Here is a 57671-nt window from a genome sequence, read left to right on the forward strand (position 1 = left end):
TCTCCACGTTGCGGGGTCCGACGCCTCGCATAGCGGACGGAGCATTGCTCGAACGTTCTCAAAGCACTCATCTGGAACTCGTACCGTGTAGCACGCCCGAACACGGTCCACGCCGGCGTGGACGTCGTCGAGAACGAAACACGAGGGGCGAATGGACTTGGTCTCGAAAGTCGATCTTGCATTGAAGAGACGGTCATACGTGCAAACAAGTACGGATTCGCCCGCGAGAGCCTCGTATGGCAAACCCTTGGCTGGAAACGTAGAGACTGCTACACCGATTGCATTCGCCGAATGGACCACCTGCTCTACAAGCTGTGTGGTTGGGCAGAGATAGACGACGGGATCGCCCTTGTACCGGCGACGCATCATCTCGGCGTAGACCAAGCCAACAACAGTCTTCCCAGACCCGGTACTTAACTTGATGACGACATCCCGTTCCGCCAGTTGCTTGTCGAGGGCCGCTAGAGCTGATGCTTGGACAGGTCGTAGGCTTATATGGGTAGCCTTCCGGTCGAGCAGGCTGAAAAGGTCGCCGAAAGTGGCGGGAGCGTCCGTACTACCTGCGGTCGCGAGGCTCTTGAAATTGAACATGCTGATTCCCTGATTCGATTTCTTCTTCCGCCGACCGAGGTGAAGTGGCGGAGCGAGGCGACATGCTAACGATCCCTGTCCACGACGCAAACAAGCGGTCTCAACGGAGGTGCCACGTGCGAGTGCAGGCACGAGGGCAGAGAACCGGCAATCAAAGGCGCAGGAACGCGGTGAGCTCGTCCAGGTAGTCGTCGAAGTCCGCGAGCCCGTGATCGCTGCCCTCGAGCAGGTGGATCCGGCAGGCCGCGTAGCGGGCGTGCATCTCACGCCAGTCCAGTACCTCGTCGCCCTTGGCGATGACCGCCATCATCCGGTCCGGATGCGCGAGCGGTCCCGCGTTCAGATCCCTGAGTTCATCGACGAACTCCGGACGGAAGTAGAAATGCTCGTCGGGGTTCTGCCAGCAGGTCTGCTCGCCGATGTACTTCGCGAGATCCCGCGCCGGGTCGACCGCCGGGTTCAGCAAGACGGTCCGCGCGCCGGTGCGTTGCGTGACCCATGTCGCGTAGAAACCGCCCAGCGAGCTGCCCATCACCGCCATCGTCTCGCGCGGCCAGTCGCGGATCAGCGCCTCGACCTGGGCCATCGCCTCGCGCGGCGACGGCGGCAGCTGCGGGCTGGCGAAGACCAGGTCGGGGCGGTGCTCCGCGACCCAGCGCGCCATGCGCAGCGCCTTGGCCGAGCGCGGCGACGAGCGGAAGCCGTGCAGGTAGAGCAGGTGCGTGCGGCGTGCCGGCGCGGAAGCCGACGAAGTGGCGGGAGAGGGCGTCGTCATGTCGAGGCAGTGTAGGGGTCTGCCCGGCCCCGGCCCGCAGGGTCACTTCCGGCACGGGTCCGCGTGTGGGCGATCATCGCCAATCGCGCGCTTCCCCAGGGCGGCGCGCTCGTTAGTGCGCATTGACGCGAGGGCTCCGGCCCCGCACATTGCCCGCTTCGCAAGGGCGAAGGTGGAAGAGGACCACAGGCGCCCTTCTTTCTCAACAGGGCCGGCCGGAGGACCCCGGGCGGCCCGCAGATACGACAGATCCATGATCCACAAGGACACGATCCAGCTGACGGCCATCGCGGCCGCCGCCTTGCTGCTCACCGCGTGCGCGGGCCCCGGCCCGGTCTCCCCTTCCGGCGCCGCCGCGCCGACCGCCCAGGCCGCGCCCGCGCCTGCCAACGCCGCGTCCGGCGCGCCCGGTCAGCCCGGCGCCACGTCGCCGATGACGGCGCCGCGCCCCGCCGTGGATCCGACCGCGCCCAAGCCTTTCGCCGAGGTCAGCCGCGACACCAAGCGCGATGACGGCCTGTTCCCGCTGCTGCGCAAGGACGAGAAGGTCTGGATCGAGATCCCGCGCGCGATGCTGAACAAGCCGTTCCTGTTCACCATCAACATTTCCAGCTCCATCGGCGAGCGCGGCTTCTACGCCAGCCAGATGGGCCCGGAGATCATGGCCGAGTGGCGCCGCATCGGGAACACCATCCAGCTGGTCGCGCTGAACACCGAGTTCCGCGCCGAAGGCGGCGGCAAGCGTGCCGGCGAGGAAGCCTTCTCGCCCAGCCTGATCGCGGCCGGCCCGGTGGCCAGCGCCGATCACCCCGAGCGCAAGTCCTTCCTGGTCGATGCCGGCCTGTTGCTGAGCGACATCCCCGGCATGTCCACGCGCCTGGAGATGGCCTATCGACTGCCCTACAACGTCGATCGCGGCAACTCGTACTTCGAGCTCACGCGCGCCGACGCGCAGCTGACCACGCTGAACGCCAAGGTCCATTACTTCACCCCGCGCATCCCCGCGCCGCCGCTGGTGGCGCCGCCGGTGCCGGTGCCGTCGCCGCCGCAGGCCACGCCCGATCCGCGCTCGATGTTCATGGGCTTCGTCTACAACTTCCGCGCGCTGCCGGAAGAGAAGATGTCGCCGCGTCGCGCCGACGGCCGCCTGGGTCACTTCACCGAGACCTTCACCGATCTGAGCGACGACGTGAAGGCCAATCCGCGCGTGCACTACATCAACCGCTGGCGCCTGGAGAAGAAGGATCCGGCCGCGGCGCTGTCCGAGCCGGTGCAGCCGATCACGTACTGGATGGACAAGAACATCCCGCCGAAGTACCGCCCCGCGGTCGAGGCCGGCATCCTGGAATGGAACAAGGCCTTCGAGAAGATCGGCTTCAAGAACGCGGTCGTCGCCAAGCAGCAGCCGGACGACGCGGACTGGGACAACATGGACGCGTCGCACGCGTCGATCCGCTGGTTCGTCGGTTCCGACGTGGGCTTCGCCATTGGCCCCAGCCATGTCGATCCCCGCACCGGTGAGATCCTGGACGCCGACATCGGCATGAGCGACGTGTTCGCCCGCGGCGGCCGCGCGTTCATCGCGGAAGACGCGCCGCGCGGCATGGCCGGCGGTTCCGTGTCCACGCTGGCCGAGGAAGCGCAGACGCTGGCCGCGCTGAACAAGGGCTGGCGCGAGGGGCGCAACGCGACCTACTGCACCTATGCCCACGACGCCGGCACCGAGATGGACTTCGCGATGGACGTGCTCGAGGCGCGTGGCGACATCGCGCCGGACAGCCCTGAAGCCGATGCCTTCATCCAGGCGCGGATCAAGGACGTGATCATGCACGAGGTGGGTCACACGCTGGGCCTGAAGCACAACTTCAAGGCGTCCACGCAAGTGACGCAGGCGCAGCTGAAGGACAAGGCCTGGACCGATGAGCACGGGCTGTCGGCGTCCGTGATGGACTACAACGCCTACAACATCCCGCTGCAGGGCGAGGCGCCGACCACGTACAACAACACGACGCTGGGCGCCTACGACTACTGGGCGATCGAGTACGCCTACAAGCAGATCCCCAAGGAGCAGGAAGAGGCCGAACTCAAGCGCGTCGCCGCGCAGAACACGCTGCCGGGCCACGCCTACGCGGACGACACCGACGCGGGCGGCTTCGGTCCGTTCGACGGCATGGATCCGACGATCAACCGCTTCGACCTCGGCGACGACCCGATGGCGTACTTCCGCAAGCGCCTGAAGCTGACGCAGGAGCTGTGGACGCGCGTGCAGAACCGCGCGCCGGAGTCGACCGATGATCCGCTGCGCCAGCGTCGTCAGCTGGCCAACGGTTTCAGTCAGCTGGCGCGCGCGTCGGACCTGGTGGGCAAGTACGTCGGCGGCATGTACACGCACCGGGACGTGCCGGGCTCGTCGGTGGCGGCGATGAAGCCGGTGGATCCGGTCAAGCAGCGCGAGGCGCTGCGGTTCCTGGCCACGGGCATCTTCAGCGCGGACAGCTTCCGCTTCAAGCCGGAGTTCATGACGACGATCACGACGGACTACGTCGAGTTCAATCGTGCGGGCTTCGTGAACATCCCGGCGGCGGTGGCGCGGGTGCAGCTGGGCGCGCTGGATCGCCTGCTGCAGGCGCAGACGGCGATCCGCCTGATGGAGCTGCCGAACTACGTGCCGGCGTCGCAACGCAAGGGCCTGATCACGATTGGCGAGGTGTACGGCACGCTGCAGAACTCGATCTGGAGCGAGCTGAAGTCGGGTGCCGAGATCGACCCGCTGCGCCGCAACCTGCAGCGCGAGTACCTGCGCCGTCTGCAAGCGAACCTGACGCGCGGCGGTGCGGCGTCGGGCCAGTTCGCCGATGCCTACGCGGTGCTGCGCTTGCACGCGGTGCAGCTGCAGAGCGATCTGCGCGCGGCGCAAGGCAAGGGCTCGATGGAAACGCGCGCCCACCTGGCCGAGAGCCTGGACATGCTGAGCAGCGTGCTGAAGGCGACGATGACGCGCACGTGATCGATGGGCGCGGCCTGGCCGCGCTCACGATGACCAAGGCCGGCGAAAGCCGGCCTTTTTTATTGCGGCGCCGTCTGGCGCTGGATGGAGCCGGCGGCTCAGCGGCAGCTCGGTGATTCGATCTCGTAGCCGAGCGAGAGGTACAGGTGGGTGCGCAGTTGCCCCTTCACTGACTCTTTGAGATGCACGCCCTCGGCGCTGGTGCACAGGGTGGCTGTGCGTGTGATCCCGGCGCTGTCGCGGACTTCGAGCCCATCCCGGCGGGACTGCATCTGGAGCCTGGATCCGCTGGCGGCCAAGCCGATGAAGGGCATGTCGGCCCAGTCGGCGGGGACCTTCGCCTTGTACAGGCGCGGTGAGGCGCTGAGCAGCTCGTCGGAGGCGAGCAGGTCAGGGTCCTGGACAGCGACGAGGTCCGCACCGCGAAGTTGCTTGCAGCAGCGCGTCTGCTGTTTGGCATCCGGATACTGCAAGGCCACGGTGGCGTCAGGTGCGATCGGCGCCGCGCTGATCAGCAGCGCTGAGCCGGAGCCGTCGAGCTTGACGATGGCGAAGCCGGCGGCGCAGGCGGCATGGACCGCGTTGCTCAGGACGAGGGCAAGGAGTGTGGATCGCAGAAGGGTCGTCACGAAAAGGCTCGCGCTTGCACGAAAAGGCTCGCGAATGGCTGAAGCTGCACGAAAACGCTCGCGATCGGCTGAGGCTGCACGAAAACGCTCGCGATTGGTCGAAGCTGCGCGAAAACGCCCGCGCAGCGGCAGCGCAAGATGAAATCGTTTGAGATCCCGTCAATCGGGAAGGATCAGCTCGGCTTCAATCAAGCCGCCGAGCCGAGGGGCAGGTCAGTGATCCCCGACCGGATACCGCCGCTCGGCGGCCACGATGTCCCAGACCGCGATGAACATCGCCGCGACCAGCGGCCCGATCACGAAGCCGTTGATGCCGAACACCGCCATCCCGCCCAGCGTCGACAGCAGCACCACGTAGTCCGGCATCTTCGTGTCCTTGCCCACCAGCAGCGGACGCAGCAGGTTGTCCACCAGCCCGATCACCACCGTGCCGAACAGGATCAGCCCGATGCCCGAGCCGATGTGCCCCGTCGCCAGCAGGTAGATCGCCACCGGCGCCCACACCAGGGCCGCGCCCACCGCCGGCAGCAGCGACAGGAAGGCCATCAGCACCGCCCACAGCACCGGCGCGTGGATGCCCAGCACCCAGAACGCGAAACCGCCCAGCGCGCCCTGCAACGCTGCCACCGCGATGTTGCCCTTCACCGTCGCCCGGATCACCGTCCGGAACTTCTCGCCCAACTGGCGCTTGTACGAGTCCTGCAGCGGCAGCGCGTCGCGGATCCTCGCCGACAGCAGCTCGCCGTCGCGCAGCAGGAAGAACAGCAGGTAGAGCATCACGCAGAAGCTCACCAGGAAATCGAAGGTGTCCTGCCCGAAGCCCAAGGCCTTCGTCGCCATGAACTGGCTGCCCTGGTTCAGCGCGCTGCCCAGCTTCTCCTGCAGGTGGCTCAGGTCATGCAGCCCCAGCCGTCCCATCACGTCCAGCAGCCACGAAGGCAGGGCGCCGTAGATCTGCGCCACATAGGTGCCGAAGTTGAACTTGCCCGACTTCACCATCTCGAAGACGACCGCCGCCTCCTGCACCAGCGCGCCCATGACGTAGGTCAGCGGCAGCACCACCAGCAGCAGGATCACCACGATCGACAGCCCCGACGCCACCCCCGGCCGCTTCACCTTGCGCAGCAGCTTGCGATACAGCGGCTGGAACACGATCGCCAGCGCCACCGCCCACAGCACCGCGCTCAGCATCGGCCACAGGATCCAGCCGAACGCCACCGTCACCAGCGCCAGCAGGCACAGGAAGGACCGGTTCTGCAGCGCGGGCACCAATTTGCCGGGACCACTCATCGTGTCGTCGCTCCTCGCGTGTTTCAACGTTGCGCCCCGCAGGGCAGGGCGCGTGCCAGCCCGGCACGCGCGGCGCAGGATCGCCGGTTTACCGCAGCGCGTCCAGCAGCTTTTCGTGGATGCCCCCGAAGCCGCCGTTGCTCATGCACAGCACGTGGTCGCCCGGCCGCGCCACGCGCTTGACCATCGCCACCAGCTCATCGACATCCGCTCCCACCAGGCCCTGCTCGCCCAGCGGCGCCAGCGCCTCGCGCGCGTCCCAAGTCAGTCCGTCCTGGTTGCAGAAGCTCAGGTCCGCTTCCTCCAGCGCCCACGGCAGCTGCGCCTTCATCGTGCCCAGCTTCATCGTGTTGGAGCGCGGCTCGAAGACCGCCAGGATGCGCTCCTGCGGGGCGATGCGCCGGCGCAGGCCGTCCACCGTCGTGTGGATCGCCGTCGGATGGTGCGCGAAATCGTCGTAGACCTTGATGCCGCGCACCTCGCCGCGCAGCTCCAGCCGCCGGCGCACGTTCTTGAAAGTGCCGAGCGCCTCGGCCGCCCGCTCGGGATCGACGCCCACATGCTCCGCCGCGGCGATCGCCGCCAGCGCGTTGAGCTGGTTGTGCTCGCCCAGCAACTCCCAATTCACGTGGCCGACCTTCAGGCTGCCGCGCAGCACGTCGAAGGACTGCGGCTCGCCGCGCGCGCGCAACGCGCCGGGCTCCTCCTTGCGGGCGCCGAAGCGCTGCACGTCGCTCCAGCAGCCGCGCGCCAGCACGCGCTGCAGCGCCTCCTCGCGCGCATTCACCACCAGCCGTCCCGACGCCGGCACCGTGCGCACCAGGTGGTGGAACTGGGTCTCGATGGCGGCGAGGTCCGGGAAGATGTCGGCGTGGTCGTGCTCGAGGTTGTTGAGGATCGCCGTGCGCGGCCGGTAATGGACGAACTTGCTGCGCTTGTCGAAGAAGGCGGTGTCGTACTCGTCGGCCTCGATGACGAAGTACTGGCCGCCGCCCAGACGCGCCGAGACCCCGAAGTTCTGCGGGACGCCGCCGATCAGGAAGCCGGGCGCCAGTCCCGCCGATTCCAGGATCCACGTCAGCATCGAGGTGGTCGAGGTCTTGCCATGCGTGCCGGCCACCGCCAGCACGTGCTTGCCGCGCAGCACGTGTTCCGCGAGCCACTGCGGGCCGCTCGTGTACGGCAGCCCGGCGTCCAGGATCGCCTCCATCAGCGGGAAGCGGCCCTCCGACGAGCGCGTGACGACGTTGCCGATGACGAACAGATCGGGTTTCAGATCCAGCTGCTCGGCGCCGAATCCCTGAATCAGCTCGATGCCCAGGGCCTCGAGCTGCGTGGACATCGGCGGGTAGACGTTGGCGTCGCAGCCGGTCACCGTGTGGCCCGCCTCGCGCGCCAGGGCCGCCAGCCCCCCCATGAAGGTGCCGCAGATGCCCAGGATGTGGATATGCATGTCTGTCTCTCAGCTGCTGTACCAAACGGTAAGCAAGCGTAATGCCTGTCGCGGATTGAAAAGATCGCGACAACCCGGCCCGGCGTTTGCCGGCAGCGCGCCCCGCCGGGCGCCCCGGGCCTTTCGGACGCGTTCAGCGCAGCGCGCGTCGCGCGGCCTCCAGCGTGGCGTCGATGTCGGCGTCGGTGTGCGCGGCGGACACGAAGCCCGCCTCGTACAGCGCCGGCGCGAGGTACACGCCGCCGTCGAGCATCGCATGGAAGAAGCGGTTGAAGCGTTCCTTGTCGGTGGTCATCACCGTCGTGTAGTTCTGCGGCAGCTCCGGCATCAGGAAGAAGCCGAACATGCCGCCCTCGCTGTCCGCGCTGAAGGGCACCCCGTTCTCGGCGGCGACGGCCTTCAGCCCGTCCACCAGACGGCGGGTGCGGGTCGACAGCGCCTCGAAGAAACCGGGTTGCTTGATCTCGCGCAGCGTGGCCAGGCCGCAGGCGGTGGCGACCGGATTGCCCGACAGCGTGCCCGCCTGATACACGCCGCCCAGCGGCGCCAGGTGGCGCATGATCTCGCGGCTCGCGCCGAAGGCGGCCAGCGGCATGCCGCCGCCGATGACCTTGCCGAAGACGCTGATGTCGGGCACGAAGCCCGGGATCAGGTCGGCATACACGCCCTGCGCGCTGCGCAGGCCGACGCGGAAGCCGGTCATCACCTCATCGAGCACCAGCAGCGCGCCGTGCCGGGTGCACAGCTCGCGCAGCCGGGTCATGAAGGGCACGCTGGCGCGCACGAAGTTCATGTTGCCGGCGATCGGCTCGACGATCACGCAGGCCAGCTCCGGGCCGTGCAGCGCGAAGGCCTCGTCGAGCTGGGCGACGTTGTTGTACTCGAGCACGATCGTGTGCTGCGCCGTCGCTTCGGGCACGCCGGCCGAGGTCGGATGGCCGAAGGTCGCCAGGCCCGAGCCCGCCTTCACCAGCAGCGCGTCGGTGTGCCCGTGATAGCAGCCCTCGAACTTGATGAACTTGTTGCGCTGCGTCGCGCCGCGCGCGAGCCGGATCGCGCTCATCGTGGCCTCGGTGCCCGAGCTGACCAGGCGCACCTGCTCGCAGCTGGGCACCAGCGCCAGGATCTCCTCGGCCAGCTCGATCTCGCGCTCGGTCGGCGCGCCGAAGGAGAAGCCCTCGAGCACGGCCTTCTGCACCGCCTCGACCACCGCCGGATGGCCATGGCCCAGGATCATCGGGCCCCAGGAGCCGATGTAGTCGATGTAGCGCCGGCCGTCCGCGTCCACGATGTACGCGCCTTCGCCGCGCTGGATGAAACGCGGCGTGCCGCCGACCGCGCGGAAGGCGCGCACCGGCGAGTTCACGCCACCAGGAATCACGCGCTGCGCGCGGGTGAACAGGGTCTCGTTCTGGCTCATATCGGGAATCCGGTACTGCTGATGCAATCAATGCAGGAAAAGACGAAGGCGCCGCGCGGGCGCCTTCGGCGGTCTCAATGGATGCGGCGGGGGCCGCGGCTGGGCGGCTCGTCCATCGGCATCTCGTCGGCGGCGGCGACACCAGGGCCGCCCTCGACGCCTTCCTCGCCTTCCTCGCCGGGCGGCAGCGCCCAGAAGAAGCGGTCTGGCACGACATTGCCCATGCCGGGACGGAAGCCCGCCTCCAGCGACTGGTCCAGGAAGGCGAGCGCCTCGCCGACGGCGTCATGCGGCTCCGAGCCCACCGACAGCAGCGACGCCAGCGCGGCCGACAGCGTGTCGCCCGAGCCGACGAAGCTGGCCTCGAAGCGCTCGAACTTCTCGCCGGTGATGGCGCCCTGGGAGTTGGCCAGGACGTTGTCGATGAACTGGTTGGGCAACTGGATGCCGGTCACCAGCACATGCGCGGCGCCGTGCTGCTGCGCGGCCACGGCCAGCTCGCGGGGCGAGGCCGGGCGGTCGGCGTCCCAGTCGGGGAGCAGGCAGTCGGTCAGCGTCTTGTGGTTGCCCACCAGCACCAGCGTCTGCGGCAGCACCAGCTCCCGGAACGCGTCCAGGTAGCTCTGCTGCTGCTCCTCGTCGAGCCAGGAGATGCTGGGCAGGTAGGCCACCAGCGGCACGTCGGGGTAGTCGGACAGGACCTCGGCGACCGAGGAGATGCCCTCGGCGCTGCCCAGGAAGCCGACCTTCCAGGCGGCCACGGGGACGTCCTCCAGGATGGAGCGGGCCTGCTCGACGATGCAGTCGCCGTCCAGCGTGAGGTGGTCGAAGACCTCGGCGGTGTCGCGCATGACGATGGCGGTCACCACCGGCAGCGCGTGCGCGCCCATGGCGGCGATGGTGGCGACGTCGCCGGCGCTGCCGCCCGCGCCGCTGGGGTCCGAGGCATTGAAGCTCATGACGCACGCCGGCGGCGGCGAATCCTGCTCATCGGTCGCGGCGGCGTCCTGGGGGTCGGGGTGGTTCGGGTCTGGGCGGCTCATGGATGGGTGGCGCGAAGCCGTGAACTGATGCGCATAACGTGAAGAAGGACCGCATTCGACTGTTGTTTCATCGGTACTTCCGCCCCCCGGGTCAGCCCGGGGCCGTGGCTACAATCTTTCGATCATTGTAGTGATGCAAAGTCAACCCATCGTGAGCGAAGCAAGGACCTGGATGTGCCTGATCTGTGGCTGGATGTACGACGAGGCCGCAGGGGATCCTGAGCACGGCATCGCCGCCGGCACGCGTTGGGAAGATGTCGACATGAACTGGACCTGTCCCGAATGCGGCGCCCGCAAGGAGGACTTCGAAATGGTCCAGATCTGACCCGCACATCGACTTTTCATCGACGCGACCGTCTTCGATCATCCCGGCATCCTGCGGGATCCGCGGGACCCGCCTGTCGCGGGATTGAAATTTCCCTGACAACCATCGTCTGAACAATACGGAGAAGAGCTTGGATTCCAGCGCAAGCCCCCGCACGGCGACCAAGGTGCTCGTCATCGATGACAGCAACACGATCCGCCGCAGCGCCGAGATCTTCCTGAAGCAGGGCGGCCATGAGGTCGTGCTGGCCGAGGACGGCTTCGATGCGCTGGCCAAGCTCAGCGACTACCAGCCCGACCTGGTGTTCTGCGACATCCTGATGCCCCGTCTCGACGGCTATCAGACCTGCGCCATCATCAAGCGCAATCCGCAGTTCGCGTCGGTGCCGGTGATCATGCTGTCGTCCAAGGACGGCCTGTTCGACAAGGCCCGCGGCCGGATGGTCGGCTCCCAGGATTACCTGACCAAGCCGTTCACGAAGGACCAGCTGCTGCAGGCCGTCCAGCAGCACCGCCGGGAGGGCTGACCGGTTCGCCGGCCCGCCCGCTTTCATCGACCCATTCCACGACACCCAACGACGCTCACGCCAGGTCCGCCACCGACGTCACGACGACCGATGCGCCCCGCGTGAGCCGCGAGAGAGGGAGATTCCATGCCCATCCACAAGATCCTGCTGGTCGACGATTCCAAGACCGAACTGCACGCGCTGAGTGACCTGCTGACCAAGCGCGGCTTCACCGTGCGCACCGCCGAGAACGGCGAGGAGGCGATGAAGCGCCTGGCCGAGGAAAAGCCTGACCTGATCCTGATGGACGTGGTCATGCCCGGCCAGAACGGCTTCCAGCTGACCCGCGCCATCACCCGCGACGAGCGCTACGCCGACGTGCCCGTGATCATGTGCACCAGCAAGAACCAGGAAACCGACAAGGTCTGGGGCATGCGCCAGGGCGCGCGCGATTACGTCGTCAAGCCGGTGAAGGCTGACGAGCTGCTGGCCAAGATCAAGGCGCTGGGCTGACACCATGGCCAACAAGCAAGGTCTGCGGGAACTTCAACAGCGGCTGGCGCAGCGCATGCAGGCGGCGCGAGAGGCGCCGCAGGCCGCGAACTGGCTCGCGGTGGAGTGCGCGGGCCTGGGCCTGCTGCTTCCGCTCAAGCAAAGCGGCGAAATCTTCACGCCCGTGCCACTTCAGGCGGTCCCGTACACGCAACCTTGGATGCTGGGCGTGGCCAACTTGCGGGGCGGATTGCATACGGTGGTGGACCTGTCGGCGTTCCTGGGCCTGCGCGGCCCGGCGCCGCTGACCTCGGCCCACCGGCTGGTGTCGATCAACCCGGAGCTGGGCATCAACTGCGCGCTGCTGGTGGATCAGCTGCTGGGACTGCGCGGTGACGAGCAGCTCCAGGCCGAGCCCGACGACGCCGGCCATCCCGATTTCGCTCCTGCCCGCATGCGCGACGGGCAGGGCCGGCGCTGGCAAGTGCTGGACCTGGATGCGCTCACGCAGCATCCGCAATTCCTGCGCATTGTTTTGAACTGATAGCCAGACGACGGTCCCGTCACAGGCGCCGATTCGACGAACGAGATCAAACGAGGGTGAGATGAGCTTCCTGGACAAGATCAAGAACAAGGGCAAGAACGAGGGCAACGACGACGTCGAGGCCGCCGGTCCACGGACCGAGGCGGGCGAGTCGGCACCGGCGGACACGACGGACTTCCAGCCTTCGATCATCACCACGGCGCAGCCCACGCCCGAGTTCCAGGACACGTCCGCGGGCTACCAGCCCTCGGCGTCCGCCCCGGAGTCGCCCACGCCGATGCCCGAGGTGCTCAAGCAGCCCGAGCAGCGCCGCACCGGCCTGCTGACCGCGCTGACTGCCGCGGGCGTGATCTTCACCGCCGGCACCGTGTCGATGGCGCTGATCAACGGCAACCGCTCCGCCGCCCAGGTGCGCGGCGCCGGTCAGGCCGCGACGCAGTCGCAGCGTCTGGCCAAGGCGGTCTCGACCGCGCTGCTGGGCAACAAGAACGCCTTCCCTGAAATGAAGGAAGCGTCGGACGTGCTGACCAGCGTGACGACCTCGCTGCGCGACGGCAGCGGCGACCTGGCCAAGGCGCCGGGTTCCGTGGACGCGCTGCTCGAGAAGATCGCCCCGATGGTGGCGCGCGCCGACAAGAACACCAAGGTCATGCTGGCGCAGGAAAAGGTGCTGACGCAGGTCGGCGCCGCGCTGCGCGCGATCAACCGCCAGTCGTCGGACCTGCTGGAAAGCGCCGAGGCCGTGGCCTCGCTGTCGCTGCAGAGCTCGGCTCCGACCGGTGAGGTCGCCGCGGTCGGCCAGCTGGTGATGCTGACGCAGCGGATCGGCAAGTCCGCCAACGAATTCCTGACGCAGGAAGGCGTGAGCCCCGAGGCCGTGTTCCTGCTGGGCAAGGACCTGAATGCGTTCCGCGAGATCGCCCAGGCGCTGCTCAACGGCAACCCGGAACTGCGTCTGGCCGGCGCCAAGGACGCCCAGGTGCGCGAGCGCCTGAAGGTCCTGCTGACCCAGTACGACCAGACCCGCGGTCAGGCCACCGCCATCCTGTCCAACCTGCAGGGCCTGGTGTCCGCGCGGGAAGCGCAGACGGCCATCCTGAACGACTCGGAAGTGCTGCGCAAGGACCTGGACGACCTGGGCCAGGGCCTGGAATCCGCCGGCGGCATGAACCCGCTGCTGCTGCTGGCGATGGCCGCATCGCTGGCGATGCTGGTGATCGGCGCGGTCGGTTTCCTGCGCCTGTACGTGTCGGACCAGGCGCGTCGCGCGCAGATGGCTGAAGAGCAACGTCGCGAGGCCGAGGCGCAGGAGCAGGAAGCCAAGCGCGTCAACGACGCCAACCAGGCCGCCATTCTGCGTCTGATGAACGAACTGCAGACCGTGGCTGAGGGCGACCTGACCCACCAGGCGACGGTGACGGAAGACATCACGGGCGCGATCGCCGACTCGGTGAACTACACCGTGGAAGAACTGCGCTCGCTGGTGCATCAGGTGCAGACGACGGCGGTCCGGGTGACGGACACGACGGCGCAGGTCGACCAGACCTCGACCGAGCTGCTGGCCGCGTCGACCGAGCAGTTGCACGAGATCCGCGCCACCGGCGAGGCCGTGCTGCAGATGGCGCACCGAATCAACGACGTGTCCGCGCAGGCGCAACAGACCGCCGACGTGGCGCGCCAGTCGCGGGAAGCCGCCGAACAGGGTCTGCAGGCGATGCAGAACAACATCGGCGGTATGAACCAGATCCGGGACCACATCCAGGAAACGTCCAAGCGCATCAAGCGACTGGGCGAGTCCTCGCAGGAAATCGGCGAGATCACCGAGCTGATCTCCGACATTACCGAGCAGACCAACGTGCTGGCGCTGAACGCGGCCATCCAGGCGGCGTCCGCCGGTGAAGCCGGTCGCGGCTTCTCGGTGGTGGCGGAAGAAGTGCAGCGACTGGCGGAACGCTCCGCCGACGCGACGCGCCGGATCGCCGCGCTGGTCAAGACCATTCAGACCGACACCCACGACGCGGTGGCCGCCATGGAGCGCTCCACGCTGGGCGTGGTCGAGGGTACGAAGCTGTCCGACGCGGCCGGCCGCGCGCTGGAAGACATCGACTCGGTGTCGCGTCGCCTGGACGACCTGATCGGCCAGATCTCGTCGGTCGCGCAGAACGAAGCGCGCGCCGCCAACGAGGTCGGTGCCAACATCCAGCACATCTTCGCGGTGACCGAGCAGACCTCCGACGGTACGCGCTCCACCGCGCAGATGGTGCATGAGCTGTCGCGTTCGGCGGAAGCGCTGAAGCAGTCGGTGGCCCGGTTCAAGGTGACCTGATCGGCGTCACGCCGACAGCCCCGCCCGGTCGTACAGGGATAGAGCCCCGCACCGCGTCGACATAAAAGAGAGAACAAGAGCGAGCATGGACCTTACGCGCGAATCCGAGTTCCCCGCCGACCTGAGCCCCTTGGCCTGGGTCCAGGAGGAACTGCGCCGCACGCTGGAATCGGTGCACAAGGCCCTTCGCCGCGTGCTGCGCGATGCCGATGCGCGATCGACGACCCTGGGCGGCGACGGCCAGCCCAGTCCGGCGCTGCAAGGCGCGGCCCAGCAGATGCACCAGGCGGCCGGCGTGCTGTCGGTGGTCAGCCTGCCTGCCGCGGCGCACCTGCTGCGCGCGGCCGAGGCCACGCTGTTCCGCCTGGCGGAGAACCCCGCCGGCGTCTCGATCGCCGAGGTCGAGGCCGTCGAGCGCGCGGACTTCGCGGTGCTCGCGTTCATCGCCAAGACGCTGGCAGGTGGTCAGCCGAGCTCGCTCGCGCTGTTCCCCGCCTACCAGGCGCTGCAGGAACTCAACGGCGCGGGCCGCATCCACCCGGCCGACCTGTGGACCGAGGAATTCCGCTGGCGCGACCTGCCCGTGGACGGCAACGTCCGCGCGCTGACGTCGGACCAGATGCGCGCGCCCTTCGAGGCGCTGCTGCTCAAGCAGATGCGCGCCCCGGCCCCCGGCCAGGGCCAGCTGCTGAGCGACCTGTGCGCCGGCCTGGCGCTGACGCAGACCCAGCCGCACGCACGCACGCTCTGGATGCTGGCCGCGGGCCAGTTCGAGGCTCAGTCGCGCGGCCTGCTGCCGGTGGACACGCTGGTCAAGCGGCTCGGTTCGCGGCTGCTGGCGCAACTGCGCGCGGGCAGCGATGCCGCGCCGTCGGAACGCCTGGCCAAGGATCTGCTCTTCTTCTGCGCCGCCGCCAAGCACACCGACCCGGCCGCCGCGCCGCGTCTGACCGCGGTCCAGAAGGCCTACGGCCTGATCGAGGCCGACCAGGTCGACTACCGTGACGACACGCTCGGCCGCATCGATCCGAACTGGGTCGCCGCCGCCAAGAAGCGCGTGGCCGCCGCCAAGGAATCCTGGGCGTCCGCCGCCGAGGGCGAGACCCATCGCCTGGGCGGTCTGGACGAGCAGTTCGCCCATGTCGGCGAATCGCTGCAGAAGCTGTTCCCCAACGGCGAGGTGCTGGGCGACACGCTGCGCCGCGCCGTCGTGGCGACGCTGCGTTCGGGCCGCGCGCCCGAACCCGCGCTGGCGATGGAGATCGCCACGTCGATGCTCTACCTGGAAGCCGCGCTCGAGGACGAGGCCTTCGACCAGCCCGAGCAGGGCGAGCGCGTGAAGGGCCTGGCCCGCCGCATCGAGTCCGTGGGCCACGGCGAGACGCCGCTGGCGCTCGAGAGCTGGATGGAGGAGCTGTACCGCCGCGTCGCCGATCGGCAGACGCTGGGCTCCGTCGTCCACGAACTGCGCGCGAGCCTGTCCGAGGTCGAGCGCCAGTGCGACGAATATTTCCGTGACCCCGCCAAGCGCGACCTGCTGATCCCGGTGCCGGGCCAACTGCAGGCCATGCGCGGCGTGTTCAGCGTGCTGGGCCTGTCGCAGGCCGCGCAGGCGACGCTGAAGATGCGCGACCAAGTCGACGAACTGGCCAACACCGAGGTCGATCCCTCGCTGGCCGGACCGCGCGCGCAATTCGACCGGCTCGCCCACAACCTGGGCGCGCTGGGGTTCCTGATCGACATGCTCAGCGTGCAGCCGCAGCTGGCCAAGCGCATGTTCCGCTTCGAGGAAGACACCGGGCTGCTGCAGTCGCTGGTGGGCCGCGAGAGCGAGCTGCGCGATCACGCGCTGGAACTGGCGGCCGAGGAAGCCGCGGCGCAGCCGCAGCTGATCGACCAGCTGCAGGCGACGGCGCAGGCCGTCGCGCAGGGCGATCGTCCGGCCGAGGAGCTGGCGCGCGACCTGGAACGCATTTCCCATGAAGCCCGCGCCGCCGACGACCTCGGCCTGGCGCAGGCCGCGCAGCAGGCGCAGCAGCAGTTGCTGTCCGCCGGCGACGCCGCCGCGGGCACGCACGCCGCCGAGGCGCTGCAGCAGTTCATCGAGGCCGCCGCGCCCGTCGCGCCGCCGGCCCCCGCGCCGAGCGCCCCGATCCCCCAGGCCGAGGAAGCCATCGACGAGGAGATGCTGGGCATCTTCCTGGAAGAGGCCGCCGAGGTCGTGGGCACGGCCCGCGAGGCGATGGCCGCGCTGGCCCGCAACGGCAGCGACAAGGAACAGCTGACGACGGCGCGCCGCGCCTTCCACACGCTCAAGGGCAGCTCGCGCATGGTCGGGCTGAACGAGTTCGGCGAAGCCGGCTGGGCCTGCGAGCAGTTGTACAACCACCGCCTGTCGGAGCATCCGCAGGCCGATTCGGACCTGCTGCGCTTCAGCAACGAGGCGCTGGACGCCTTCCAGGCCTGGGCCGCCGCGATCGGTGAAGGCCGTCCGCACGGCTTCCACAGCGCGCCGTTCCGCGCGTCGGCCGATGCGCTGCGCCTGGAGAACCGCTACCTGCCGCTGGCCGTCTCGGCCGAGCCGCCGGCCGCCCCGGCCGTTGCCGCTGGCGCTGCCGCCGCTGCGATCCCCGAGCTGATCGAGGTCGCCGAGGTGCCCGAGGTCATCGAGCTTGCTGAGGTCGCCGAGGTGCCGGATCTGCCGGTGGCCGAGGTCGTCGAGCCCGCCGCGCCGATCGAGACGCTGGAGATCGTCGAGCTGGGTGAAGTGGTGGAGCCGCTGGCGCTGCCCGAGCTGTCGCTGGACGACGCCGTGGCCGAGTCCGCGCCCGCCGCCCCGGCTGAAGGCCCGACCGCCGAGGAACAAGCCGCCGAGCAGGCCGCGATGGACCTGCTGGCCACGCTGGACGCCTCGCCGATGGCCGATGCCGCCGCGATGCCCTCGCTGGACCTGCCCGCGCTGGACCTGCCGGGCCTGGACGTGCCCGCGCTGCCGATGGCGGACCTGGACATCGTCACCGCGGTCGAGCCGGTTGTGCCGGTCGCCACGTTGACCGCCGAGCTGCCTGAGCTCACGCAGGCCGTGCCCGAGCTGGACGCCTCGCTGGACCTGGACGCGCTGTCGGCCGAGGCGCTGCCCGCCGTCACCGCGCCGGACACCACGCTGACGCTGCCGACGGTGGCCGAGGAAGTCGAGCCGTCGTCGCTGCTGGCCGCGCCGGTCGCCTCGCCGGCCGACACGGTCATCGACGCGCCGGCCTTCCCCGACGAGCACACGTTGACGCTCAGCGACGAGCCGAGCGTCTCGATGGAGCTGCCCGAGGGCTGGCCCGAGGACGCGCCGCTGGTCGAGATCGAGGCGACGACCCCGATGCCGCTGGACGAATTGCCGTCCGAACCGGCGATCGAGGAGCCCGCGCTGGATCTGCTGGACCTGTCCGGCATGAACGACCTGTCCGAGCTGAACACCGCGCCGCTGGCCGCGATCGAGCCGGCCGACGCCGCGCCGACGCAGGACGTCTCGCTGACGCTGGACCTGGGCCAGGAGCTGGTCGAGGCGCACGCCGCCGAGCCGATCGATCAAGCGGTTGATCAGCCGATCGATCAGCCGGCCGATCAGGCCCATGACTTCGCCGACGAGGCGACGCTGGACCTGGGCGGTGTCGGCATCGACGACGCGACGCCGCCGGAAGGCCTGTCGCCGCGCAGCCTGTCCGACCTGGACCTGCCGGACCTGGACCTGGGCACGACCGCCGCGCCGGCTCCGCACGCCGCGCCGGCGCTCAGCCTGGTGGGCGGCACGTCCGTGACGCCGCCGGAAGCGGGCGCCGAGTCCGGCGACGCGCTGGACGGGATCGACGACAGCGAGGACAGCGACGAGGGCGTGAAAGTCATCGGACCGCTGCGCATCAGCATCGCGCTGTTCAACATCTTCCTGAACGAAGCCGACGAGCGCTCGCGCCGTCTGCAGGTCGAGCTCAGCGAATGGGCGCTGCTGCCCCAGTCGCCGCAGCCGCAGGACGCCGAGGCGCTCGCCCACGGCCTGGCCGGCAGCGCCGCCACGGTCGGTTTCGAGGACCTGTCCGGTCTGGCCCGTTGCCTGGAGCACGCGCTGGAGCGTGCCCGCGGCCACGAGGTCGCCGATCCGACGCTGTTCACGCGCGCCGCCGACGAGATCCGTCGCCTGCTGCATCAGTTCGCCGCCGGTTTCCTGAAGGAAGCCGATGCCGGCCTGATCGCCGAGCTGCAGGCCTTCGAGCCGGGCGCGCCGCTGCCTGACGGTCACGCCGACAGCGACGAGGGCCTGCTGGCCATGTCGCTGGAGGAGGTCTCGACCGCCTCGCTGCCCGCGCACCTGCTGGACATGATGGCTCCGGCCACGCCGCAGCTGCCGACCTCGCACGCCTCGTTCCACCGCGCGGCCGAGGCCTCCGCCGACGACTTCGACTTCAACCAGCCCGACCAGATCGAGCCGGAGCTGATGCCGATCTTCGAGGAAGAGGCTGAGGACCTGCTGGGCGAGCTGCACGGCGCGCTGCGCGAGTGGGCGGCCCAGCCGGCCGACACCGGCCGCGCCGCGGCCTGCATGCGCGTGCTGCACACGTTCAAGGGCGGTGCCCGCCTCGCCGGCGCGATGCGCCTGGGCGAGCAGGCCCACCAGCTGGAATCGCAGATCGAGCGCCTGGTGAGCGACGGTGAACCCGGCTTCGAGCAACTGCTCGCGCTGCAGGACGCCGGCGACAGCCTGGAGCACGGCTTCAAGACGCTGCAGCGCACCTGGCGCGACCCGGCGCCGGTGGTCCCCGCGCCGATGCCGCAGGTCGCGGCTCCGGTCGCCGCTCCGGTCGTTGATCTGCCCGCGCCCATCCCTGCCACCGCTGCGATCGAGACCGTTCAGGCGCCCGCCGAGGGCTCCGATGCGATCGTCGCGCCGGCCGAGACCGCTGATGTCGCCGAGACGGTCGAGGTCGCCGAGCTCGTGGAGCCGATCGCTGAACCGGTCGCCGAGCCGGCGGCCGATGCCGCGGCTGAACCCGAGGTCGAGGTGGTCGAAGAGACGGCCCAGGCCGTCGAGGCACCGGTGGACGAGCCGATCGCTGAACCGGTCGCCGAAGTCCCCGCCGCGCCGGCTGTCGCCGCGCCGCCGGCCGACATCGACATCGACTGGGCCCATTTCGGCGAGATCGCCGAGCTGGGTCAGCCGCTGGAAAGCGCGCCCGTCGCGCCCGCCGCGCAGGTCCGCGTCCGCGGCGCGCTGCTGGAACGCATGGCCGCGCTGTCGGGCGAGGTCGCGATCCGTCGCGCCCGCCTGGAATCCGAGCTGGGCCAGATGCGCGTGTCGCTGTCTGACCTGGACGACAACCTGGAGCGCCTGCGCACGCAGCTGCGCGAGCTGGAACTGCAGGCCGAGGCCCGCATCGCCGCTCGCCAGGAAGCCGTGCATGCCACCGGCAAGGACTTCGATCCGCTGGAGTTCGACCGCTACACCCGCTTCCAGGAACTGACCCGGATGCTGGCCGAGTCGGTCAACGACGTGGCCACGGTCCAACGTGGCCTGCAGCGCAACGTCGCGGCCGGTGAAGACGAACTGGCCGGCCAGTCCCGCCTGACGCGCGAGCTGCAGGACGACCTGCTGCGCACGCGGATGGTGGAGTTCGACTCCAGCCTGGCCGAGCGCCTGCATCGCGTCGTCCGCCAGGCCGGCCGCGAGAGCGGCAAGCAGGTGCAGCTGGAGATCCGCGGCGGCGGCGTCGAACTGGACCGCGCGGTGCTGGAGCGTCTGACCGGCGCCTTCGAGCATCTGCTGCGCAACAGCGTCGTGCACGGCATCGAGACGCCGGAGGTCCGCCAGCAGGCGGGCAAGGCGCCGGTGGGCCGCATCGTGCTGAACCTGCACCAGGAAGGCAACGAGATCCAGGTCCGCTTCAGCGATGACGGCGCCGGCCTGAACCTGTCGCGCATCCGCGCCCGCGGCGAGTCGCAGGGCCTGATCCAGCCGGGTCAGGACATCAGCGACGCGCAGCTGATGGACCTGATCTACGAACCCGGCTTCTCCACCGCCGAGGCGCTGACCGAGATGGCCGGCCGCGGTGTCGGCATGGACGTGGTCCGCTCGGAAGTGAACACGCTGGGCGGCTACGTGCTGACCCAGTCGACCTCGGGCCAGGGCGCCAGCTTCGAGCTGCGCGTGCCGCTGACCACCGCGCTGACGCAGGTCGTCGTGCTGCGTTACGGCGACCGCAAGGTCGCGGTGCCGGCCAGCCTGATGCTGTCGGTGCAGCGCCTGTCGGTCGAGCAGGTCGAGCAGGCGTACGTCGACGGCTCGCTGATGGCCGCCGGCGAACGCATGCCGTTCTACTGGCTGGGCGGCCTGATGCACCAGAGCGACCGCGGCGTGCCGCACGGCAAGACGGTGCCCGTCGCGCTGGTGCACAGCGCGCAGCAGCGCCTGGCGCTGCACGTGGACGAAGTGCTGGGCAACCAGGAAGTCGTGATCAAGAACCTGGGCCCGCAGCTGATGCAGGTCCCGGGCCTGGCGGGCATCAGCCTGCTGGCTTCCGGCGATGTCGCGCTGATCTACAACCCGGTGGCGCTGGCCAACCGCTACGGCCATGCCGCGCAGCAGCGCGTGCACGACGCCGAGGCGGCGGCGCGCGCGGTCGTGGTCCAGGAGGTCGAGCAGCTCGCCCCGCTGATCATGGTCGTGGACGATTCGCTGACCGTGCGCCGTGTCACGCAACGCCTGCTGGAGCGCGAGGGTTACCGCGTGCTGCTGGCCAAGGACGGCCTGGATGCGATGGAGCGCCTGGGCGGCGAGGAATTGCCCGCGCTGGTGCTGTCGGACATCGAGATGCCGCGCATGGACGGTTTCGACCTGGTGCGCAACCTGCGTGCCGACGCGCGCCTGGCGGGGCTGCCCGTGATCATGATCACGTCCCGCATCGCGCAGAAACACCGGGACTATGCACAACAGCTCGGAGTCGACGATTACCTGGGCAAGCCCTATGACGAAGAGCACCTGCTCGGGCTGATCGCCCGATACACTGCGCATCTGTCCGCCGGTCACCCGGCGAGGGCGTAAGGTCCGGCAACCACCCGGACATCGGTCATCACCGGCGCCTGGATCATCCTTCCACGCTGCTGAGCACACCATGTCCGGGGTTGTCGACCATCTTGCCGAGCTGACGGGCTTCCGTGACCGCGACGTCATGGACGTCACGCTGGTCACCGCGCTGCGCGATCTGCTCAGCGGCCCGACGGCCGCCGTGGCGATCTACCGCTGCGTCGGCGAGCCCGGCCATCAACGCTGGCTCACCCGCGCCCGGCTCAGCGCCGGCGACGCGGTCGCCACCGCCGACTCGCTCTGGGTCGATCCCGACCGGCTGCCCAAGCTGGATGAACATCCCCGCCGCCTCGAGTGCCTGTCGCAGCGCAGCGTGCTGCAGCAGCGCGAAGGCGAGGAGTGGGTCACCTTGTTCCCGCTGGCCACCGAGCGCGAGGTCGTCGGCGTGCTGGAGCTGCACACGGCGCGCCGGCTCAAGGCCGAGGCGCAGCGCATGGTCACCAGCGTGCTGCGGATTTATCACAACTTCCAGGGCCTGCTGGACTACAGCGAGCGCGACACGCTGACCGGCCTGCTCAATCGCAAGACCTTCGACGAGAGCTTCCTGAAGGCGGTCTCCGAGCTGCCCCGCCACAAGGCGGTGGAAGTGATCGAGTCGGACGAGCAGGGCCAGGACCGCCGCCATGCCGCGGTGCATCCGCGCTACTGGATCGGCGTCATCGACATCGACCACTTCAAGTCGATCAACGACCGCTTCGGTCACCTGATCGGCGACGAGGTGCTGCTGCTGCTGTCGCGGCTGATGCGCAGCAGCTTCCGCTTCAACGACCTGCTGTATCGCTTCGGCGGCGAGGAATTCGTCGTGCTGATGCGCTGCGAGGACGAGGAGGACGCGGCTCACGCGTTCGAGCGTTTCCGGCTCAACACCGCGCAGTACGCCTTCCCGCAGGTGGGCCGCATCACGGTGAGCATCGGCTTCACGCAGATCCGCGGCGGCGACTCGCCGGCCGCGGCGTTCGAGCGCGCCGACAAGGCGGTCTATCACGCCAAGGGCGCCGGCCGGAACCAGGTGCAGAGCCATGCGACGCTGGTCGCGCAGGGCCAGATGGCGGAAGCCGCGCACCTGAGCGACGTCGAGCTGTTCTGATGCGCTCGCCGGCCACGCGTCGATGGCGCGCGGCGGCCGCGGCGCTGACGCTGTCGGTGGTGGCCGCGCTCACGATCGGCTGCGCCAGCCCACCCCCCGTCACCGGTCCCGACGTGCCCGCCGCCAGCGGCGAGCAACGCGCCGCCGACGGCAGTCACCTCTGGCAGGACTTCGACTGGTCCGACCCCGCGCGCGACCGCGCCGTGCCGGTGCGCGTGTACTGGCCCAGCGGCGCGGCGCCCGCGGCCGGCTGGCCGGTGGTCGTGTTCTCGCATGGCATGGGCGGCTCGCGCCGCGGCTACAGCTACCTCGGCAGCTACTGGGCGGCGCATGGCGTCGTGGCGATGCATGTGCAGCACATCGGCAGCGATCGGCGGCTGTGGGCGGGCGGATTCGGCTGGTCCAACTCGCTGACGCTGGTGCGCCGGCTGCAGCAGGCGGCGCAGCCCGGCGAGGCCATCGAGCGCACGCAGGACGTGCGCTTCGCGCTGGATCAGCTGCTGGCCGGCCCGCTGGCAGCGCGCCTGGACACGACGCGCCTGGCGATCGCCGGACATTCCTACGGCGCCAACACCAGCCTGCTGCTGGCCGGCGCGCAGGTTCCCGCGGCGAGCGGGATGCTCGGTGCGGGCGCGCCGCTGCCGGCGATGGCCGACGCGCGCTTCCGCGCGGCGATCCTGATCTCCGCGCCGCCGTTCTACGGCGAAGGCGATCCGGCGCCCATCCTGTCGCGCATCGCGATCCCCACGCTGCACATCAGCGCCACCGACGACGAGATCACCATCCCCGGCTACTACAGCGGCCCGTCGGACCGCGTGGCGCTGTTCGACGCGATCGGCGGTCCGCGCAAGGCGCTGGCGATGTTCAGCGGCGGCTCGCACAGCATCTTCACCGACCGGATGAACACGGGCGGGCTGGAGCTCAACCCCAAGGTCAAGGCGGCGACCAGCGAGCTCAGCCTCGCTTATCTGCGCCTGGTGCTCGATGGCGACGAAGCCCCGCTGCGGGACTGGCGCACGCGCCATGGCGCCTTGCTGGCGCGCTGGCAGGCGCCGTGAAGGCGCTTTCAGCAACCCGTGCGGCGCAACGCCTGACCCCGCTCGCATACGCCATCCGGCACGCGAAGTGCCAGTCCGTGCCGACAACGTGGCTTTCCTGGGACGTGGCACGTGAGCAGGGACTTGCTTTTCCCACGCGACGCCTCTAGCGTTAGGCACTTGTGAACCGTCGCCACAGAGCGGCGGTCATGCGGCTCCTGATGGAGCGAGCGAGAGAGGCGCGACCGAGGGTCGCGGGATGCGAATGCAGTGGGGTGGACCGGCGCGGAGTTGTCATCGCTTGATCGCGCGGTCCATAGGGTTGTACGAACACGGGCAAGGGAGCCCGGACCTTCAATGCGCTTGCTGACCTTTCCGGTGGCTGCGGGCCTGTTGCTGGCCGGCTGCGTCGCCTTCGTGGCCACCGCCTATGGGGAATATCGCAGCCTGGGCGAACTCACGCGCCAGGAGGCTGGCCGCGCGCATGCCTTGCGCACCCAGCAGTTGATCTCCGACCTCAATGGCCTGCTGATCGATCTGGAGACCGGCACGCGCGGTTTCCTGATCACCGGCGATGCGGCATTCCTGCAGCCGTATGAACGCGCGCAGCGCGACCTCGACGCGAGCTACGCCGATCTCAAGGACGCGCTGGCACGCTCCGGTGATCGGCAGGACGCCGCGTTCCTGCGCCTGGACCGCGTCATCGCCGAACGCCGCCGGCAGGTTGAGGCGCAGGTCGAGAGCCGCTGGAAGATCGGCGAGTCAGCGCTGAAGGACCGCCAGGCCTACGTGGCGGGCAAGCAGCTGATGGATGAGATCCGCGGCGAGTTGGCCCGCCTGAAATCGCTGCAGCAGCAGCGCATCGACCGCATCGAATCCGACGTGGTGGTGCAGACGCGCGAGACGACGCTGCTCGCGCAGGTGCTGCCGCTGGCGGGCGGGCTGCTCGTGGCCGCGGCGATGGCCGCGTTGTGGATCGAACGCGAACGGCGCGACAGCGCGGAACGCGCCTTGCGCGACAGCCACGCTCAGTTGGAAAGCGCTGTCGCCGAGCGCACCCGCGAACTGCGCGAGGCGCTGAGCCGCATCCAGAGCTTCGCCGCGGAACTGGACCGCAGCGTCGAGGCCGAACGCCGCAGCCTGGCCCGCGAGGTGCACGACCAGCTCGGCCAATTGGGCACGGCGGCGAAGATGCTGACGCTGTCGATGGCGCGCAAGCTCGCGCCGGCCAAGGACCCGATGCACGACGAGATGCTGACCATCGCCGACGAGGTCATCAACGCCGCGCGGCGCATCGCCCACACGCTGCGTCCGCCGCTGCTGGACGACTTCGGGCTGTCCGCCGCGGTGCAGCATTACGCGCAGACCCTGCAGCGCCAGAGCGAGCTGATCATCGACCTGGACCTCGGACCCGACGACGAGTTGACGACGGAGCAGCACAACCAGCTGTTCCGGCTGCTGCAGGAAGCGGCGACCAATGTGCTGCGCCATGCGCAGGCGCATCAGCTGACGATCCAGTCCCGCGTCGAGGACGGGGCGTATCGGCTGCTGATCGAGGATGACGGCGTGGGTCCGGGCCAGGTGCGGGCTGACGCGTCGGGCCTGAGGAACATGCGGGAGCGCGCCGTGCTGGCTGGCGGCGAGATGACGTTCGGGCCGGCGCCCCAGCGCGGCACACGCATCGAGGTGCGCGTGCCGCTGGGCGCGGGTGAGGGCGGGGACGGATCGGGGACGACGGACGGTGCCGCGGGCGGCATCGGCGCGGCTCCGGAGAAAGAGGAGGGCTGGGATGAGGTTTCTGATCGTTGATGACCACCCGATCATGCGGCTCGGGGTCAAGCAGTTGATCCAGGGCCACTGGCCGTCCGCGGTGCTCGACGAGGCGTCGACCATCGCCGAGGGCCTGCAGCTGGGCCTGGCCAACAAACCCGACGCGCTGGTGCTGGACCTGTCCCTGCCCGACGCGAGCGGGACCGAGGGCGCCAGCCGCATGCTGCGCGCGCTCAAGGGCGTGCCGGTGCTGGTGCTGAGCCTGAACGCGGAGTCCGCCTACGCCGCGCGCCTGCTGCAGATGGGGGTGTCGGGCTACCTGCCCAAGGACAAGGCGACCGAGGAGCTCGTCGTGGCCTTGCAGCGGCTGCTGCAGGGCGGGCGCTACGTCACGGCGGCGATGGCGGACCACCTGCTGGGCCTGCTGAGCGGGGCCACGCCGGGACAGCTCGCGCACGAGCAGCTCTCGGCGCAGGAGCACCGCGTGATGCTGCTGATCGCCGCGGGCAAGACCCCGGCGGAGATCGCCGACACGATGCACCTGTCAGCCAAGACCGTGGGCACCTACCGGGCGCGCATCCTCGAGAAGACGGGCTGGCGCAACAACACCGAGCTGACGAAATACTGCGTCCAGCACGGGCTGACGGACATCCAGTGAGCGGCGGGAGCGTGTAGGTGATCGCCCGACAAACCCTGCGGACGGACCCCGACACCAGCTTGCGGGCGGGCCTGCTGCTGCGCGCGGGGGGGCGGGCGCAAGATGCCGGACAGGCGGTGACAACCAGTCGCCGCAGCGATCCGGAGCTTCTCCCCATGGATATCTTTCTCGTCGAGGATTCGTCGGCCATCCGCCGGCTCCTTGCCCGGCGTCTCGAGGACATGCCCGGCGTGCGCGTGGTGGGCGAGGCGGATTCCGCGCCGCAGGCGATCGCGCTGATCGACTGGCTGCAGCCCGACACGGTGCTGCTGGACATGACGCTGCTGGTGGGCACCGGCGTGGACGTGCTGCGGGCGCTGCGCCGCAAGGGCTTCCAGGGCCGCATCCTGATGCTCACGCATCACGCGATGGACGCCTACAAGGACATGTGCATGCAGGCCGGCGCCGACGGCTTCTACGACAAGGGCAGCGGCCTGGAGACGCTGTTCGGCGACCTGGACGAGCTGCTGCAGAGCGAGCGCGCCACGGGCCGGCAATCGCGGCCGTCGCCGCTGCTGCGCGACAGCGCCACGGGCCTGCTGGGGCAGGTCGCGCTGCTCGAGCGGCTGGACCAGGTGCTGCGCATGGTCAACGCCGAGGCCGGCAAGGTGGCCGTCACGGTGGTGGTGCTCAAGGGCCTGGAGTCGCTCCTGCGCAGCCAGGGCGTGCAGGCGGCTGCGCCGGTGCTGGTGGAGATCGGCCGGCGGCTGTCGGGTTGCGCCGGGCCGGCGGACCTGCTCGCCCGCCATGCCAACGAGCAGTTCGCGCTGGTGGTCTCGCGCGCCGGATCGGCGCAGGACGCCGAGGCCATGGGCGAGCGCATCCGCGAGGCGCTCTCGCGTCCCTTCGACCTGGGCGGCCACGAGGTACGGCTGGACAGCCATGTCGGCGTCGCTCTGTATCCCCGCGACGCGATCTCCGCGCGCGGACTCCTGATCCTGGCGGAAGCCCGGGCCCATGGCTCGCGGTTGCCCGAAAGGGGAAGCGCCGTGGTGCATTGACAGGACACGCATGCGGAGCCGCCAGGACACGCATCTCCTCCTTCTGACACTGCTCGCCGTGCCGGTCGCGTCCGCGTGGGCCGGCACGGCGACCAACTCGCTCACCTCGCAGACGACGGTCACCACGGCCTGCAACGTCTCGGGCAACACCCTGGCTTTCGGCAGCGCGATCAATCCGATCAGCGGCGCCGCGGTGACCGGCAGCTCGACGCTGACGATCGAGTGCACCGCCACCACGCCCTACACCGTGGCGCTGAGCGCAGGTGTCAACGCGGGCGGCATCACCAACTTCCTCAATCGCAAGATGGCCAACGGCGCGTACACGCTGGCGTACCAGCTGTACGTGGACAACGGCTACACGCAGGTCTGGGGCAACGGCACCGGCAGCTCGGTCTACAGCGGCACGGGGTCGGGCGGCCTGCAGAACGTGACCATCTACGGACGCATTCCCAGTCTGACCGGCACGGTGCCGGGGACCTACACCGACACGGTGACGGTGACGGTCACCTATTGAGCGGGAGACAAGCCGATGAACACGATCCGAGGCGAGTGGACGTCCAGGAGGTGGCGGGCGGTCCTGGCGTTCCTGGCGGCATTGGCGGCGACCTGCGTCGCGCCGGTGGCGCGGGCGGCCGATGTGAGCATCATGCCGGTCAACGTGCGGCTGGACCGCAGCAACGACCGCGCCACGGTGCAGGTCCAGAACAACGGCACCGAGCCGGTGACGATGCAGGCCGAGGGCATCCGCTGGACGCGCGAGAACGGCCAGGACGTCGACGGCCCGACCACCGACCTGCTGGTCAATCCGCCGATCTTCCAGCTGCAGCCCGGCCAGGTGCAGGTGCTGCGCGTGGGCCTGCGGCGTCCGCCCGATCTGCAGCAGGAAGCGACGTATCGCATGGTGCTGCGCGAGGTGCCGACACCGCGCACCGGCGCCGACGCGCAGGTGACCGGCGCGGTGCGCGTGCTGGTGGCGCTGCGCGTGCCGGTGTATGTCGCGCCCAACCAGGTGCGGCGCGATGCGAGCTGGAGCGTGCAGCGCGCGTCCAGCGGCGAGACGGTGGCCACGGTGACCAACGCGGGCAACGTGCATGTGAAGGTGAGCGAGCTGCGCATCACCGGCGCCAACGGCGAGGTGAAGTCCATGGTGGTGCCGGGCGCGCAGAGCGTGGTCTTCCCCGGCGAGCAGCGCAGCTATCGGATTCCCACGCCGGCGGGGCCGCCCTCGTCGGTGCAGATCATGACGGACCAGGGACTGCAGCAGGTCACCGGTGCGCCGGGCAAGTGATGCACGCCTGATGCCCGCGGCCGTCTGCGTGTGCATGACGGCCGTGGCCCAGGCCCAGGCGCCTCCAGCCGCGCCCGCGCCGGCCGCCTCCGACCCGGCCGCCGCGCTGGCGCAGGCGCCGCGCTTCGGCGAGACGCTGCTGCTCGGGCTCAAGATCAACGGCATCGCGCAGCCGCAGACGGTGCGCGCGGTGCGGGTGCCCGAGGGCCTGGCGATTCCGCAGGACCTGTGGGCCGAGCTCAAGTTCCGCCCGCCCTCGCTGCCGCCACGCATGATCGACGGCGAGCTGCACATGATCCTCGGCGACGGGCCCGCGGAGCTGATGCGCTGGCGGGTCGAGGAGCTCAGCCAGACGCTGGAGATCGACGCGCCGCCGCAGGCCTTCTCCGACCAGCAGATCGAGGTGGCGCGCGCCGCCACGCAGGTCACGCTGCCGGCGAGCTTCGGGGCCTACGTCAACTACGACCTGCAGTGGCAGTCGCGCGTGGGCGGCAGCGGCAACGTGGACGGCGTGTCGGAAGTCGGCGTGCTGACGCCCGCGGGCGACCTCAGCCATCAGCAGCTCTACCGCAGCGGACAGGCCGGCGGCTGGGTGCGCCTGGACACGCGCTGGACCATGGACCGCCCCGAGCACCTCACCAGCTGGCGGCTGGGCGACAGCGTGGCGCAGCCGGGCACCTGGGGCCAGGCGATGCGATTCGGCGGCGTGCAGTGGAGCACCGACTTCTCGCTGCGGCCGGGCTTCCTGAGCTTCCCGCTGCCGACGCTGCGCGGCGAGGCGGCCTTGCCCTCGACGGTGGACGTCTTCGTCAACAACAGCCAGCGGCTGCAGGGCCGCGTGCAGCCCGGTCCCTTCGACATCAGCGACCTGCCGGTGGTCACCGGCCAGGGGGAGATCCGCACCGTGGTGCGGGACCTGCTCGGGCGCGAGCAGGTCGTGGTGCAGCCGTACTACATCAGCCCGTCGCTGCTCAAGCCGGGGCTGTCGGCCTACAGCATCGAGACCGGTTTCCTGCGGCTGAACTACGGCACCGAGAGCAACCGATACGGCCGCGCGATGGTCGCGGGCACCTGGCGCAACGGCGTGACACCGACCTTCACGCAGGAATGGCGCGGCGAGGTCACGCGGCGCCAGCAGGCGATGGGCGCGACGGGGTTGTGGCTCTTCCCCGCGCTGGGCACGCTGAGCCTGGCGGGCGTGGCCAGCCGCAGTGACGATCCCGAGGCGCGTCGCGGCGGGCTGCTCACGCTGGGCGTGGAGCGACAGGGCATGGACTGGAGCGGCGGCGTGCAGGTCAAGCGCGCGTCGGCGGGCTTCACGCAGCTGGGCAATCCGGTGTCGCCGAAGTGGAGCGTGTCGGGGTCCATCGGCACGTCGTGGAAGCAATGGGGACTGGGCGTCGGGTTCGTGAACCAGGGCGCGCCGCAGCGGCCCGCGCCGACCGGTCAGCTGCAGGTCGCCAACAAGCTCTGGTCCTTCAATGCGAGCCGCGGCCTGGGCAACTGGGGCTTCTTCGGCCTGTCCGCGCTGAAGGCCGGCAATGGTGGCGGCACGGCGATCTCCGTGTTCTGGAGCCTGCTGCTGGACCACAACAAGAGCCTGTCCACCGCGTGGCAGGGCCAGCGCGGCGGCGGGCAGGAGTCGCGCGACGTGTGGCAGGTCCAGCTGCAGAGCAACCCGCCGATCGGCGAGGGCGTGGGGTATCAGCTGCTGGCCGAATCCAATGGCCGTCAGCAGGCGCAGGCGCAGTGGCAGAGCAACAAGATCGCGCTGGATGGCGGCGTGTCGCGGCTGGCGGGCAAGACCGATGTGCGGCTGGGGGCCAGCGGCGGCCTGGCCTACATGGACGGCAGTGCCTACGCGAGCCGGCGCATCGACGGCGGCTTCGCGGTGGTGCAGGTCGATGAGCAGCCCAATGTGCGCATCCTCCACGACAATCAGCCGGTGGCGCGCACCGACGCGCAGGGCCGGGCCTTCCTGCCGGCGCTGCGCGGGTATCAGGTCAATCGCGTGGGCGTGGTCGCGGACGATCTGCCGCTGGACGCGGAAATCGAGGCGCTGGAGCTGCGCGTGATGCCGGCGGCGCGGCGCGCGGCGCTGATCCGCTTTCCCATCGTGCACAGCCGCACGGCGACCTTCCGGGTCGTCGACGAGGCCGGCGAGCCGTTGCCGCCCGGCACCGAGCTGCGCGTGGCGGGCTCGCGGCGGTCCTTCCCGATGGGGCTGGACGGGCGCGCCTTCGTCACCGGGCTGGCCGATGGCGCGAACGCGGTGAGCGACGTGATGGCCCATCGCGAGGACGCCGCGCCGTGCCGGCTCGAGCTGCGTCTGCCGGAGAAGGCCACCGAGCTGCCCGATCTCGGCACGGTGGTGTGCCGCAAGATGAGCGCGTGGCGGGGCGCCGCGCCGACGACGAAACCAGAGAAGGAGCAACCATGAAACGAGTCATGCGGCGGATCTCCTGGCGGGCGGGAGGATGGAGGCTGTTGCCGTGGCTGGCGCTGATCGGGGCGGCACCGTCGGCGCATGCGTTGTGCGTGCCGGCGCTGTGCAGCTGCACGGTGACGACGACCTCGGTGCTGTTCGCCAACTACAACCCGCTGGCCTACGGCAACACCGACTCGACGGGCACGGTGACGGTGAAGTGTGGCGGCGTGGCCGGGCTGCTCGTGCCGTTCACGATCGCGCTGAACCAGGGCGGCGGGTCGAGCATCACCAACCGCTCGCTGGCCTTCGGCGCCAACAGGCTCAACTACAACCTGTACATCGACAACACGTACACGACGGTGTGGGGCGATGGCACGACCGGCACGCTGGTCGCGGGCGGTCTGCTGCTGGACGCGCTGGGGCTGTCGCCGGGCCTGGTCTACACGGTGTATGGCCGCATTCCTGGGCGGCAGGTGACGACGATCCCGGGCGGGCCGTACGTTGATTCGGTCAGCGTGACGCTCACGTACCAGTGAAGGGCACGCAGGCGTCGAGGGCGTCCTGCAGGCGTTCGCGCCAATAGGGATCGGCCGCGCCTGAAGTCCGGGCATCGGCAAGCGCGCGCAGCGGCCCGACCAGCCGCGGATCGGCGAGGGCCTCGGCCGCATCGAGCTCGTAGACGTGGCAGTCGGGCGTGAGCCGGGCGATGAGCCGCTCCACGAGCCCGTCCTCGCGGCGACGCGCGAGACCGACGAGCGCCTCGCCGCGCACGTCGAGGTCGGGGTCGTCGAGGTTGCGGCGCAGCGCGGCGCGGATCTCGGGCGAGTCGTCGTCACGCAGCGAGCCCAGGCCGAAGGTGGCCCAGTCGCGGACGTCGTCGGAGGAATCGGCGCTGAGCCGGATCAGCCCGGCGATGGCCTCGGGTTCCTCGTAGGAGCCCAGCGCGACCGCGACCTGCCAGCGCATCTGGCGATCGGTGCTTGAGGCCAGCCGCAACAGCGCGTCGACGCTCGCCCCATGCGGGCGATGGCCCAGGCCGAGCACGGCGGCGCGGACGACGTCGGGATGCGGATCGGCCAGGCCGCGCAGCAGCAACTGCTGCGTGGCGGATTCGGCGTGCATCTCGTAGCGGGGGGTGAGTGAGGCGGGATCGTGATGATCGCCCTGATTGCCGGGATCGCCGTGTTCATCGGCCTTCTCGGGCGCGCGATGCATCAGCTGACCGGCGATGGCGAGTGCGACGGCGCGGCGCCGGGCGCGCGGGCTGGTGCTCATCGCGGTGATCGTCTCGAGCAACGCGGGTGAGCCGCGCAGATGCAGCGCCTGGATCGCGCGCCAGCCGGCATCGGCATGCCAGTGGCGCAGCGCGTGGCGGATCAGGCGTTCATCGCTGAAGGACTTCAACCGGTGACGGGCCAAGCGTTTCATCGGAGGACTCGAAGACGCGATCGCCCGACTCTAATGGATTGACCCCCTCTCCCGCGGAGCGGGAGAGGGCGGGGGTGAGGGCTCTTTGAAGGCCTCCGTGCCCTGCCACGAGCCCTCACCCCAACCCCTCTCCCGCTACGCGGGCGAGGGGCTATCCCGCAAGCTCGTCGCCGGTCGGCAGCCTCAGCGCCCCGGTGTTGTAGTCGTACTCGAACACCTCGCCATGCCGCGCCCAGGTGACCGCCGTCTGCAGCACCGCGTCGGCCTCCGCATCGTCCAGATGCTCGCTGAGCAGCCGCAACACCGGCTTGTCGGGCATCTCCCCGCTGGGTTCCTGCTCCAGGCTGTGGCGGATGTGTGCGATCAACGGCACATGCGCCATCAGCTGCTGCCCGAAGAGATCCCGCCGCAACCCATGCGACCCCTCCACATACCGCCGCCCCAGCGGCGTCAACTGCAGATCACCGCTGTCGAGCTGCGCCAGCCCCAGCCGCGCCAGCGCATGCGCCACCGGCAGCAACTCCGAATCCGGCAGCCCCGCCTCCTCGCACAGCTGCGGCAGATCCGCGCGCCCGTCGAAGGGCGGATCCACGAGCAGCTCCAGCAGCCCGTCCATCCGCGCCACATCCGCCGCGGGCAAGCGCTCAGCCAGCGGCGCCGGCGGCGCGACCGCATCCACCGATCCCGCCGCGCGCCCCGGCCGCGTCGCGCCGGCCGTCATCAGCGCGTACACCTCGTCGATCAGCGCGCGCACATCGGCGCTCTCCGGATCGCGCGGCCGCGGCAGCTGCACCGACAGCTGGCAGCGGATGCGCCCCGGGTCGCTCGCGAAGATCAGCACGCGGTCGGCCATCATCACGGCCTCCTCGATGTTGTGCGACACCACCAGCATCGCCCGCGTCGGCATGTGCCCGCCGTCCCACAGCTCGAGGATGTCCTCGCGCAGCCGCTCGCCGGTCAGCACGTCCAGCGCCGAGAAGGCCTCATCCATCAGCAGCACGTCGGGCTCCGTCACCAGCGCGCGCGCGATGCCCACGCGCTGGCGCATGCCGCCGGACAGCTCGCGCGGCAGCGCGCCCTCGAAGCCGCTCAGCCCGATCAGCGCGATCGCCGCCTCGGCCTTGGCCGCGCGCTCGGCCCTGGGCACGCCGCGCGCCTCCAGCCCGATCTCGACGTTCTGCTGCACCGTCAGCCACGGGAACAGCGCGAAGGACTGGAACACCATGCTCACGCCGCGCGCGGGCCCCGACAGCGGCTGGCCGCGATACCGCAGCTGACCGGCATCGGCCGGCACCAGCCCCGCCATCAGGCGCAGCAGCGTGCTCTTGCCCGAGCCCGACTGGCCCAGCAGCGCGACGATCTCGCCCTCGCGCAGATTGAAATCGACGTCCGCCAGCACGGGCCGCGGATGGCCGTCGGCGGAGCGGAACTGCTTGCCCACGCCGTGGAGTTCGATGATGGATGCGCTCATGCCGTGCTCCTCACAGATGCATGCGGTCCTCGGCCAGCCGGTACAGGCGGCGCCAGACGAAGTGATTCAGGCCCATCACGAAGATGCACATCACGCCGATGCCCAGCGCGATCCGCGGGAAGTCGCCCCGCGCGGTCATCTCCGCGATGTAGCTGCCCAGGCCGTGCGCCTTGAGCGTCGTGTCGCCCCAGGAGACGTACTCGGCCACGATGCTCGCGTTCCACGAGCCGCCGCTGGCGGTGATGGCACCGGTCACGAAGCTCGGGAACACCGCCGGCAGCAGGTAGCGCCGCCATTTCAGCCAGCCGCTCAGGCCCAGGTTGCGCGCCGCGTGTCGCAGCTCGGCCGGGATGTTGGACGCCCCCGCGATGACGTTGAACAGCAGGTACCACTGCGTGCCGAAGATCATCAGCGGCGACAGCCACACGTCGGGGTTCAGCTTCCATTTCACGATCAGCACGACCACCACCGGGAACAGCAGGTTCGCCGGGAAGGCCGCCAGGAACTGCGCCACCGCCTGCAGCCGGCCGGACCAGCGCGGATTCATGCCGATCCAGATGCCCACCGGCACCCACACCAGCGCCGCCAGCGCGATCAGCACCAGCACCCGCACCAGCGTCAGCAGGCCCAGGCCGAAGACGTGACCCGCCTCGGCCCAGCCCACCTCCGAATGCACGAAGCGGATCAGGTGGTACAGCGCCACCATCACCGCCGCGGCGATCACCGCGTCCCAGGCGCGGGTCCAGGTCGCGCTGGCGATGCGCGGGCGCGCGCGGATCGAAGTCCCGTCGTGATGCCGGCGGAACCACACCAGGCTGCCCTCGAGCCGATCGACCGTCCAGGCCGCCGCGCGACGCGTGAACGCGGTGCGGCGCAGCCAGTTCAGCATCCACGAGTGGGGCGCGTTGTCGGTGCCGCTGTCCTCGAAGCGGAACTTGTCCGCCCACGCCACCAGCGGCCGGAACACCAGCTGGTCGTAGAGCACGATGCCCACGAGCATCGCGACGATCGCCCAGCCGATGGCGCCGAGGTCGCGGGCCTCGATCGCCAGGGCGATGTAGGAGCCGACGCCGGGCAGCTTGATGCTCTGGTCGGAGACCGAGATCGCCTCCGACGCGACGACGAAGAACCAGCCGCCGGACATCGACATCATCATGTTCCACAGCAGCCCGGGCATCGCGAAGGGCAGCTCCAGCCGCCAGAAGCGCTGCCAGCCCGAGAGCTGGAACACGCGCGCGGCCTCGTCCAGTTCCGAGGGCACCGTGCGCAGCGACTGGTACAGGCTGAAGGCCATGTTCCAGGCCTGCGAGGTGAAGATCGCGAAGATGGCCGCGCACTCCACGCCGAGCAGGTTGCCGGGGAACAGCGCGATGAAGCCGGTCACCGTAATCGACAGGAAGCCCAGGATGGGGATGGACTGCAGGATGTCGAGCATCGGCACCAGCACCTTCTCCGCGGCGCGGACCTTGGCGGCGAGCACCGCGAAGACCGCGCTGAAGAGCAGCGCCAGCACCATCGCCGCCAGCATGCGCAGGTTGGTGCGCAGCAGGTAGTAGGGCAGGTGGGACGGGTCGAGCGACAGCGGCAGCGGGTCGCCCAGCGCGAACGGGCGCGCCATCTGCGCCGCGCCGTAGGCGAGCAGCACCAGCAGGGCCAGCACCAGCGGCAGCAGCGCCCAGTCCCAGCGGTTCGTGCCCGCCTCGACTACGGGGCGGGGAAAGAATTGGCGGCGGTCCATGAGCGTGGCTTTCTCGTCCTGCATGGATTCCAGGGAACAGACGACCCCCTGGGGCCCCCCGCGCGAAGGCTCGCAGGATGCCTGGGGCGCCCTTCAGAAACCTGTCCGGTGTCTGGCCCGAGTCTGTCAGCGCCGCAGCGTCTGCGCCACCTCGAAGAAGGAGCTCAGCAGCAGGCTGTCGCGCCGCTCCTTCAGGCAGTACAGGTGGGTCTCGGTGAAGGCCGGGTCACCCTCGATGCGCACCGGCCGGAACCGCGCGTCGGGGATGAACTCCGCCTCGGACACCACGCCGATGCCGATGCCGCGCGCGGCCGCTTCCCGCAGCGCCTCGCGGCTGCCGATCTCCATGGCCACGCGCGGTGCGAGGCCCGCCTGACGCATCGCGGACTCCAGCGCCCGGCGCGTGCTGGAGCCGTCCTCGCGCTGCAGCAGCGGCTGCTCGGCGAGCTCCTGCAACGACACGCTGCCGCGCGAGGCGAAAGGGTGCTCGTTGTGCACGAACAGGATGATCGCGTGACGCGCGTAGGGCATGGTCTCGAAGCCGGGCGCGTCGTGGAAGCGCGCGAGCACGCCCACGTCGATCACGTAGTTCTCCAGGTCGCCGAAGACCTGCGCCGAGTTGCCCAGGCGGATCGAGACGTCGACCTTGGGGTACTGCTGGCGGTAGGCATCGACCATCTCGATGACGTGGAAGGGGCCGACCGCGCCGAGCTTGAGCTGACCGCGCGTGAGCTCGCCGCAGTCGTGCAGCAGGTTGTAGGCCTCGACCTCCAGCGCCGCGAGCTGTCGCGCGAGCGGCAGCAGCTGATGGCCGACGCTGGTGAGCTCGATGCGGTGGCCGCGGCGGTGGAAGAGCTCCACCTTGTGCTGCTGCTCCAGCCCCTGCACCTGCGTGGTCAGGGTGGGCTGGGAGAGCCCCAGCGCCCGCGCCGCGGCGCTGAAGCTGCCATGGCGGGCGACGGCGAGGAAGGCGCGGAGCTTGGCGGCCGACATGGATAGAGACGATCGATGGAGGGGGTGGATCGGGGCATCCTCGATCAATGGCGTGACGGTCCCGTGACAGCGCCGGGGCTGCGATCCATAGATCGCATGAATGGATGGCTGATGAATTCCAGATCGCCTCGATGGATGGGCTGTCACACAAGCTTCCCAGAATTCGCCGCATCCGCTCACCACCCCTGGATGCCGCCATGTCCCAGCTTCGGTCCACCACCTCGCTGTCCCCCTCGCGTCGCGTCGCGCTGCGCGCCGCCCTGGCCCTGACCATCGGCGCCGCGGGAGCGCCGGCGGCCTTCGCCCAGCAGCCGCAGGTGCTGACCATCGGCCTGATCCCCGCCGAGGACTCGCAGGCGATGATCGAATCCAGCCGCCAGGTGCTGGACGCGCTCCAGCAGCAGCTGGGCATCCCGGTGAAGCCCTTCGTGGCCACCGACTACAACGGCGTGATCGAGGCGCTGCGCGCGAAGAAGCTGGACGTGGCCTACCTCGGGCCGTTCTCCTACGTGCTGGCGAGCTCGGTGGCCAACGTCGAGGCCTTCTCCGTCGCGGTGACCAAGAAGACCGGACAGAGTGCCTACAAGAGCGTGATCCTCGCGCGCAAGGACAGCGGCCTGCGCAGCGTCGCCGAGCTCAAGGGCCGCAACTTCGCCTTCGTCGATCCGAGTTCCGCCTCGGGCCACCTGTTCCCCAAGGCCGGCCTGCAGCAGACGGGCCTGGACCCCGACAGCTACTTCGGCCGGGTGCTGTTCTCCGGCTCGCATGACGCCAGCATCCTGGCCGTGGCCAACAAGAAGGTCGACGCGGCCGCCGTCGCGGACCGCATCTTCGCCAGCGCCGTCGCCAAGGGCACCGTCAGGCAGGACGACTTCGTCGTGCTGTGGTCGTCCAAGCCCATCCCCGAATCGCCGATGGTCTGGCGCAAGGACCTCGATCCCGCGCTCAAGGACAAGCTCGCCAAGGCGCTGGCCAACCTCAAGGACGTGAAGTGGGGCGATCAGGGCGTGCTCAACGGCTTCCAGCCGACCAGCGACGCCGCCTATGACGTCGTGCGTGACACCGCCAAGGTGCTCAAGCTCGACCTGCGGAGCATGAAGTGATCGCGCTGCGCGGCGTCACCAAGCGCTTCGGCGACAACGCCGTGCTGCGCGGCGTGGACCTGGACGTGCGGCCCGGCGAGTTCCTCGTCGTGCTCGGCCCGTCCGGCGCGGGCAAGTCCACGCTGCTGCGATGCATGAACCGGCTGGTCGCCGCCGACGGCGGCACGATGACGGTCGCCGGCCTGGACGCGCACGCCGCCGATCGCGCGAGCGAGCTGCGCGAGCTGCGCCGGCGCGTGGCGATGGTGTTCCAGCATCACCAGCTCGTGCCCCGCCTGAGCGTGCTGAAGAACGTGCTCACCGGCCGGCTCGGCGCGGTGCCGGTCTGGCGCTCGGTGCTGCAGCTGTTCCGCGCGTCCGACATCGCGCTGGCCACCGCGTGCCTGGAGCGCGTCGGGCTCGCGCACAAGGCGGCCTCGCGCACCGATGCGCTGTCGGGCGGCCAGCGGCAGCGCGTGGGCATCGCGCGCGCGTTGGCGCAGCGCCCGCAGGTGATTCTCGCCGACGAGCCCGTCGCGAGCCTGGACCCGCACACCGCGCGTCAGGCGCTCGGCTATCTGAAGCAGGCCTGTCGCGAGCTCGGCATCACCGTGGTGTGCAACCTGCATCAGGTCGACTACGCGCGCGAATTCGGCGATCGCATCGTCGGCTTGTCGCAGGGGCGCGTGCTCTTCGACCGACTGTCCGAGGAGGTCACCGAGGCGGAGCTCGACGCGCTTTATGCCGGCCAAGGCGGACAGGGCAGCCAGGGCGGTCATGCCGGGCTGCATCTCATCGAGCCGGTGGCGGCTCACGAGCAAAGGAGTGCCGCATGAGCACGAGCATGAGCGCGCTGGAAGGCGCCGCGCGCGATCGCACGCGCTGGCTGGTCGCGCTGCCCACGACGCCGGGCGGATGGACGAAGCTGCTCGCGCTGATGGTCGCGGGCCTGTGGGCGCTGCAGTGGAGCGCGAAGGGCGCGCAGCTGAGCCCCACGGAGCTGGCCAACGGCCTGCCGCAGATCGCCGACTTCCTCGGCCGGACCTGGCCGCCCGACTGGCGCATCCTGGAGCGGCTGTGGGCGCCGGCGCTGGAGACCGTGCAGATCGCCGTGTGGGGCACGCTGCTGGGCGTCGTCGGCGCGATCCCGTTCGCCTTCCTCGCCGCGCGCAACCTGCAGGGGCCGCGCTGGCTGTATCACCTGACGCGCCAGGGCCTGAACGTGACGCGCAGCATCAACGAGCTGATCCTGGCGCTGGTGTTCGTGTCGGCCGTCGGACTCGGCCCGTTCCCGGGCGTGCTGGCGCTGGCCGTGCATGGCGCGGGCATGCTGGGCAAGTTCTTCGCCGAGGCGATCGAGGAGATCGACGACGGGCCGCTCGAGGCGCTGCGCGCCACGGGCGCGCGCCCGCTGCAGGTGATCGCCTTCGGCGTGCTGCCGCAGGTGGTCACCGCGTGGATCGCGGTCGTGCTCTATCGCTTCGAGGTCAACCTGCGCTCGGCCACGGTGCTGGGCATGGTCGGCGCGGGCGGTCTCGGCTTCGAACTCGTGGGCAGCCTGAAGCTCTTCAAGTACCCCGAGACGGCGACCTGCATCCTCGTCATCACGGCGATGGTGGTCAGCGCCGACCTGGTGTCGAGCCGGCTGCGCCGCGCGATCCAGGACGCCGGCCGGCATTGAACGCGAGGACCTCGTCATGACCCCGTGGACCTTCCATAACCCCGTCGACGTGCGGGCCGGCATCGGCGCGCTGTCGCAACTGCCCGCGCTGGTGGGCGAGCGCGACGCGCTGCTGATCGCCTTCCCCGAGGCGGAGCCGCTCGGGCTCGTCGGCCAGGTGCGCGGGCTGCTCGGCGCGCGGCTTGTCGCGGTCGAGACCGACATCCGCCCCAATCCCGACGTGCGCTGGCTCGCGCCGCTGTACGAGCGGCTGTGGCGCGATCACCGCGGCGCGCGCTGCGTGATCGCGCTGGGCGGCGGCAGCAGCATCGACGCGGCCAAGGCGATGCTGACCGCGACGCCCTCGGGCCGTTTCGATGAGCTGCTGGATCACCTCATCGATCCGAAGGCGGCGCCGCTGCCGGCCGGTCGGCCCGAGAAGCTCGATGAGCAGCGGCATCGCGCGTTGATCGCCATCCCGACCACTGCGGGCACCGGCAGCGAGGTCACGCCCTGGGCGACGCTCTGGGACGCGGACCGCGCGCGCAAGCATTCGCTGCACCTGCCCTGGACCTGGCCCGAGGCCGCGATCGTCGACGCGTCGTTGATGGTGAGCCTGCCGCCGATGGCGACGCTGGCCAGCGGGCTGGACGCGCTGTCGCATGCGCTGGAGTCGCTGTGGAACGTGCACCGCAACCCGGTGTCGGCGAGCCTGGCGGTGAGCGCGGCACGCGCAATCGTGGCGACGTTGCCGGCGCTGCTGCGCGAGCCGCGACGGCTCGACCTGCGCGAGACGCTGGCCACCGCGGCGCTGCAGGCGGGGCTGGCGTTCTCCAACACGCGTACCGCGCTCGCGCATTCGCTGTCCTACGACATCACGCTGGCGCGCGGCACGGCGCATGGCATCGCGTGTTCCTTCAGCCTGCCGCGCGTGATGCGGCTGGCGCTGGGCCGCGACGCGGCGCTGGACGCGCAGTTGCTGTCGATCTTCCCGGCCGGCGACGTCGAGGGCGCCGTCGCGGCGCTCGAGCGCTTCCTCGCCGCGCTGGGCGTTTCCACCGATCCCGCCGATTACGGCATCGCGCCCGAGGACTGGGACACGCGCGTCGCGCACGCGCTGCGCGGCCCCCGCGGACGCAACTTCATCCAGGCACACGCATGAACCCGACTCCCATGACCCCGACTCCCATGACCGCTTCGCCCTATCCGCATCTGCAGGCGGTCGTCTTCGACTGGGCCGGCACGCTGGTCGATCACGGCTCGCTCGCGCCGACGCAGATCTTCGTGGACGCCTTCGCGAGCTTCGGCATCACGTTGACGCTCGACGAGGCGCGCGGCCCGATGGGGCTGTCCAAGCGCGATCACATCCGCACGCTGCTCGAGCACGCCGGCCTGCGTGCCCAGTGGACGGCGCGTTTCGGCCGCCCGCCGGGCGATGCCGACATCGACGCGATCTACGAGCGTTTCATGCCGATGCAGATCGAGCACGTGGGGCGCTACTCGGCGCCGATCCCCGGGGCCGTCGAGATGCTGGCCGCGCTGCGCGGGGCGGGGCTGAAGATCGGCTCGTGCTCGGGGTATCCGCGCCAGGTGCTGGACGTGCTGTTGCCGCAGGCGCGCGCCGACGGCGTGTGGGCCGATCACGTCGTGGCCGGTGATGAGCTCGCGGCCGGCGGTCGTCCGGGGCCGTTCATGGCGCTGGCCAACGTGCTCGCGCTGGGCATCGGCGATGTGCGCGCCTGCGTGAAGGTCGACGACACGACGCCCGGCATCGAGGAAGGCCGTCGCGCGGGGATGTGGACCGTGGGTCTGAGCCTGTCGGGCAACGAGACCGGGTTGACGCTCGCGCAGTTGCAGGCGCTGCCGGACGCGGAAGTCGCGGCCAGGCGCGAGGCTGCCACGCGGCGGCTGGTGGCGTCGGGCGCGCATCTGGTGATCGACTCGGTGGCGCAACTGCCGAAGGCGCTCGCGGAGATCGACGCGCGGATGGGCCGCGGCGAGCGGCCGTGATCCCGCGGCGGGCGAGTTCGACGACACTCGCCTGATGGGACTCACACTCTTCGGATCGGCCGCCTCAGGCTCCACCGCGGTCGAGGCAGCGTTGACGCTGCTGGGCATCGACTTCGACCTCATCGAGGGCGCGACCTGGGAGACCGAGGCCGCCCGGGCGCGTGTCGGCGGGACCAACCCGATGCGGCAGATCCCGACGCTCGTGGACGGCGACGGTCGCGTGATGACGGAGAGCGCGGCGATCCTGATCCATCTGGCCGACACGCATCCGGAGGCGGGGCTCGCGCCGGGCATCGATCATCCGCGGCGGTCGGAGTTCCTGCGCTGGATGGTGTTCGTGTCCTCGGCGATCTACTCGCTGCACTGGATCAAGCCCGACGTGACGCGCGTCGGCGCGCGGCCCGAGCAGCGCGAGGCGGTGGTCGATGCGGTCCATGAGCGCATCGCGTTCTGCTGGAGCGTGATGGATGCGCAGGTCATGCCGGACGGGCCGAGCGATTACCTGCTCGGCGATCGGCTGAGCGTGCTGGATCTGTACGTGACGGTGGTGTCGCGTTTCGGGCCGTGGCGCGAGCGATTCGAGCAAGTGGCGCCGCGCATGACGCCGGTGGTGCGACGCGTCGATGCGGAGCCTCGGCTGCAAGCGTTCTGGCGCGCGCGATTCCCGCTTGATGACGAGTGACGGAGTTCCCCTTCCCCGCGAACGACGAGTGACGGAGTTCCCCCTTCCCCGCGAACGACGAGTGACGGAGTTCCCCCTCGCCCGCGAAGCGGGAGAGGGGCAGGGGTGAGGGCTCGTGCCTGACAGCGAGCCCTGCCCAGAGCCCTCACCCCTCCCTCTCCCGCTTCGCAGGAGAGGGCGATCGGCTGGCGCGCTGCGAACTCCCTCGCCCGCTTGCGGGAGAGGGCAGGGGTGAGGGCCAGTGGCCGTCGCAGTACATCGCGCTGACGTGCGAAGCGCGTCCGCGCGCTGGGGCCGGCAGGGAAGGGCGCTCCTATCATCGACGGCGAAGTCCCAGTCCATGAGGTCGCCGTGTCCGCCAATCCCTCTTCCGCTTCTCCGACCACTTCGCGCCGCCAGTTGCTGGTGCTGATGCCCACGGCGGAGGAACACCTGGCGCAGATCCGCCAGCGCTTCGACGTGATCTACGCGCCCACCGCCGAGTCACGCGCGCAAGCCATCGCGCAGCACGGCGCCACGATCGAGCTGGTGCTGACCATCGGTGCCGTCGGCCTGCGCGCCGACGAGATCGCCGCGATGCCGAACCTGCGCGTGGCGGCCGCCCAGGGCGCTGGCTACGAAGCCATCGACCTGCCCGCCGCCAAGGCGCGCGGCCTGACGCTGTGGAACGGCGCCGGCACCAACGATTCCTGCGTCGCCGACCACGCGATGGCGCTGCTGCTGGCCTCGGTCCGCGCGCTCCCGCAGCAGGAAACCGCGCTGCGCGCCGGCGTGTGGCGCGACGCGCTGCCGCTGCGTCCCAGCGTCAACGGGCGCAAGCTCGGCATCCTGGGCCTGGGCACGATCGGCCTGCGCATCGCCAAGCGCGCGCTGGCCTTCGACATGGAGGTCGGTTATCACAACCGCCGCGAGCGCCACGACGCGCTGGGCTGCCCGTTCTTCGACTCGCCGGTGAAGCTCGCGCAATGGGCGGACTTCCTGGTCGTCGCCGCGCCCGGCGGTCCCGCGACGAAACACATGGTCAACGCCGAGGTGCTGAAGGCGCTCGGCCCGCAGGGGCATGTCGTCAACATCGCCCGGGGCAGCCTCGTCGACACGGCCGCGCTGGCCGCGGCCCTGGCCGCCGGCGAGCTGGGGGGCGCCGCGCTGGACGTCTACGAATCCGAACCCAAGCCGCCCGAGGCGCTGCTCGGCTTCCCGAACGTGATCCTCACGCCGCACATCGCGGGCTGGTCGCCGGAGTCGGTCCAGGCCACGGTGGATGTGTTCCTGGAGAACGCCCGGCGCTGGGAAGCCGGTGAGCCGGTGCTCACGCCGCTCTGATCCGGGCGCCCAAAAAAATGTCCGCGGCCTCGGGGAGAGGCAGCGGACAAAGTACTTGAGAACTGAAAAACGAGAACTGAAAAGAAAGGTCCCCTCGACAGGGGACCCGGCTCCGCGTACGGAACGAGGAAGGCGACCGATGATGGGCTGTTGGTCAGCCCAGCAGGCCGGTCGCCAAGCCCAGGCAGGACATGACGCCGATGCAGACCACCCAGGCATCCGCGTTGTTCAACGAGGTCCAGACCGTTTGCTTGAGCATCTGCATTGCCATCTCCTGCTGCAGCCGGAAGTGGCTGCGATGGATGGAAATGTACTGTATGCCCATACAGTATTCAACAGGGAAGCGCCGGATTGTGCGCGCCGCGCCACGGCCCCCACGGCCTCTTTCCGCTGAACCTCCTCAGCGACCCCCGCGCTTCGCCCGGCACGCCGGGTTCGAGCACAGCCCGTACAGCGCGAGCGCGTGCTCGACCAGCTCGTAACCGCGCTCCTCGGCGATCTCGCGCTGACGCTGCTCGATGCCCGCGTCGTAGAACTCCTCCACCCGGCCGCAGGCCAGGCAGACCATGTGGTCGTGATGCTGCGCGGAGTTGAGCTCGAACACCGCCTTGCCGGACTCGAAGTGCTGGCGCGCCAGCAGGCCGGCCTCCACGAACTGCATCAGCACGCGATACACCGTCGCCAGGCCGATGTCCGCCCCATCCAGCAGCAGCTGGCGGTAGACGTCCTCGGCGCTGAGGTGGCGCTGGTCCGATTGCTCGAAGATCTGCAGCACCTTGATGCGCGGCAGCGTGGCCTTCAGGCCGCTGGATTGCAGGCTCTCGATCTGGTGCTTGGGCGAATCAGGCTTGTGCGAGTCAGGCATGTGCGGAAGGGATGATCGTGCGGACTGGCGATCAGGCGGCCGCGGTTTCGGGATGCTTGGGGTCGTCCAGGTCCGTGGACGCGTCGGTCGCGCCGGTGGCCTTGGCGCCCTTGCGCGCGCCCTGCGGCTTGCGCAGCCACAGGTACAGGCCGCTGCCCAGCACGACGATGGTCGCGATGTCCAGCAGCGCCCACAGGATCTTCATCGGCATGCCGCCGTAGTCGCCGAAGTGCAGCGGCTGCGAGACCAGCAGCGCGGTCAGGTACCAGGGCAGCTCCGGCGCGGCCGTCAGCTGCGAGGTCTTCGCGTCCACCAGCAGCGGCTGCAGCAGGCGCGAGGTCAGCGGCGTCGTGCCCTTGAGGAAGATCGTGTTGTGGTGCGGGCTCGAGAACGCCGTGCCCGGGAACGCGATGAACGAGACCTTGCGTTGCTGGCCGTGATGCATCGCCGTGTCCAGCGAGGCCTGCAGCGGACCGCGGTCCTGCGTCGCCAGCAGCGGCTGTCCCTGATAAGGCGCCAGCAGCGTCGAGACCTCGGTGTACTGCCAGTACTTCACCAGCAGGTCCGCCCAGGTGTTGATCATCCCGGTCGCGCCCACGACGAAGCACCACACCAGCGTCACGATGCCGATCAGGTTGTGCAGGTCCAGCCACTTCACGCGCGTGGAGCGGTCCTTGCGCACCGCGCCGAAGTCCAGCTTGCGCATGAACGGCGCGTACAGCACCACGCCGCTCACCAGCGCGACCAGCAGCAGCAGGCCCATGAAGCCGAGGAACAGCTTGCCGGGCAGGCCCGCGAACATGTCCACGTGCAGCCGCAGCATCAGGTCCATGAAGCCCTCGCCGACGCGGTACTCGCGAACGACCAGACCGGTGCGCGCATCCACGGCGACGGACTTGAAGTCCGCGGTCGGCGCGAGCGTGGGCCCCAGCGTGAACCACCACAGGCGCGGGTCGTCCTCGTTCTCGCCGGCGTACTGGATGACGCGCTCCGGATGCACCGCGTGGGCCGCCTTGGCCATGACGTCCAGCGGCACGCGCTGCTTGTCCATGGCCGCGGGCAGCACCGGCGCCTCGATCTCGTCGCCGAGCAGGTGGCCGATCTCGTGATGGAAGATCAGCGGCAGCCCCGTCAGGCACAGCAGCAGCATGAACAGCGTGCAGACGAGGCTGGTCCACTTGTGGAGCCAGGTCCAGACGCGGATGGCGCGCGAGCTCAGCATCGTCGGGTCCTCAGAAGTCGGCCGCCAGGCTCAGGTTGAAGCTGCGCGGCTGGCCGAGCACCAGGTAGCTCTGGTCGGGGTAGCCGCCGGCGGACGCCCAGTACTTGCGGTTGGTCAGGTTGTCGATGCGCGCGCGCAGCGTCAGCAGCGTGCCCTGCACCTCGAAGACATAACGCGCGCCGGCATCCAGGCGCGTCCAGGCCGGCACCCTCAGCGTGTTGGCGCTGTCGGCGAAGGCCTTGCCGGTGTGCACGACCCGCGCGTCCACCGCCAGGCCCTGGACCGCGCGGACTTCCCACTCCGCGCCGACGTTGGCCTGCACGCGCGGGATGCCCAGCGTGCGCTTGCCTTCGGTCGCGGCCACGCCGGTGTCGTGCTGCTTGGCGTCCAGCCAGGTCAATCCGCCCAGCACCTTCACGTCGGGCGAGGCCTGGCCGAAGGCGGTCAGCTCCACGCCGCGATGGCGGTCCTCGCCTTGCGCGGTGCCTTGCGCCAGCACGGCGCGCGGCTTGTCGGTGCTGAAGAAGGCCGCGCCGAAGCCCAGCCGGCCGCCGTCGTACTTCAGACCGACTTCCTTCTGCTTCGAGGCGTAGGGCGCCAGGTCGCGCGCGGGCTGGCCGTTCTGCGCGGCCAGGCTGTCGCCCTTGTTCAGGCCTTCGATGTAGTTGCCGTAGACCGTCAGCTGCTTGGAGAGCTTGTAGACGACACCCGCGACCGGGCTGGTCTTGCTCTGGTCGTAGGTGGTGACCGCGCCGCCGGGCGTGACCGTGCCCAGGAAGCTGACCGTGGCGGCGATCGAGTCGACCTTGAGCTTCTGATGGCGCAGGCCCAGCGTGACCAGCAGCGAGTCATCCAGCAGCGACAGCGTGTCGCCGATGGCGATGCTGCGATTGCGGGTGCGGGTGTTGAGCCGCGGATCGTCGACGCTGTTGCCGGCGTAGACGCTGCCCGAGAAGGCCGGCAGCGCGCCGTAGACGGGGGCGTAGAGGTTGGTCGGCTGCGTGTTGAGGAAGTCCATCGCGTAGCCGTTCTTCGTGTCCAGCGAGAACACGGAGGCCGACACGACCCATTCATGACCGATCGCGCCGGTGCGCAGCTTGCCGCGCAGGCCGACCTCGCCGGTGTCCACGCTGTCCTTGCGGCCGTTGTCGAAGCGGTAATAGCTGCCCGCGCCGGTGGCGGCGTCGGAGAGCGTCACGCCGGCCAGGCGGTTCTGCTCCTTGCTGCGGCGCGCGCCGTAGGCGGCCCAGGCGGTGACCGCGTCGTTCAGGTCCCACTCGCCGCGCAGCGTGCCGAAGGTGTCGCGCTCGTTGGAATAGGTCCAGGGCTGGGCGAAGTTGGTCTTGGTGTCGGGCAGCGCCGGCATCGCGGTCAGGCCGTTGACGGTGACGCTGGGACGGGTCTGCTTGAGCTGGTTGTCCTGCCAGCCGAGGTCGGCGCTCAGGCGCACGTCGCGGCTGCGCCAGTCCACGCCCAGCGACACGACGCTGGTCTTGGCCTTCTCATCGTCCACGGCGGTGCCGCCATCGCGGTACGCGGCGTTGAAGCGCACGCCGGTGGCCTTGTCCGGACCGAAGCGGCGGGCGACGTCAATGGCCGCGCCACCCGCACCTCCGCTGCCGGCGTTGACCGTGACCCGCGTCAGCGGCTCCACCGGCGCGCGCTTGGGCAGCAGGCTGATGTTGCCGCCGATGCCGCTACCGCCGGGGCTCGCGCCCATCAGGAAGGCGGACGCGCCGCGCAGCACCTCGACGCGCTCGAACAGCTCCGAGGCGATGTACTGGCGCGGCAGCAGGCTGTACAGGCCGTTGTAGGCGACGTCATCGGAATTCAGGATGAAGCCGCGGATGAAGTAGGCCTCCTGGAAGTTGCCGAAACCCCGCGCGGCGCGCACGCCGGGGTCGTTCTGCAACACCTCGGCGACGCTCTTGGCCTGGCGGTCCTGGATGAGGTCGTTGGTGTAGGCGGTGATGGAGAACGGGGTGTCCAGGTTGTCCTTGGTCCCGAGGATGCCGGCCCGGCCGCCGCGGGCGACCTGACCGCCGGCGTAGGCCTTGGACAGGCCCTGCTTGTCGGCCGTCGCGCTGACGGTGACGGCGGGCAGCTGGGTGGGGTCGTGCTTCTGGGCGTCGGGGGCGGCGGCGGGCGCGGTCTGGGCGGAAGCGAGGCCGGGCAGACCCAGGGCGATGGCGAGCGCCAGCGGGCGCAGCGGGAAGCGGTTCATGGACGGGGACCTTGCGGAATTCTTCTTGGGGAGGAGGAAACGGGGCGGGGGCCGTGGGGAAGGGCGCTCAGCGGGACGGGCTGCGACGCCAGGAGAACCACGCGATGACGAGCACCGGCACGCCCAGGCCGACCCAGGACCAGACGTCGCCCCAGTCGTCGGACACCAGCGCCGTCAGCAGGCCGGACGTGCTCAGCAGGCCCAGGACGAGGGGCCACAGCCACAGACGGCGGGATTCGGAGGAAAGCATCGGGCAGCGCCTAGCGTGCAAATAACAATTATTCGCATTCTAGGGCCAAGGCCCTTGGCCGGGCGAGGGGGAGGGCGATGACGGGACCACGGCCCGGGCTGCGCGCCCGGGCGGAGAGGTTCAGACCGTGGCGCTGGCCGCGGCGACGGCGGCGGGGCTGAGGCGTTCCGCCCGGGCGGCGTCCTGGCGAGCGAGGTACTGGTGGATGCTGGCCACGACCTGCGCCCCCTCGCCGATCGCGCCGCCCACCCGCTTCACCGAGCCCGACCGCACGTCACCGACGGCGAACACGCCCGGGATGCTCGATTCCAGCAGCTCCGGCTTGTACTCCGACAGCGGGCAGGCACAGGCCCGGCCGGTCGTGATGAAGCCGGCGCCGTCCAGCTCCAGCCCGCAGGCGGAGATCAGCCCCGTCTCGGGCTCCGCGCCGATGAACAGGAACAGGTGCTGCACCGGAAGCTGGCGTTCCTGACCGGTGCGCCGGTCGCGCCAGCAAACGGTCTCCAGCGCGTCGCCGCCCTGCAGGTCGCAGATCTCCTGGTGCGGGAGCAGCTCGATGTTGGCCGTGCCCTGGATCCGGTCGATCAGGTAACGCGACATCGTCGCCGCCAGCCCCGGGCCGCGGATCAGCATCAGCACCTTGGCCGCGTGGTTGGCGAGGAACACCGCCGCCTGACCCGCCGAGTTCCCGCCGCCGACGATGACGACCGTCTGCCGGGCGCAGATGCGCGCCTCGATCGGCGAGGCCCAGTACCAGACGCCCCGCCCCTCGAAGCGGCTCAGCGCGTCGATCTCCGGGCGGCGATATCGCGCGCCGGTGGCGATCACCGCGGTCCGCGCCCGCACCGTGCGGCCGTCTTCGAGCGACAGCCGCAGCTCATCTTCCTGCCCCTGGCGCTCGCAACTCATGCGCGTCACCTTGGCGGGGATCAGCATGTCGGCGCCGAACTTCTGCGCCTGCACGAACGCCCGCCCGGCCAGCGCCTGGCCGGAGATCCCGGTGGGGAAACCGAGGTAGTTCTCGATGCGCGAGCTCGCCCCAGCCTGGCCGCCGAAGCTGCGGCAGTCCACGACCAGCACGGACAAGCCCTCGGACGCCGCGTACACGGCCGCCGACAGCCCCGCCGGACCCGCGCCGACGATGGCCACGTCGTAGAGCTCGGTGCGCTCGCGCATGTCGACGATGCCCATGCAGCGCGCGACCTCGTCGTCGCTCGGATCCACGAGCACCTCGCCGCCGGGGCAGATGACCAGCATCTGCACGCCTTCGGTCATGTACTGCGCGGCGAGCGCCTTGGCGTCGTCGTTCTCGTCGGGATCCAGCTGCTGATGCGGATGGCCGTTGCGGCCCAGGAAGCTGCGCAGCCGCATCACCGGCGGCGACTTGGCGCGGCCGATCAGCGTCGCACCGCTCGCGCCGGCCTCGATCAGGCCCACGCGGCGCAGGATGAAGGCGCGGGTGATGCGCTCGCCCAGATCGGCCTCGGCGATCAGCAGCGCCCGCAGCTGCGGCGGGCTGACGTCGACGGCCTCGACCTCGGTCTCGGCGAGCGCGTCGATGAAGGAGGGGCGTCCGCTCAGCTGGCCGACCTCGCCGAGGAAGCATCCGGGGCCGTGGCGATGGATCGGCGTCACGTGGCCGAGGCTGTCGCGCTGCGACACGGTGATCTCGCCGCTGAGGATCAGGATCATGCCCATGCCGGCCTCGCCGGCACGCACGACCCACTCGCCTTGGGAATAGCGCCGGAAACGGCCGAAGCGCGCGACACGCGCGATGTCGGCGACGCCGAGCGCGGGGAACATCTGGGCACCGCGGGTTTCCACGATGTTGGGTTGCTGGACCTGGGCCATGGGACCTCCTGCCGCGCACCCTAACCGACGCAGGTGTCAGCGGCAAGCACCGGAAGAGAGAGGCGCGCGCATCCGCCGCGGCGGCCCGCGACCCTGGCATGACTCTGGCACCATGGCGCCACTTCGCACCTCCCATTTCCCGCTCCGGAGCCTTCGCCATGGACCTGCCTTCCCATCAACTGACGATGACCGTGCTGATGACGCCGGACATGGCCAACTTCTCCGGCAACGTGCACGGCGGCACCATCCTCAAGCTGCTCGACCAGGCGGCCTACGCCTGCGCCAGCCGCTTCGCGGGCCGCTACACGGTGACGCTGTCGGTGGACCAGGTGATGTTCCGCCAGCCCATCCACGTCGGCGAGCTGGTCAGCTTCCTGGCCTCGGTGAACTACACCGGCACCTCGTCGATGGAGATCGGCATCAAGGTCGTCACCGAGAACATCCGCGACCAGGTGGTGCGCCACGCCAACAGCTGCTTCTTCACGATGGTGGCGGTGGGCGAGGACGGCCGTCCGGTGCCCGTGCCGCCGCTGTCGCCGAGCACGCCCGACGAGAAGCGCCGCTGGGACGCCGCGCTCGAGCGCAAGAAGCTGCGCCAGGAACTGCAGAAGCGTCACGACGAGCTGCGCAGCTCGACGTTGCCGGGCTGACCGGCGAGCGGATCAACCCCGCAGTTGCGCGGGATCCAGGTACTGCTGGCGGAAAGTCTCGAAATCGATCGTGTCGGCCGCCTCGATCGCGGCCTGCGCGTCCAGCGAGGCCCGCGCCGATTGCTCGAATCGGGCCATCAGGCCCTCGGCGACCGGCAGGTCCAGCACGTGGTCGCGCGCGGCCATGGAGCGCGCCGCGACGAAGTCCAGGTGCGAGCAGCGATGACCCGCGCGCATCTCGGCGAGCACGCGCGCCGAGGGCAGATCGTCCGGACGATCCCAGCGCTCGACGGATTGCGCGAGCGCCTCCTGATACAGCGAGCCGCCCAGCGCCTCATCGATCTTGCGCGCGATGGGCGCGAACTCGGCCAGCAGCTCGCGGCCCCAGTCTCGCAGGGAGACCTCGCCGCCGCGGCGTTCCAGCTTCAGGCCCGGTTCACGGCCGGCCGAGGCCGTGCGGTGCTGGTTGCGCGCCAGCGCGCCCAGTTCCTGCGGCGTGTCGTCAGGGCTGTCGGTCAGCCAGCAGTGCAGCAGGAAGATGTCCAGGAAGCGCATCGTGCTCGCGGCGATGCCCACGGGCTCGAAGGGATCGAGGTCCATGCAGCGGACCTCGATGTACTCGACGCCGCGCTCGCGCAGCGCATGCAGCGGGCGCTCGCCCGAGCGGATCGTGCGCTTGGGGCGGATCGTGCCGTAGAACTCGTTCTCGATCTGCAGCAGCGTCGTCGACAGCTGGTTGTACTCGCCGCCGGGATTCATCACGCCGACCTGCTCATAGGCGGGGTAGGGGCGGGTCAAGGCGTCCTGCAGCGAGGCGGCGTAGCCGTCCAGGCTGTTGTAGCTGACCGAGAGCGAGGATTGCGCGTCGCTCTGGTAACCCAGCCGGCCCATGCGCAGCGAGGTGCCATGGGGCATGTGCAGCGTGCCGTCGGTCAGCGGCTGCAGACCGTGCTCGCGTCCGGCGACGAAGCTCGCGCACAGCGCGGGCGAGGCGCCGAACAGCGTCAGCAGCAGGAAGGAATGACGGCGGAAATTGCGGATCAGCGCGAAGTGGTCGGCGTTGTCCAGCCCCGGCATCGACCAGTTGTAATGGATGCCCGAGATCGTCTGCATGCGCCGGCCGTAGCGATGGCCCAGGCCCATGCGATAGACGCTCTTGGCGCGGCCGATGTTGGACGCGCCGTAACGGCCGATCGGGATGGTCTCGTCGGCCGGCAACTGGCAGGGCATGCTCGACGCCCACATCACCTCATCGCCCAGGCTGCGGTGCACGGCCTGATGGATCTCGGTGAGCTCGGCCTCGCAGGCCTCGGCGGACGGATGCACGCCGGTGATCAGCTCGAGCTGCGATTCGCTGAAGTCGGTGGTGACGGTCTCGTGCGTCAGCGCCGAGCCCAGCGCGGTCGGGTGCGGGGTCAACGCCAGCGAGGCGGTCGGCAACGCGCGCAGGCTCTCCTTCTCCACGCCGCGGCGCATGCCCGCGAGTCGTGCCGGATCCAGGGCCTCCAGTCGCTTCAGCCAATCGCTCAAAACCCGCTCCTCGTTCGATGTGGGCGCGCAAGTTACCAGAAGTGCACGAATCCCGCTTGACTCCGATTTCTATCGCTTGTGCTAAGGAAATGCGCTCAGCGACGCTCAACTGTCGGCATTCAGCCGGCGCCGCGTGCGCCGCAGTTGCTGGTCCGAACTGAAGCCCGCCGCCATCGCTGCCTGGGCAGGCCGCGTGCCACGGGCCAGTTCGCGCCGGGCCAGCTCCAGCCGGATCGCGCGCAGGTAGTCCAGCGGCGTCGTGCCGCCATGCTGCGTGAAGAGCCTCGTCAGGTGACGCGGCGTCACGTGGGCCACGCCGGCCATCCGCGCCAGGCTCCAGTCCGCGCGCGGATCGCCGCAGATCGCGTCCTGCACCCGGTGCAGCGCCGGATGCAGGTGATGCCGGTGCGCGAGCATCGGCGACAGCTCCGGATCCTGCGCGCCGCGGCGCAGATACACCACCATGACCTGCGCCACGGTGGCGGCGATCGCCTCGCCGCAGGCCTCGGCGATCAGCGCCAGCACCAGGTCGATCCCCGCCGTGATGCCCGCGCTGCTGGCCAGCGGGCCGTCGAGCACGAACACGCGGTTGGCCTGCACCTCGGCGGCGGGCGCGGCCTCACGCAACGCGTCCAGCGATTCATGGTGCGTGGTGCATCGGCGCCCGTCGAGCAGCCCGGCCCGCGCCGCGAGCAGGGCGCCCGCGCAGATGCTGAGCAGCCGCCCCTGGCCGCTCGCCAGCAGCGCGGTGCCCTCGCGGTGCAGCCAGCGCTCGATGCGCAGTTCCTCCTCGCGCTCGTCGATGCCGGGCGCCGGGTCGTCGGGATGGGCATGGCGGCGTCCGCTGAGGATCAGCCAGTCGCGCGGTCCGAGCTCGGGCAGCGCCTCGAGCGCCGCCAGCGTCAGCCCCACGGAGCTCAGCGCGGCCGGGGCCGCCGAGCAGTAGCGCAGCCGGAAGGCCTCCGGGTCGCCACGGCGGCGCAAGGCCTGGTTGGCCAGGCGCAGCGCCTCGGCGGCGCCGGCCAGGTCCAGCAGCAGCGTGTGGCGCTCGACGAGGATCCAGACGTCGATGGGCGCGTGGGGGCGGGCGGAAACGGACATCGCCGCAGTATGCGCTCTGGCGGTTCTGGCGTCGCTGGCGGCTCAGGCGGCCTGGGCCAGCGGGGCTCGCGCGTTGACGGCCCGGGCCAGGGCTTGCTCCACGGTGACAATCTCCGCGAAGCGGTCCTGCAGCGCGACCTCGGTGCGCAGCTTGATCTCGTCCACGCCGACGATGACGCCGCTCGCGTGGCGGATCGGGAAGGTGAGGGTGGCCTCGGTCACGTAATCGACGGTCCAGCCTTCATCGCTGGCGTGGCGGGTCGTGGTCTCGCAGCATTGCTCGGTGCGGATGCCCGCGACGATCAGGCGGCGGATGCCGTGTTCGGTCAGCCAGATCGACAGGCCCGTGCCGGCCAGCGCGCTGTGGCGGCGCTTGAGGAACTCGGCGGCGATGGGCACCTCGGCGAGCTCGGCCATCGGACGCACATGGCCGCTGACCAGCGAGAACGGGTTGTCCGGCGTGGCCGGGCCGTCGGTGTGGAGGATGCGCACGATCGGCAAGCCGCGTTCGGCGGCGCCGGTCAGCAGCGCGTTGGTGCGAGCGATGTAGGCGTCGAAGCCAGCGACGTCCCAGTACGGGCGGTGGCGGAAGGACTCCTGGACGTCGATCAGCAGGACGGCGGTGTCGGCGGTGGCGGCGGGGAAGGTCGTGGTCATCGAGGGCTCCATCGGGTGGTTGATGGTGCTCATCGTGCCGGCGACACGGCCCGGCGTCGCGCCGGGTCTGGACCGGTTTCGGTCAAATCAGGACATCGCACTGAGCTCGTCATCGAGCCCTCAGCCCCGCCCTCTCCCGCTTCGCGGGCGAGGGGGTAAGACAGGCGTCGGTCGATCGCCCTCGCCCGCGCAGCGGGAGAGGGAGGGGTGAGGGCTCGGGTCAGTCCTCGCGCGTCGTGCGCTGCGACAGCGGGAGCTTGGGTTCGAGATCCAGCGCGTCCCAGCCCTTGCGGCCGATGCGGCGCAGCGTGTCGATGTTGGCCTCGTAGATCGCGTCGGTGTCGGGCATCGTCTCGACGGCCCGTTCGATGCTTTCCTCGCGCAGCAGGTGCAGCGTGGGATACGGCGAGCGGTTGCTCAGGTTGTCCACATCGTCCGCGTCGGTGCCCTCGAACTGGTAGTCCGGATGGAAGCTCGCGACCTGCAGCACGCCGTCCAGCTCCAGGTCCTCGACCAGCGCGTCGGCCGCGCCCAGGAAATCATTGAAGTCCAGGAAGTCGTTGAGCACCCACGGATGGACCAGCAGCGTCGTCTCGACCTCGTCCGGATCGGCGCGGTTGAGCGACAGCAGCTCATGCGCCAGTTCCTTGAGCAGCTCCTCGGGCGTGCGCGCGGTGCTGACCACCGTGCGCAGCCGCTGGTTGACCTCCACGCTCTTGGCGAAGGGGCACAGGTTCAGGCCGATCACGGCCCGCTGCAGCCAGCGCCGGGTGTCCTCGCGGACGGTCTTCTCTTGGTCGGGCGCGATCGGTGCGGTGGTCATCGGGCGTGGGGCTGGATGTCGAGGAAGGGAATGCGAGGGGCTGATCAGGCCTTGGCCGGGCGCGGCTGCTTGAACCACGCGTCGACCAGCCGGACCCACATCGAGCCGCCCAGCGGGATCAGATCGTCGTTGAAGTCGTAGCTCGGGTTGTGCAGCATGCAGGGCCCCAGGCCGTGGCCGCCCTCGCGGTGGCTGCCGTCGCCGTTGCCGATCAGGAAGTAGCAGCCCGGCACTTCCTGCAGGTAGTAGCTGAAGTCCTCGGCGCCCATCGTGGGCTCGAACTCCTGCACATTCGCGGCGCCCAGCATCTCCGTCAGCACGCCGCGCGCGAAGTCGGTCTCCGCCGGATGGTTGATCGTGGGTGGGTAGTTGCGGTGGAACGAGAACTCGCACTTCACCTCGAACGCGTCGCCGGTGGCCGCGGTGATCTGCTGCATGCGGCGCTCGATCAGGTCCAGCGTCTCCAGCGTGAACGTGCGCACCGTGCCCTGCAGCTCGCAGCTCTCGGGGATGACGTTCGTGGCCTCGCCGGCGTGGATCATCGTCACCGAGATCACGCCCGCGTCGATCGGCCGCTTGTTGCGCGTGATGATGGTCTGGAAGGCCTGCACCAGATGCGCGGCCACCACCACCGGGTCGGTGCCCAGATGCGGCATCGCGCCGTGCGCGCCCTTGCCCTTGATCACGATCTTGAATTCGTTGCTCGACGCGAAGACCGGTCCGGTCTTGAGCGCGAACTGCCCCGCGGCCATGCCCGGCCAGTTGTGGACGCCGAACATGGCCTCCATCGGGAACTTCGTGAACAGGCCGTCCTTGATCATCTCGCGGGCGCCGCCGCCGCCTTCCTCGGCGGGCTGGAACACGACGTAGACGGTGCCGTCGAAGTCGCGGTGCGCCGCCAGGTGCTTGGCCGCGGCCAGCAGCATCGCGGTGTGGCCGTCGTGGCCGCACGCGTGCATCTTGCCGGGGTGCTTGCTGGCGTGGGCGAAGGTGTTGTGCTCGGTGATGGGCAGCGCGTCGATGTCGGCGCGCAGGCCCAGCGTGCGGCCGCTCTTGCCGCCGTCACGCCCCGGGATGATGCCGACCACGCCGGTCTTGCCCAGGCCGCGGTGCACCTCGATGCCCCAGTCGGTCAGCGCTTTCGCGACCACGTCCGAGGTGCGGTCCTCGTGGAAGCAGAGCTCCGGATGCGCGTGCAGGTCGCGTCGCAGCTTGGCGATGGCCGGCGCGTCGGCCAGGATGGGTTCGATCAGCTTCATGTGCGGGCACTCCGATGTCGTCGCGACAGCGCGTCGGGCTTGCCGCGAGCCAGAAAGGCCGCGGCGCCGCTCAGGGCGGCGCCGCTGTGTCGGACCAGTGTACCCGCGGCACCGTCCCGGTGCCGGCCGCCGCGTCGCCCCCGGGGCGATCAGCGCCGAGGCGCCGCAGCGGGCGGATCAGCGCTTCACGCGCCCGTCGTTGGTCAGCATGGTCATCTCGACGAAGCTCGAGCCCACATGCCGGTTGGGGCGGAAGTTCACGTTGAAACCGCCCACGTTGTAGTTGGCCAGCGTGTCCAGCGCGGCCACGAGGCCCTCGCGGGTCGGGCGGGTCATGCGGCGCAGGCCCTCGCTGAGAACCTTCGCGCCGATGTAGCCCTCGATGGCGGTGTAGTTGAACTTCTGGCCGGCCTTGGTGGCGGCCTGCTGGTACTCGTGGACCACGCCGACCTGCGAGCCGAACGGGTAGGGCATCACCTGGCTGACGACGACGCCCATGGCGTCCGGGCCCAGCTCCTCGAGCAGCGCCTGCGTGCCCACAAAGGACACGTTGTAGAACACGCCGCCGTAGCCGGCCTTGCGCGCGGCGCGGATGAACGCGGCGCAGCTCTTGTAGGCGCTGATCATGACGATCGCCTCGGGCGGCGCGCCGTTCTGCACCAGGTCCTTGACGGCCTTGGCCACTTCGACGCTGTTGCGCTCGACGGTGGAGGTCGCCTGCGGCGAGATCGCCAGCGGCTTCATCGCGCGCAGCACGCCGTCCAGGCCGGCCTTGCCGTACGCGTCGTTCTGGTGGAAGACCGAGATGCGCATCAGGCCCAGCTGGGTCAGCTGCTTCACGATCAGCGCGGTCTCGTCGTAATACGAGGCCCGCACGTGATAGACCCACGGGCTCAGCGGATCGCGCAGCGACTCGGCGCCGGTGAACGGGGCGATGAAGGGGATCTTGGCCTGGTTGACCAGCGGCAGCGCGGCCAGCGAGGTCGGCGTGCCGACGTAGCCGAACAGCGCGAAGACGTCGTCCTTGATGAGCTTTTCGGTGTTGGCCTTGCAGCGGTCGGGCTCATAGCCGTCGTCCAGCGTGCGCAGGTCGATCATCGTGCCGTTGATGCCGCCGGCTGCGTTCTGGGCGTCGAAGAACAGCTTGGCGCCGGCCTGCATCTGCAGCCCCAGCTGCGCGGCCGGGCCGGTCAGCGGCGCCGACTGGCCCAGCACGAGGCGTTTGCCTTGAGCGCGGACGGCCGACGGAATGGGGAGGGTGGCGAGCGCGCCCAGGGCGCTGGCGGTGGCGAGGAGTTGGCGGCGATCCAAGAGGGGCTCCCAGGGGGTGCGATAGATGTTGTGGCGGCGCAGGGGCTGCGCGCGGGGACTCGACACGACCTATTTCGGCCCCCTGGCGCGCGAGCTTAGCGGCTGATTCGTCTCGCGTTATCGCCGCGTTCGGTAAGAAAACGCAAGCGTGTGGTGCCTGTGCAATAGTTGACGCATGTCGTCCGTCCTCTCCGAACTTGCCGTGAACGTCCCACCACAGGCCGGCACTGCCGATCCGGCCCACGCCCAGCATGCCGCAAGCCGCGCCGGAACGCGCGTCGTCAAGGGCGCTTGTCCCCACGATTGTCCGGACACCTGCGCGCTGCGCATCACGGTGGAGGACGGCAAGGTCATCAAGGTGCAGGGTCAACCCGAACATCCCAGCACCCACGGCGCGTTGTGCACGAAGGTCTCGCGCTACCCGGAGCGGACCTACCACGCCGAGCGCGTGCTGCATCCGCTCAAGCGGGTCAGCGCCAAGCACGAGGCGCCGCGGTTCGAGCGCATCGGCTGGGATCAGGCGCTCGCCGAGATCGCCGGCCGCCTGCGCGCGATCGCGGCGCGCGATCCGCAGGCCATCCTGCCCTACAGCTACGCGGGCACCATGGGGATGCTGCAGGGCGAGGCGATGGCGGGGCGATTCTTCAACCGGCTGGGCGCGTCCTGCCTGGACCGCACGATCTGCGCCTCGGCCGGCGGTGCCGCGCTGG

Annotated in this window: 48 protein-coding genes (2 of these 48 cut by a window edge); 25 read left to right on the forward strand and 23 right to left on the reverse strand. The window is 70.0% G+C overall.

The genetic code is table 11. The features are described 5' to 3' along the window. Both ACNI65_RS01520 and ACNI65_RS01525 read right to left on the reverse strand, forming a co-directional pair. A protein-coding gene (locus ACNI65_RS01520; protein ID WP_416760786.1) for a DEAD/DEAH box helicase crosses the window boundary here: on the reverse strand, positions 1–591 show its 5' portion. 1884 nt of this gene lie to the left of the window's left edge; only the first 591 of its 2475 coding nucleotides appear in the window; it begins with the start codon at positions 589–591; its stop codon lies off the left edge, out of view. 151 nt (positions 592–742) lie between these two features. Continuing rightward, entirely contained in the window at positions 743–1366 is a 624-nt protein-coding gene (locus tag ACNI65_RS01525; protein ID WP_416760787.1) for a YqiA/YcfP family alpha/beta fold hydrolase, read from the reverse strand. Positions 1367–1619: 253 nt separating this feature from the next. Here ACNI65_RS01525 and ACNI65_RS01530 point away from each other — a divergent pair, with 253 nt between their 5' ends. Further along, entirely contained in the window at positions 1620–4373 is a 2754-nt protein-coding gene (locus tag ACNI65_RS01530) for a zinc-dependent metalloprotease (protein WP_416760788.1), read from the forward strand. A gap of 98 nt (positions 4374–4471) precedes the next feature. On the opposite strand, the gene ACNI65_RS01535 is transcribed toward ACNI65_RS01530, so the two are convergent. The 5 genes from ACNI65_RS01535 to thiD all read right to left on the reverse strand — a co-directional run bounded on the left by ACNI65_RS01535 (position 4472) and on the right by thiD (position 10208). Then, positions 4472–5002, reverse strand: coding sequence for a hypothetical protein (locus tag ACNI65_RS01535; RefSeq protein ID WP_416760789.1), 531 nt, complete (start codon positions 5000–5002; stop codon positions 4472–4474). 213 nt (positions 5003–5215) lie between these two features. Continuing rightward, a complete protein-coding gene (locus ACNI65_RS01540) occupies positions 5216–6292 on the reverse strand; it encodes an AI-2E family transporter (RefSeq protein WP_416760790.1) in 1077 nt (358 codons plus the stop codon). An 88-nt stretch (positions 6293–6380) separates the two neighbouring features. Then, positions 6381–7745, reverse strand: coding sequence for a UDP-N-acetylmuramate:L-alanyl-gamma-D-glutamyl-meso-diaminopimelate ligase (mpl, locus tag ACNI65_RS01545; protein ID WP_416760791.1), 1365 nt, complete (start codon positions 7743–7745; stop codon positions 6381–6383). 133 nt (positions 7746–7878) lie between these two features. Beyond that, positions 7879–9165, reverse strand: coding sequence for a glutamate-1-semialdehyde 2,1-aminomutase (hemL, locus tag ACNI65_RS01550; protein WP_416760792.1), 1287 nt, complete (start codon positions 9163–9165; stop codon positions 7879–7881). Between the two features lie 74 nt (positions 9166–9239). Next, positions 9240–10208, reverse strand: coding sequence for a bifunctional hydroxymethylpyrimidine kinase/phosphomethylpyrimidine kinase (thiD, locus tag ACNI65_RS01555; protein ID WP_416760793.1), 969 nt, complete (start codon positions 10206–10208; stop codon positions 9240–9242). A 133-nt stretch (positions 10209–10341) separates the two neighbouring features. Between thiD and ACNI65_RS01560 the strand changes: the two genes are divergently transcribed. The 15 genes from ACNI65_RS01560 to ACNI65_RS01630 all read left to right on the forward strand — a co-directional run bounded on the left by ACNI65_RS01560 (position 10342) and on the right by ACNI65_RS01630 (position 31367). Next, positions 10342–10533, forward strand: coding sequence for a rubredoxin (locus tag ACNI65_RS01560; protein WP_416760794.1), 192 nt, complete (start codon positions 10342–10344; stop codon positions 10531–10533). Between the two features lie 130 nt (positions 10534–10663). Next, entirely contained in the window at positions 10664–11059 is a 396-nt protein-coding gene (locus ACNI65_RS01565; protein ID WP_343636321.1) for a response regulator, read from the forward strand. Positions 11060–11185: 126 nt separating this feature from the next. Beyond that, positions 11186–11551, forward strand: coding sequence for a response regulator transcription factor (locus ACNI65_RS01570; RefSeq protein ID WP_088406380.1), 366 nt, complete (start codon positions 11186–11188; stop codon positions 11549–11551). 4 nt (positions 11552–11555) lie between these two features. Then, a complete protein-coding gene (locus tag ACNI65_RS01575; protein ID WP_416760795.1) occupies positions 11556–12074 on the forward strand; it encodes a chemotaxis protein CheW in 519 nt (172 codons plus the stop codon). Positions 12075–12135: 61 nt separating this feature from the next. Further along, on the forward strand, positions 12136–14400 hold the full coding sequence (locus tag ACNI65_RS01580; protein ID WP_416760796.1) for a methyl-accepting chemotaxis protein: 2265 nt from the start codon (positions 12136–12138) through the stop codon (positions 14398–14400). Positions 14401–14485: 85 nt separating this feature from the next. Next, positions 14486–21481 (forward strand): Hpt domain-containing protein, encoded by a 6996-nt coding sequence (locus tag ACNI65_RS01585; protein ID WP_416760797.1) that lies wholly within the window; start codon positions 14486–14488, stop codon positions 21479–21481. A gap of 70 nt (positions 21482–21551) precedes the next feature. Further along, positions 21552–22610, forward strand: a complete 1059-nt coding sequence (locus ACNI65_RS01590; RefSeq protein ID WP_416760798.1) for a GGDEF domain-containing protein — start codon at positions 21552–21554, stop codon at positions 22608–22610. Next, the gene (locus ACNI65_RS01595) at positions 22610–23668 is read left to right on the forward strand and encodes an alpha/beta hydrolase family protein (protein ID WP_416760799.1); all 1059 of its coding nucleotides are present in this window, start codon (positions 22610–22612) and stop codon (positions 23666–23668) included. The genes ACNI65_RS01590 and ACNI65_RS01595 overlap by 1 nt, the downstream gene beginning before the upstream one ends. 336 nt (positions 23669–24004) lie before the next feature. Next, entirely contained in the window at positions 24005–25456 is a 1452-nt protein-coding gene (locus ACNI65_RS01600) for a CHASE3 domain-containing protein (protein ID WP_416760800.1), read from the forward strand. Then, positions 25437–26075, forward strand: a complete 639-nt coding sequence (locus ACNI65_RS01605; protein WP_416760801.1) for a response regulator — start codon at positions 25437–25439, stop codon at positions 26073–26075. The genes ACNI65_RS01600 and ACNI65_RS01605 overlap by 20 nt, the downstream gene beginning before the upstream one ends. Positions 26076–26230: 155 nt before the next feature. After that, positions 26231–27115 carry a response regulator gene (locus ACNI65_RS01610; protein WP_416760802.1) on the forward strand — a complete coding sequence of 295 codons (885 nt, stop codon included), beginning with the start codon at positions 26231–26233 and terminating at the stop codon, positions 27113–27115. 10 nt (positions 27116–27125) lie between these two features. Then, positions 27126–27629, forward strand: a complete 504-nt coding sequence (locus ACNI65_RS01615; protein WP_416760803.1) for a spore coat U domain-containing protein — start codon at positions 27126–27128, stop codon at positions 27627–27629. Positions 27630–27644: 15 nt separating this feature from the next. Next, positions 27645–28403, forward strand: coding sequence for a molecular chaperone (locus ACNI65_RS01620; RefSeq protein WP_416760804.1), 759 nt, complete (start codon positions 27645–27647; stop codon positions 28401–28403). Positions 28404–28413: 10 nt separating this feature from the next. After that, positions 28414–30843 (forward strand): fimbria/pilus outer membrane usher protein, encoded by a 2430-nt coding sequence (locus tag ACNI65_RS01625; RefSeq protein WP_416760805.1) that lies wholly within the window; start codon positions 28414–28416, stop codon positions 30841–30843. Then, positions 30840–31367: a spore coat U domain-containing protein gene (locus tag ACNI65_RS01630; RefSeq protein ID WP_416760806.1), complete on the forward strand. Its 528-nt coding sequence runs from the start codon at positions 30840–30842 to the stop codon at positions 31365–31367. The genes ACNI65_RS01625 and ACNI65_RS01630 overlap by 4 nt, the downstream gene beginning before the upstream one ends. On the opposite strand, the gene ACNI65_RS01635 is transcribed toward ACNI65_RS01630, so the two are convergent. The 4 genes from ACNI65_RS01635 to ACNI65_RS01650 all read right to left on the reverse strand — a co-directional run bounded on the left by ACNI65_RS01635 (position 31354) and on the right by ACNI65_RS01650 (position 36461). After that, positions 31354–32259: a HEAT repeat domain-containing protein gene (locus ACNI65_RS01635; protein WP_416760807.1), complete on the reverse strand. Its 906-nt coding sequence runs from the start codon at positions 32257–32259 to the stop codon at positions 31354–31356. The genes ACNI65_RS01630 and ACNI65_RS01635 overlap by 14 nt on opposite strands. A 151-nt stretch (positions 32260–32410) precedes the next feature. After that, complete coding sequence (locus ACNI65_RS01640) at positions 32411–33730, reverse strand: nitrate/sulfonate/bicarbonate ABC transporter ATP-binding protein (protein WP_416760808.1); 1320 nt, start codon at positions 33728–33730, stop codon at positions 32411–32413. A 10-nt stretch (positions 33731–33740) separates the two neighbouring features. Next, entirely contained in the window at positions 33741–35468 is a 1728-nt protein-coding gene (locus tag ACNI65_RS01645) for an ABC transporter permease (protein WP_416760809.1), read from the reverse strand. Between the two features lie 126 nt (positions 35469–35594). Next, a complete protein-coding gene (locus ACNI65_RS01650) occupies positions 35595–36461 on the reverse strand; it encodes a LysR substrate-binding domain-containing protein (protein ID WP_416760810.1) in 867 nt (288 codons plus the stop codon). Between the two features lie 197 nt (positions 36462–36658). On the opposite strand from ACNI65_RS01650, the gene phnD reads away from it, so the two are divergent. From phnD to ACNI65_RS01685, 7 genes are all read left to right on the forward strand, one after another. Then, entirely contained in the window at positions 36659–37564 is a 906-nt protein-coding gene (gene phnD, locus ACNI65_RS01655) for a phosphonate ABC transporter substrate-binding protein (protein ID WP_416760811.1), read from the forward strand. Next, positions 37561–38379, forward strand: a complete 819-nt coding sequence (gene phnC / locus ACNI65_RS01660; RefSeq protein WP_416760812.1) for a phosphonate ABC transporter ATP-binding protein — start codon at positions 37561–37563, stop codon at positions 38377–38379. The genes phnD and phnC overlap by 4 nt, the downstream gene beginning before the upstream one ends. Continuing rightward, positions 38376–39224 carry a phosphonate ABC transporter, permease protein PhnE gene (gene phnE / locus ACNI65_RS01665; protein WP_416760813.1) on the forward strand — a complete coding sequence of 283 codons (849 nt, stop codon included), beginning with the start codon at positions 38376–38378 and terminating at the stop codon, positions 39222–39224. Before phnC ends, phnE begins: the two co-directional genes overlap by 4 nt. A 16-nt stretch (positions 39225–39240) precedes the next feature. Then, positions 39241–40365: an iron-containing alcohol dehydrogenase PsrA gene (gene psrA / locus ACNI65_RS01670; RefSeq protein ID WP_416760814.1), complete on the forward strand. Its 1125-nt coding sequence runs from the start codon at positions 39241–39243 to the stop codon at positions 40363–40365. After that, positions 40362–41213 (forward strand): phosphonoacetaldehyde hydrolase, encoded by an 852-nt coding sequence (gene phnX, locus ACNI65_RS01675; RefSeq protein ID WP_416760815.1) that lies wholly within the window; start codon positions 40362–40364, stop codon positions 41211–41213. The genes psrA and phnX overlap by 4 nt, the downstream gene beginning before the upstream one ends. 34 nt (positions 41214–41247) lie before the next feature. Then, positions 41248–41895: a glutathione S-transferase family protein gene (locus ACNI65_RS01680; RefSeq protein WP_416760816.1), complete on the forward strand. Its 648-nt coding sequence runs from the start codon at positions 41248–41250 to the stop codon at positions 41893–41895. A 411-nt stretch (positions 41896–42306) separates the two neighbouring features. Next, positions 42307–43218 (forward strand): NAD(P)-dependent oxidoreductase, encoded by a 912-nt coding sequence (locus tag ACNI65_RS01685; protein WP_416763545.1) that lies wholly within the window; start codon positions 42307–42309, stop codon positions 43216–43218. A 154-nt stretch (positions 43219–43372) separates the two neighbouring features. Here ACNI65_RS01685 and ACNI65_RS01690 read toward each other — a convergent pair whose 3' ends face one another. The 6 genes from ACNI65_RS01690 to ACNI65_RS01715 all read right to left on the reverse strand — a co-directional run bounded on the left by ACNI65_RS01690 (position 43373) and on the right by ACNI65_RS01715 (position 49630). Next, positions 43373–43543: a hypothetical protein gene (locus ACNI65_RS01690; RefSeq protein ID WP_416760817.1), complete on the reverse strand. Its 171-nt coding sequence runs from the start codon at positions 43541–43543 to the stop codon at positions 43373–43375. A gap of 75 nt (positions 43544–43618) precedes the next feature. Beyond that, positions 43619–44083: a ferric iron uptake transcriptional regulator gene (gene fur / locus ACNI65_RS01695; protein ID WP_416760818.1), complete on the reverse strand. Its 465-nt coding sequence runs from the start codon at positions 44081–44083 to the stop codon at positions 43619–43621. Positions 44084–44114: 31 nt separating this feature from the next. After that, entirely contained in the window at positions 44115–45305 is a 1191-nt protein-coding gene (locus ACNI65_RS01700; protein WP_416760819.1) for a PepSY-associated TM helix domain-containing protein, read from the reverse strand. Positions 45306–45315: 10 nt separating this feature from the next. Further along, a complete protein-coding gene (locus tag ACNI65_RS01705) occupies positions 45316–47529 on the reverse strand; it encodes a TonB-dependent receptor (RefSeq protein WP_416760820.1) in 2214 nt (737 codons plus the stop codon). 67 nt (positions 47530–47596) lie between these two features. Continuing rightward, positions 47597–47779 carry a hypothetical protein gene (locus ACNI65_RS01710; protein ID WP_416760821.1) on the reverse strand — a complete coding sequence of 61 codons (183 nt, stop codon included), beginning with the start codon at positions 47777–47779 and terminating at the stop codon, positions 47597–47599. A gap of 120 nt (positions 47780–47899) precedes the next feature. Next, complete coding sequence (locus ACNI65_RS01715; RefSeq protein ID WP_416760822.1) at positions 47900–49630, reverse strand: FAD-dependent oxidoreductase; 1731 nt, start codon at positions 49628–49630, stop codon at positions 47900–47902. A 158-nt stretch (positions 49631–49788) separates the two neighbouring features. On the opposite strand from ACNI65_RS01715, the gene ACNI65_RS01720 reads away from it, so the two are divergent. Beyond that, positions 49789–50280, forward strand: coding sequence for an acyl-CoA thioesterase (locus ACNI65_RS01720; protein ID WP_416760823.1), 492 nt, complete (start codon positions 49789–49791; stop codon positions 50278–50280). Between the two features lie 12 nt (positions 50281–50292). Here the strand turns inward: ACNI65_RS01720 and gshA are convergent, their stop codons facing one another. From gshA to ACNI65_RS01750, 6 genes are all read right to left on the reverse strand, one after another. Further along, positions 50293–51756 (reverse strand): glutamate--cysteine ligase, encoded by a 1464-nt coding sequence (gene gshA, locus ACNI65_RS01725; RefSeq protein ID WP_416763546.1) that lies wholly within the window; start codon positions 51754–51756, stop codon positions 50293–50295. A gap of 159 nt (positions 51757–51915) precedes the next feature. Next, positions 51916–52911 (reverse strand): GlxA family transcriptional regulator, encoded by a 996-nt coding sequence (locus ACNI65_RS01730; RefSeq protein ID WP_416760824.1) that lies wholly within the window; start codon positions 52909–52911, stop codon positions 51916–51918. A 42-nt stretch (positions 52912–52953) separates the two neighbouring features. Continuing rightward, the gene (locus tag ACNI65_RS01735) at positions 52954–53568 is read right to left on the reverse strand and encodes a cysteine hydrolase family protein (protein ID WP_416763547.1); all 615 of its coding nucleotides are present in this window, start codon (positions 53566–53568) and stop codon (positions 52954–52956) included. A 220-nt stretch (positions 53569–53788) separates the two neighbouring features. Further along, positions 53789–54391 carry a DUF1415 domain-containing protein gene (locus ACNI65_RS01740; protein ID WP_416760825.1) on the reverse strand — a complete coding sequence of 201 codons (603 nt, stop codon included), beginning with the start codon at positions 54389–54391 and terminating at the stop codon, positions 53789–53791. Positions 54392–54435: 44 nt separating this feature from the next. Next, positions 54436–55650 carry a M20 aminoacylase family protein gene (locus ACNI65_RS01745; RefSeq protein WP_416760826.1) on the reverse strand — a complete coding sequence of 405 codons (1215 nt, stop codon included), beginning with the start codon at positions 55648–55650 and terminating at the stop codon, positions 54436–54438. 177 nt (positions 55651–55827) lie between these two features. After that, on the reverse strand, positions 55828–56961 hold the full coding sequence (locus tag ACNI65_RS01750; RefSeq protein ID WP_416760827.1) for an ABC transporter substrate-binding protein: 1134 nt from the start codon (positions 56959–56961) through the stop codon (positions 55828–55830). Positions 56962–57163: 202 nt separating this feature from the next. On the opposite strand from ACNI65_RS01750, the gene ACNI65_RS01755 reads away from it, so the two are divergent. Next, positions 57164–57671, forward strand: partial view of a molybdopterin-containing oxidoreductase family protein gene (locus ACNI65_RS01755; RefSeq protein WP_416760828.1) — the 5' portion only. 1583 nt of this gene lie beyond the right edge of the window; only the first 508 of its 2091 coding nucleotides appear in the window; it begins with the start codon at positions 57164–57166; its stop codon lies off the right edge, out of view.

The sequence above is a fragment of the Roseateles sp. So40a genome (genome assembly GCF_048081605.1).
Classification (GTDB): domain Bacteria; phylum Pseudomonadota; class Gammaproteobacteria; order Burkholderiales; family Burkholderiaceae_C; genus Roseateles.

What these genes read in the sequence shown, in the direction of transcription:
- ACNI65_RS01560 (WP_416760794.1), top strand. Translation starts at nt 10,342, where the DNA reads ATGCAAAGTCAACCCATCGTGAGCGAAGCAAGGACCTGGATGTGCCTG.
- hemL (WP_416760792.1), bottom strand. Translation starts at nt 9,165, where the DNA reads ATGAGCCAGAACGAGACCCTGTTCACCCGCGCGCAGCGCGTGATTCCT.
- ACNI65_RS01575 (WP_416760795.1), top strand. Translation starts at nt 11,556, where the DNA reads ATGGCCAACAAGCAAGGTCTGCGGGAACTTCAACAGCGGCTGGCGCAG.
- ACNI65_RS01745 (WP_416760826.1), bottom strand. Translation starts at nt 55,650, where the DNA reads ATGAAGCTGATCGAACCCATCCTGGCCGACGCGCCGGCCATCGCCAAG.
- fur (WP_416760818.1), bottom strand. Translation starts at nt 44,083, where the DNA reads ATGCCTGACTCGCACAAGCCTGATTCGCCCAAGCACCAGATCGAGAGC.
- ACNI65_RS01735 (WP_416763547.1), bottom strand. Translation starts at nt 53,568, where the DNA reads ATGACCACGACCTTCCCCGCCGCCACCGCCGACACCGCCGTCCTGCTG.
- ACNI65_RS01680 (WP_416760816.1), top strand. Translation starts at nt 41,248, where the DNA reads ATGGGACTCACACTCTTCGGATCGGCCGCCTCAGGCTCCACCGCGGTC.
- ACNI65_RS01595 (WP_416760799.1), top strand. Translation starts at nt 22,610, where the DNA reads ATGCGCTCGCCGGCCACGCGTCGATGGCGCGCGGCGGCCGCGGCGCTG.
- ACNI65_RS01610 (WP_416760802.1), top strand. Translation starts at nt 26,231, where the DNA reads ATGGATATCTTTCTCGTCGAGGATTCGTCGGCCATCCGCCGGCTCCTT.
- mpl (WP_416760791.1), bottom strand. Translation starts at nt 7,745, where the DNA reads ATGCATATCCACATCCTGGGCATCTGCGGCACCTTCATGGGGGGGCTG.
- ACNI65_RS01580 (WP_416760796.1), top strand. Translation starts at nt 12,136, where the DNA reads ATGAGCTTCCTGGACAAGATCAAGAACAAGGGCAAGAACGAGGGCAAC.
- ACNI65_RS01585 (WP_416760797.1), top strand. Translation starts at nt 14,486, where the DNA reads ATGGACCTTACGCGCGAATCCGAGTTCCCCGCCGACCTGAGCCCCTTG.
- ACNI65_RS01605 (WP_416760801.1), top strand. Translation starts at nt 25,437, where the DNA reads ATGAGGTTTCTGATCGTTGATGACCACCCGATCATGCGGCTCGGGGTC.
- ACNI65_RS01530 (WP_416760788.1), top strand. Translation starts at nt 1,620, where the DNA reads ATGATCCACAAGGACACGATCCAGCTGACGGCCATCGCGGCCGCCGCC.
- ACNI65_RS01590 (WP_416760798.1), top strand. Translation starts at nt 21,552, where the DNA reads ATGTCCGGGGTTGTCGACCATCTTGCCGAGCTGACGGGCTTCCGTGAC.
- ACNI65_RS01690 (WP_416760817.1), bottom strand. Translation starts at nt 43,543, where the DNA reads ATGGGCATACAGTACATTTCCATCCATCGCAGCCACTTCCGGCTGCAG.
- ACNI65_RS01600 (WP_416760800.1), top strand. Translation starts at nt 24,005, where the DNA reads ATGCGCTTGCTGACCTTTCCGGTGGCTGCGGGCCTGTTGCTGGCCGGC.
- ACNI65_RS01615 (WP_416760803.1), top strand. Translation starts at nt 27,126, where the DNA reads ATGCGGAGCCGCCAGGACACGCATCTCCTCCTTCTGACACTGCTCGCC.
- ACNI65_RS01650 (WP_416760810.1), bottom strand. Translation starts at nt 36,461, where the DNA reads ATGTCGGCCGCCAAGCTCCGCGCCTTCCTCGCCGTCGCCCGCCATGGC.
- ACNI65_RS01700 (WP_416760819.1), bottom strand. Translation starts at nt 45,305, where the DNA reads ATGCTGAGCTCGCGCGCCATCCGCGTCTGGACCTGGCTCCACAAGTGG.
- ACNI65_RS01645 (WP_416760809.1), bottom strand. Translation starts at nt 35,468, where the DNA reads ATGGACCGCCGCCAATTCTTTCCCCGCCCCGTAGTCGAGGCGGGCACG.
- thiD (WP_416760793.1), bottom strand. Translation starts at nt 10,208, where the DNA reads ATGAGCCGCCCAGACCCGAACCACCCCGACCCCCAGGACGCCGCCGCG.
- ACNI65_RS01525 (WP_416760787.1), bottom strand. Translation starts at nt 1,366, where the DNA reads ATGACGACGCCCTCTCCCGCCACTTCGTCGGCTTCCGCGCCGGCACGC.
- ACNI65_RS01540 (WP_416760790.1), bottom strand. Translation starts at nt 6,292, where the DNA reads ATGAGTGGTCCCGGCAAATTGGTGCCCGCGCTGCAGAACCGGTCCTTC.
- ACNI65_RS01715 (WP_416760822.1), bottom strand. Translation starts at nt 49,630, where the DNA reads ATGGCCCAGGTCCAGCAACCCAACATCGTGGAAACCCGCGGTGCCCAG.
- ACNI65_RS01720 (WP_416760823.1), top strand. Translation starts at nt 49,789, where the DNA reads ATGGACCTGCCTTCCCATCAACTGACGATGACCGTGCTGATGACGCCG.
- ACNI65_RS01570 (WP_088406380.1), top strand. Translation starts at nt 11,186, where the DNA reads ATGCCCATCCACAAGATCCTGCTGGTCGACGATTCCAAGACCGAACTG.
- ACNI65_RS01730 (WP_416760824.1), bottom strand. Translation starts at nt 52,911, where the DNA reads ATGTCCGTTTCCGCCCGCCCCCACGCGCCCATCGACGTCTGGATCCTC.
- ACNI65_RS01740 (WP_416760825.1), bottom strand. Translation starts at nt 54,391, where the DNA reads ATGACCACCGCACCGATCGCGCCCGACCAAGAGAAGACCGTCCGCGAG.
- ACNI65_RS01630 (WP_416760806.1), top strand. Translation starts at nt 30,840, where the DNA reads ATGAAACGAGTCATGCGGCGGATCTCCTGGCGGGCGGGAGGATGGAGG.
- ACNI65_RS01710 (WP_416760821.1), bottom strand. Translation starts at nt 47,779, where the DNA reads ATGCTTTCCTCCGAATCCCGCCGTCTGTGGCTGTGGCCCCTCGTCCTG.
- phnX (WP_416760815.1), top strand. Translation starts at nt 40,362, where the DNA reads ATGAACCCGACTCCCATGACCCCGACTCCCATGACCGCTTCGCCCTAT.
- ACNI65_RS01620 (WP_416760804.1), top strand. Translation starts at nt 27,645, where the DNA reads ATGAACACGATCCGAGGCGAGTGGACGTCCAGGAGGTGGCGGGCGGTC.
- ACNI65_RS01635 (WP_416760807.1), bottom strand. Translation starts at nt 32,259, where the DNA reads ATGAAACGCTTGGCCCGTCACCGGTTGAAGTCCTTCAGCGATGAACGC.
- phnE (WP_416760813.1), top strand. Translation starts at nt 38,376, where the DNA reads ATGAGCACGAGCATGAGCGCGCTGGAAGGCGCCGCGCGCGATCGCACG.
- ACNI65_RS01640 (WP_416760808.1), bottom strand. Translation starts at nt 33,730, where the DNA reads ATGAGCGCATCCATCATCGAACTCCACGGCGTGGGCAAGCAGTTCCGC.
- ACNI65_RS01625 (WP_416760805.1), top strand. Translation starts at nt 28,414, where the DNA reads ATGCCCGCGGCCGTCTGCGTGTGCATGACGGCCGTGGCCCAGGCCCAG.
- gshA (WP_416763546.1), bottom strand. Translation starts at nt 51,756, where the DNA reads ATGCGCCGCGGCGTGGAGAAGGAGAGCCTGCGCGCGTTGCCGACCGCC.
- phnD (WP_416760811.1), top strand. Translation starts at nt 36,659, where the DNA reads ATGTCCCAGCTTCGGTCCACCACCTCGCTGTCCCCCTCGCGTCGCGTC.
- ACNI65_RS01685 (WP_416763545.1), top strand. Translation starts at nt 42,307, where the DNA reads ATGCCCACGGCGGAGGAACACCTGGCGCAGATCCGCCAGCGCTTCGAC.
- ACNI65_RS01705 (WP_416760820.1), bottom strand. Translation starts at nt 47,529, where the DNA reads ATGAACCGCTTCCCGCTGCGCCCGCTGGCGCTCGCCATCGCCCTGGGT.
- psrA (WP_416760814.1), top strand. Translation starts at nt 39,241, where the DNA reads ATGACCCCGTGGACCTTCCATAACCCCGTCGACGTGCGGGCCGGCATC.